We start from the raw sequence: 56,450 nt of genomic DNA on the forward strand, positions 1-56,450 counted from the left end.
GAAAAGCCGCCCGGTTTGGCGCGGGGCGGCCGCCCCGCGCCAAACCGGCTCACGAACCCCAGCCGGATTGACTGTCAGGAATGTATCCGGACTAACTGTCAGGAATGTTCCCGGTTGCACATTCGAAGAGGAGGGGACTTGATCCGGCATCCATGCGGCGTCGATGGCCGCCGGGACCGGACCCGGCCCTGCACCGCCGGCGAAGCGGCGAAGGCCCATGGATTCCCGATCAAGTCGGGAATGACCAACTACCAACAAACCTCATGGTCAGCCCGTCGAACCATGTCGGCACGCACCTTTCGACAAGCTCAAGGTGAGGGGTGGCCAAAGCCTCCCCACCCCAATCAGCTCGCCAGCTTCTCCTCGATCGCCGCGTTGCGGATCGCCTTCTGCAGCTTCTCGAACGCCCGCACTTCGATCTGGCGCACCCGTTCCCGGCTGATGCCGTATTCCTGGGACAGGTCCTCCAGCGTCGTCGGGTTGTCCTGCAACCGGCGTTCGGTGAGGATGTGGCGCTCCCGGTCGTTCAAATGCTTCATGGCGTTCTTCAGAAGCTGCCGGCGCTTGCCCAGCTCCTGCCGGTCGGCAAGCTGGACCTCCTGGCTCTCGCCGTCATCGACCAGCCAGTCCTGCCACTCGCCCTCGCCATCCATGCGCAGGGGCGCGTTCAGGCTGTGGTCGGGGCTCGCCAGCCGGCGGTTCATGTTGATGACGTCCTGCTCCGGCACGTCCAGCCGCGTCGCGATCTCCGTCACCGTCTCCGGCGGCAGGTCGCCCTCCTCGATCGCCTGAAGCTGGCCCTTCAGCTTGCGCAAATTGAAGAACAGCTTCTTCTGCGCGGCCGTCGTGCCCATCTTCACCAGCGACCAGGAATGCAGGATATATTCCTGGATCGCGGCGCGGATCCACCACATCGCATAGGTCGCCAGCCGGAAGCCGCGCTCCGGGTCGAAGCGCTTGACCGCCTGCATCATCCCGACATTGCCTTCGGAGATCAGTTCCGACAGCGGCAGGCCGTAGCCGCGATAGCCCATCGCGATCTTGGCGACCAGGCGCAGATGGCTGGTCACCAGCTTGTGGGCCGATTCCGTATCGTCATGCTCGCGCCAGGCCTTGGCCAGCATGTATTCCTCGCCCGGTTCCAGCATCGGGAACCGGCGAATTTCCTGCAAATATCGGCCAAGATTGCCTTCCGAACCGACGGCGGGGAGGCTGGGGGCCTGTGCCATATCCGTTCCTATCCTCTCTCTGACGCACGTACTCGATAACACTGCCTGGCCGACCTCGCGTCGCAGGTCCCGGCCGATGCCGGCGCTCTGAAGCCGGCGAAGTCATCTGTTGGGGAACACGACTTATAATAACCTAGTTCCACACTCAGGTATATATTAATCCGCCCCGCGCAAAGCGCTTGTGAGCGTCGTCATATCCGCCGGCATCGGGCTGTCGAAATTCATCTTTTCCCCCGTCAGCGGGTGGACCAGCTTCAAATGCGCGGCATGCAACGCCTGGCGCGGGAAGGAGCGCATCACCGCCTTATCCGGCCCGTCTCCCCGAACGCCGCCGCCATAGGTTGGATCGCCGACGATCGGATGGCCGATTGAGGTCAGATGCACCCTGATCTGGTGGGTGCGCCCGGTCGCCAGCTCGCAGGCGACCAGCGCGGCCGACAGGCCCAGCGCCTCCCGCACCTCATAGAACGTCGTCGCTTCCTTCCCGTTGCGGGAGACGACCGCCATTTTCTTCCGGTCCCGGCCGCTGCGGCCAATCGCGCCCTCGATCACGCCTCTGCGGGGGGAGGGCACGCCGCGCGTGACGGCGAGGTAGCTGCGCGACAGCGTCCGGTCCGCGAACTGGGCCGACAGCCCGGCATGGGCGGAATCGTTCTTCGCCACCACCATCAGCCCGCTGGTGTCCTTGTCCAGCCGGTGGACGATGCCCGGCCGGGCGACCCCGCCGATCCCCGACAGGCTGTCCCCGCAATGAGCCAGCAGCGCGTTGACCAGCGTCCGGTCCGGGTTCCCCGCCGCCGGGTGGACGACCAGCCCCGCCGGCTTGTCCAGCACCAGGATCGCCTCGTCCTCGTAGACGACCGCCAGGTCCATCGCCTGCGGCTCGGGCTCGGCGGCGACCGCCGGGGGCACCACGATGATGAAGCGCTGACCCGGTTTGACCCGCCGCGAGGCGTCGTCTATCGTCCCGCCGTCGCCGGCGACATGGCCCGACGCGATCAGCCCCTGAAGCCGGGCGCGCGAAAGGTCGGGCAGCGCCGCGGCCAGAATTTTGTCCAGCCTGCCCTCGCTCTCCGCGGTCACGTCCCGCCGGTCGGCCGGGCTTGCGTCATCTGCGGATCGGAACGGCATCGTGCGGGCTCTCAAATTCCTCGTCATCGCCATGGGCGTCGCCATCGTCGCCGGCTTTGCCCTGGTGGCGTACGAAGTGATACGCCGCAGCGGGGAACCCGTCGAGCCGCCCGTGGCGACAGCCGCTCCGGCAGGCGAACCCTTCGCCTCGACGCTGGCGCTACCCGAAGGCGCGCGCATCGCCGGCATGGCGGGGGTAGGGGACCAACTGGTCGTCAATGTCGCCATGCCGGACGGGACAGGCCGCGCCTTCTTCATCGATCCGGCGACCGGCGATGTTCTGGGAACGCTTGATATCACCGAAGCAGAATAGCCCTTCGAATACGGCCGCGCCGTGACGCGGCTCACCATCTGATGGACGGAAACAATGGATTTCAGAAGCGACAATGTGGCCGGCGCGGCGCCGGAGATCCTGAAGGCCCTGACCGAAGGGGCCGCCGGCGCGGTCTCGTCCTACGGGGCCGATCCGGTCACCGAGAGGCTTTCGGAGAAGATGTCGGCGCTGTTCGGCAGAGAGGTCGCGACCTTCCCCGTCGCCACCGGCACCGCCGCCAATTCGCTGGCGCTCTCCGCCCTCTGCCCGCCCTACGGTTCCGTCTACTGCCACCGCGACGCGCATATCCAGGTCGATGAATGCGGCGCGCCGGAATTCTACACCGGCGGCGCCAAACTTGTTCTGCTCGACGGCCCGCACGGCAAGATCGAGCCGGACCGGCTGACCGCCGCTCTGGCGCAAAGCGGGCAGGGCGAGGTCCACCACGTCCAGCCCGCCGCCCTCAGCCTGACCCAGGCGACGGAGGCCGGCACGATCTACCGGCCGGACGAGGTCGCAGCCCTGTCGGAAATCGCCCACACCCATGGCATGGCGGTCCATATGGATGGCGCGCGCTTCGCCAACGCGGTGGCGCATCTCGACTGCGATCCCGCCGATCTCACCTGGCGCGCCGGTGTCGACGCGCTGTCCTTCGGGGCCACCAAGAATGGCTGCATGGCGGCCGAGGCGGTGGTCTTCTTCGATCCGGAGAAGGCGCGGGACTTCGCCTTCCGGCGCAAGCGGGCGGGGCACCTCTTCTCCAAATCGCGCTTCCTGTCGCTCCAGCTCGACGCCTATCTGGAGGACGGGTTGTGGCTGCGGCTGGCGTCCCACGCCAACGCCCAGGCGGTCCGGCTGGCCGAAGGCCTCTCCGCGCTCCCCGGCCTGGAACTGGCCCATCCGGTGGAGGCGAACGAGATCTTCGTCACCCTGCCGGCCCCGGTCGCCGAGGGGCTGGAGGAAGCCGGCTTCCGCTTCTACCGCTGGCCCGACGGAACCGCCCGGCTTGTAATGTCCTTCGCCGCCGACCCCGCCCATATCGACGCCTTCCTCGACACGGCCGGCACGCTCGTGGGACGGGAACGGCTACGCGCCTGATACTGGATCAAGCCCCTAGGCGCTAACTTTGATCGTAATTTCCCCTCTCCTGCTTCGCGGGAGAGGGAGGGGCCCGCCGCGAAGCGGTGGGAGGGTGAGGGTGGCTCTGACGCTCACCGCCTCAAGCCCAGCATGACATTGTTTTTGTTGGTCATTCTGGACCTGATCCAGAATCCATAGGCCCCGACCGCCCCACCGACGGCAAAAGGCCGGGCACGGTCACGCCGACCCAGACCGCGCGTGAACATCCCCCGACCGCGTCTCCCGCCCCAGCCGCTCCGCCATGGCCGCCGCGTCCACCCAGTCGGGAAAGGCGAAGCCCGCCTTCTCCCCGCGCATCAGATTGTACCGGTGCGGCCCCAGCGCCTCCAGCCGGTCGAGGCACGCCCGTGCGGCCTCTGGCGCGGCCGGCAGCGCCTCGAAACTGAGATGGGGCAGGGCGCGGCCCAGCCCCGCCAGAGCCGCCGCCTCGGACCCCTCCACGTCGATCTTCACGAAGGCCGGAAGCCCGTGCCGTGCGATCAGCGCGTCCAGCGTCGTCACCGGGATCTCCACTTCATCGTCCCACCGCACCCGCGCGAAGCCGGGATCGCGGGAGACGGTTTCCATCCATCCCGCATCCATCGTCGCGACGGTCGGATTCCACCGGCTGATCCGCAAACTGGCCCGCCCGGCCTTCGCCCCGATCGCCTCGCCTGAGATCGTGACTTCCGGACGCCCGCCATAAAGCCGCTCCAGCACCGCCCGGCAGGAAGGCTGCGGCTCCAGCGCCACCACCCGCGCTCCGGCCGCCAGCGCCGCCCGCACCCGATGCCCGACATGGGCGCCGATATCGACATAGAGGTCGCCCGGCTTCAGGAACCCGGCATAGAACCGCGCCAGCCGCTCCCGGCGGCCGGGAATGCCGTAATAGATCGCCATCGACCGCGCGATGCCGGCGGCGGTCAGGAGAGCCGGCCTCATGCCATTCGCCGCCCCGGCTGCCGCCCCGGCCGGTTACGGATAAGCCACCCCACATCCCCGGCGAAGGAGAGGGCCAGCAGCCCCAGCGCCCCCGCCGCCAGCGTCGCCGCGACCGCGTCGGGAACAGGCGGGACGAAGACCAGCGCCAGCGCCAGCCCCTGCGCCACGCAGACCGCCTTCCGCCGGAACCGCGGCGGCAGCGGTGCATCCATCCAGGGCAGGGCATAGGCCGTCGCGACGAAGCCATAGCGCATCAGCCCGATCAGCAGGACCCACGGCCCCGCCCGCCCGGCCTCCCAGGCCAGCAGCGACAGGACCAGCAGCAGCAGCGCGTCGACCTCCATGTCGAACCGCGCCCCGAAGGCGGAGACGGTCCGCTGCCAGCGGGCGAGCCAGCCGTCGATCCCGTCCAGCAGCAGGGCAAGGAAAGCCGCGCCCGCGATCCACCATCCCACGATCCCGATCTCCGGCCCCGTGCAGATCAGCCCGGCCAGCCACGCGGCGATCAGCCCGCGCCCCAGCGTGACGGCGTTGGCCGCGCCGAACGGGCCAAGGCTCCCGAGCCGTCGATGGAACCAGACCATCAGCCCGACCACGACCGCGAACGCCCCAAGCGCTGGCAGCGCGGTATAGGAGAACGGCCCGCCCGCCAGTTCCGTCAGCGCCACGGCCCCCGCCATCACGGCCCCCGCCGCTGCGACCGGCAACAGGAAGCCGGGAACGCGCGGCGCGGCGGGGGGCAGGGATGAGGCGGGAACCGTCATGACCCTATGAAATCGCCCGATTGCGGCTTTCGTAAAGCCCCTCCCATCACGATCGCGCGAGCGAAGAAGAATTACGCCGCCAACCGCCGTCCGCCGTCGGGCTGAAAGAAGGGAAAAACCCCTTGCACGCGCCCGGCCCCTAGGCTACCTAGACGCGCCTCCGCGTCCCCTTCGTCTAGAGGCCTAGGACACCGCCCTTTCACGGCGGCAACACGGGTTCGAATCCCGTAGGGGACGCCAAGATTTCCGGCAAGGCCGCGATTCTCCCCGAACACCATCAAAATTTGAAGTCATTTCCGACTTGATCGGGAATCCATTGATGCTCAGTTCAGCATTTGCTCAGATTCTGTCTTCGCGATAACTGATATCTGCTGAGTGGCATCTGATTGTTTTCCGCGCAAGCGGCCTCAGCTTGTGAGAGAATCCCACTGATCATCAGCCCAATGAGCAAATCGTAAAAGGCGCCCGACCGCTTCAAACGCTTCAAATTCTGCAATCACGGAAGCTGTCCCGTGAGCTGCGTCGTTACGCCAATAGCTGATAAGCCCAATAAATGTGTCGATCTGTCTTTCCACATGAGGTTTGGCACTCGGGGCGACTATTCTACGCACCGCTTGAGTGCCATGGCTTCCTTTGTACTTCCTGAGTACCTCTGCCTCATCGCCAGATATAGAAATTGCTAAAGCTATCAAAATTGATTCAGCTGCCGCACCAGCCATGACGCACGCGGCGAGATAGGCAGTGGAGTGGTAGCATTTTATAGATTCTTGGGCGCGTTGATGAAAGCCAGAACCGAACCTTGCCTCAAAGCGCCCGAGAAGCTGTCCCAGTTTTGTAGGTTCGATTGGAATAAATTGAAATGGATTGGTGTCGTTAAGCCATTTTCGGCCAACAGGAGTGTAAGAATAGCCGTTGCCGGCTTGCCCATCATCAGTGATCTGCCTACCCGCTTTGCTAATGCCCGGACGGAGAATGCCTCGCCTGCACAACTCCCATGCCGCCGCATAGAAAACCGGAGAAAATTCCAATCCTTTTGACGAAATCTCACGCCCATATTGATGGGTATTCAATCCATTGGCGGATGCATAGGCAAGCTCATAAATCTGTGGAAGATAAACATCATACCCATAACTTCGATATTTATCGGGATTTTCTTTTAGCTTCTCACAGAGAAAAGCTAGCGCGTCATCCACATTCATTAATTTATTCCATTAAATAAATAACTTATGGGAGAGTTAGGTGGGTAGAAGTTTGGTGGTTTCTAGCCGTTGCTGAAGGTCAAGCAAGACATTAAATTCATTTTCGTCCTGAACACCATCGACATTCACCAAAGTGATTGCATGACGTAGGAGAAGTTTCTGATCAACAACCGGCTCTAGTTCCAACTTCTTGACGCATTTTTCAAGAACATGAACGTTGGGAAACTGGCGACGCAGATGGCTGACGAGGGCACCGCGATCATCTTCTGACATCTCTAAGCCTACTGCCTCAGCTTTACGACCAATATACTGAAGAATTACCTCAATTTCTTCTGGATGAAGAAATCCGTCAGTTCTTGCCAAAGCTGCTAATACCCGTAGGCCATCGCGGGCAATTCGGCGATGCGCCGCCCCCGGTTTCTCGACGCTGTTCGTCGTTGCAGACCCAGGTGCTGAATGAGTGGTCGTGAAGCTACGTTGAGGCCATACTACCCGTAGTTCTTCCGCAAAAAATGTCTCCGGTTGGTGAACTACCCCATCAAGATCGATGATGGTTTGGACGCGATCAAACCGGAATGTCCGCTTTGCTTTCCGCTCATGACACAGGCAATAAAGATACCTGCGTCCTCCGTCGACCTCATAAAGGTGGTGCAGAGTAATACGGCGGCGTGAAGACGCTCCTTTCGAATCTTTATATTCAATTGCGAAGGTTACTCCCCATAAATCTTCATCAATCCGCTTGATATCCTCCCTTCCAAAAATTCCACTTTTACGGGATGGGGATTTTTTCTCTTCTTCGTATAGGTCAATCTCGTCTTCGTAAAATTCATCTAAGTCAATGTCGAGAAGCAACTCCTCATCATCTTCAGTATCAAGGCCGGCTGCCGCGAAGGTATGTGCCATTCGCGGTTGCGTTGCTTCGGTTCGATGGAATAGCGCTGTTAGTGCGGATAGAATTTGAATCATGGAGCGCCCCCTCCCGAGAAGTTACTAAAGTGCAATCTAAAGCAGGTGTAGGGTCGTAATCTACAACTCTTCGCTGCTACCGGGTCTCCTGACCATGGCGATAGGGAGCCGTCGTCCTGCAGATTTCAGCTGCTTCTGGCGTCGCTTTCGTGCAGCTTTAGCGGCTCGATGAATCTATCGGCCAGCGGATGCTTTCGTAGGCGTCCACCAGAATGCCGAGAACCTCCAGCCGGTTATGTTCGGAGGTGCCGGGTTCAGCGTTCCACAATGCCGTGATCTCCTCGATCGCGGCGCTATGGTCGTCTTCCGTCCGGATGGGCTTGAGAGTGGGCATGAGCGAATTCATCCAACCTCTCACGCCGCCTCGAACTCGAACCGGGGCTGCATGCCGGTCGCCTTCGCCACCCGCATCAGGGTCTTCATGTTGGGCAGGTGCGGCCGCTTTCGATGCGGGCGACGTAGGATTGCGACGTTTCCATGCGCTCGGCAAGTTCCGCCTGGGTCAGGCCGGCCTGGGCGCGCGCCTTGATGATGGCGCGCGCGATCTCGAATTCCGGCGCCATGTCCTCATAGGCCCGGCGCACCTCCTTGTCCCGCAGGAGGTCCGCCTTCAGGTCCTTCAGCCTCTCAGCCATCGCCCAACTCCTTCATCCGTTCGGCCGCAAGATCGATCTCGCGGCGCGGCGTCTTCTGGCTCCTCTTCACGAAGACCCTCATCACCATGATCCGGCGGCCTCGCGCGGCAAAATAGATGGCCCGGGCGATGCCGTCCCGGCCGGTCATCCTCATTTCCCACAGCTTGTCGTCTATGGGTCGGACATGGGGCATCCCAACCTTGTGTGGGCCGAACTCCTCGATCAGCCCGGCGACGCGCAGGAATCGAGCCTGCATGTCTTGGGGAAGCGCTTCAGTTCCGCCTTCGCCAGCCCGATGCCAGGCCGCCTAGCACGAGGAAGCGAATATAAGCTTGAGAGTTTCATTTAAGATTTTAGAGAGAAGGAACTATCGTTGACATAGGCGCGTCGACTTAGAAACTTCAGATCGTCAGTGTTTCACATTTATATGAATTATGCCGTATCGTGGGGTTCGAGGTGCGGCTCCAATGTGAAGCGGATGCGATGGCATCGATAGTGATGGATGATTTCAATGTCTGAATTGCTTTTAAATTTTGCCGATAAATTGTATTCTAATAGAAGAAAATATGATGATGTCAGTCATTCTGCATTTAATATATCTCTTATTGTGGCGATTTTATCTATAGTAATAATGACCGATACGGTGAGTTTAGAAAGTTCAGCGGAGATATATGGCTCTACTGTGAAATTTAAAGAGCAATATATATACTTTCTGTTTTGTAGCGTTATTGCAATTTCTCAGGTATTTTTTGTATGTTCAGGTTGCGCTAGTTCTTCAATAAATCATTAGCTAGTGGAAATATATATATTGCTTGGTATAAAGAAAGACAAATTAAATTTAAACGGTATCGACCCATTAGATACACCATATCATTTTAGTAGTATTAATTCTCTCGTATCAGTATGGCCTCTAAAATTAATCAATATTCCTGTTCTGAGCATAATACCTTTTGTCATATTGCTTCCAAATATTATGTGTTTTATTACTGGCTTTGTGGCCCTAACGACTTTGTCAAACTGGTGGCCGAAAGCTGCGATTTTGTGGTTTTTTGTATGTCTTATTACTGTTTGGATCATTGGATTCCAAAAGGAGATGGGGCTGAGGAAACTCAGATTAGCCAGAGGCTTCTAGTAGAAAATACTTTCCTGCCTGCGTCCGAGCAGATTCTTGAAATTTCCCTATAATAGGCTATTTTTCCTATTCCCGTCATCGGCACAGGAACAGGAACCATGGCCCATACCGCTTCCGCCGCTCCCATCCCCGACATGCCGCCGCGTCAGGAGGCGTTCTGCCGCTCGGTCGCCCAGGGCGCGTCGGCCGCCGCGGCGGCGCGGGCCGCCGGCTATTCGGTCGACAATGCGCGGGGCCAGGCCACAAGGCTGCTCGCCCGGCCCTATGTCCGCCGGCGGATCGAGGAACTGCGCGACGGGCTGCTGGAGGCGCGCAACAGGGAGGTCGCGGAGCTTGTCGCCATCGCCCGGGAGACGCTGGACAAGGCGCGGGAGGAAGGAAAGCTCGGGGCGATGCTCCGCGCCATTGAGCTTATCGCCAGGCTGAACGGCCTGTTCGCCCGGCAATTGCCGGAGATCGCCCACGCCGCCCTCCAGCCCGCCGACGGGCTGCTGGACGCCGAGGAGGCGAAAGAGGACGAGGACTACAGCGATGACGAGGGCGGTGACGGCGGCGAAGATGACGGTGGCGGCGGGGAGGCGATCCGTTTCCTGTCGGAAGAACCCAACGACCGGGGCTGGTACGCGGAGGATGAGCCGGTCATGGACGCCCTGGTCGCGTCCCATCGCGGCGTCCCGGAAGTCCCCGTCCTCCCGGCCCCGCCGCGCTACGCCGACGGCGAGGTCTGGGACGGGCTCGGCCGCCATCCCTGCGAGGACGATCCGGCCTTCCCCTGGCTGGAGCCCTGGCTACAGCGTGGCATCCTTTCCGCCGAGCGCACCGTCGCCCATGAACGCGCCGTCGTCCGCCGCACCGGATATCAACGCCTGATCGAGCCCATCACCCCCGACACCTACCGAACCCCCGCTCCGGGCAGCCGTCGCGGCGAACTGCGCCTGTGACCGAAAGCCCACAAAAGCCGACAAAAGCCCACATCAAAGAAAAAAGCCCTCGCCCCTCCGGGGAGAGGGTCGGGTGAGGGGCGTTGGTTGAAAGCGGAGAACGAAAAAAGCGAGAGGACCGGATGGAAACTCAACCTCCCGGATCGGCGTGGGTGCGGGGCGCCACGCGGGCGACCCCGCCATCAATACCAGGCATCCGGCATTTCGGATTTCCTGCGCTCCATGAAATCCCGCAGCGCCTCGTCGACGGCTTCGTCGAGCGGCGGCGCCTGGTATTCCGCCAGCGCCTGCTTCCAGCGATGGTTGGCGCGGATCGCCGCGTCCTCGCTGCCGGCCGCCTCCCATTTCTCGAAGGGCTCGTTGTCCGCGACCTGGGAATCCCAGAAGGCCGTCTCGTAATTCGCCATGGTGTGGGCGCAGCCGAAGAAGTGGCTGCCCGGCCCGACCTCGCGGAAGGCGTCGAGCGCGAGGCTGTTGTCGTCGATCGTGACGCCGTCGAGATAGGTGTGCAGCGCGCCGCAGAAATCGGCGTCCATGACGAATTTCTCGTAGGACATCGAAAGCAGCCCGTCGAGGAAGCCGGCCGAGTGCAGGATGAAGTTGGCGCCGCAATGAATCGCCGCCAGCATCGACATCGTGCCCTCGTTCATCGCATGGGCGTCCGGCAGTTTCGAAGTGGTGAAATTGCCGGAGCAGCGGAGCGGCAGGTTGAGGCGTCGGGCCAGTTGCCCCACCACCATCGAGCCGATCGCCGGCTCCGGCGTTCCGAAGGTCGGCGAGCCGGATCGCAGCGACATCGAGGACAGGAAATTGCCGAAGATGACCGGCGCGCCCGGCCGTTCGAGCTGCGTCAGCGCGCAGCCGGCCATGGTTTCCGCCAGCGATTGCGCGATCGCGCCGGCATTCGTCACCGGCCCCATGGCGCCGCCCAGGATGAACGGCACGATCACCGCCGCCTGGTTGGCGCGCGCATAGGCGCGCAGCGCCGTCGTCATCGTCGCGTCCCACACCAGGGGCGAGTTGACGTTGACATTGCCCAGGATGACGCAGTTCCGGTCGACGAAGTCCGGGCCGAAGACGAGCCGCGCCATCTCGATCGAGTCCTCGGCGCGGCTTTCCGCGGTCACCGAGCCTATGAAGCCGCGGTCGGAATAGCGGATATGGCTGTAGATCATGTCCAGATGGCGCTTGTTCACCGGCACGTCGACCGGCTCGCAGATCGTGCCGCCGGAATGGTGCAGCCAGGGCGAGGATTGCGCCAGCTTCACGAAATTGCGGAAATCCTCGATCGTGCCGTAGCGCCGGCCCTTGTCGAGATCCATGACGAAGGGCGAGCCGTAGGCCGGCGAGAACACGACGTTGCCGCCGCCGATCGGCACTGAATTCGCCGGGTTCCGCGCGTGCTGGGTGAACTCGGCCGGCGCGGTTTTGAGAATCTCGCGCAGCATGCTCGGCTCGAACCTCACCCGCACGCCATCGACGCCGGCGCCCGCCCGCTTCCAATGGTCGAGCGCGACCGGATCGTCGCGGAACTCGATCCCGATCTCGGCCAGGATGCGGTCGGCCGTCGCCTCTATCCGCAGCAGGTTCTCTTCGGAAAGGATGTCGTAGGTCGGGATGTTGCGGACGATATAGGGCCGGCCGAGGCCCTGCTGGCCCTGCGACCGCTGATTGCGTCGGGCGCTGCGCCCGCCGCGCTCACGGCCCCGGCCGGGCCTGGCTGCTGGTTCGGAAGTCTGATCCATTTCGGTGGCTCCATTCGACACTTCGGAAAATCCCGTCCGCGCCGGCCCGGGACGGACACGCCTGAAGTGCTTCTGTGCATGAGCATCCGTTATGCGTTACAAGCGTCAAGGTCACTTTTTCGTTCGCTTTGCATGAGGCAGCCTCATGTCTGGATATCGCCGCCAGCTTCCGTCGATGACATCCCTGGTGGTCTTCGAAGCGGCCGCCCGGCACGGCAGTTTCACCAGGGCCGCCGGAGAGCTGGGGATCACGCAGGCCGCCGTCAGCCGGCAGGTGCAGGCGCTTGAAGAGACCCTGCATCTGCAACTCTTCCGCAGGCTCCATCGCTCGATCGAGCTGACGGCCGGCGGCCATAGCCTGTCCAAGGCGATGTCGGAGGCGCTGGGCCTTGTCGCCCGGACGGTGCGGGACATCACCGACCGGAGCAAACCGGCCGAACTGGTGATTTCGGCGTCGGTCGCCTTTTCGCATTTCTGGCTGCTGCCCAACATATCCGACTTCAGGCGCTCCAACCCCGACGTCAAGCTGACGATCGTGACCCAGGACAGCACGGCGAACCTGCTTCGGGAGGACATCGACATCGCCATACGCTACGGAAATGGAAACTGGCCGGACGGCAAGGCGATCCGGTTGTTCAGCGACGACATCTTTCCGGTGTGCAGCCCCGGCTACATCGAGGAACACGGGGCGCCGGATTGCGTGGCCGACCTGACGCGGCACAATCTCATCGCCAGCGGCTCCCCCGATCCCAACTGGACCGGATGGGATCAATGGATGGGAGCGTTCGGCTACAGCAGCGATCTTTGCAACATCACGCTGAGCTGCAACTTCTACACCGACGCCATCTATGCCGCCTTGCGGGGGGAGGGCGTGGTGCTCGGCTGGCGGCGGCTGGTCTCGGACCTTCTGAAGCATAAGCAGCTTATCCGCGTCGCCGCCGAATCCGTGCAGACCCGCCATGCCTATTTCGTCGTGCTGAAACCGGCGCCTAGCCGAAAACCCGCGGTGGAATCCTTCCTGGCCTGGATCCGTTCCGGGACGGGCGAGTCCGCCGCGGCGCCGAGGGGTTGCAAAATATAAACGCGACCTTCACATTACGCGAGGTTATGGCAACCATTCAAAGGAGTGTGGTTTACAAGCCCGTCCGCGAACGCAAATCATGACAATTCGGGAGGAACGGCATGATTAGAAAAAAAATCGATACGAATTCCGCGAAGCGACGCGTGGCCGCCAGATGCGCCCGGCGCTCTGGCCAAGCCTGTCCGTGATGCACGGCACATCGGGCGAAAGTCACATATCCACGAACTCGACATCGGCATCCAGGCGCATTGACGTCCAGGGCCTGAGCAAGGTCTTCGGCACGAATGTCGAGGAAGCCCTGTCGCTGAAAAGGAATGGTCTCTCCAGAGCCGAGATCCTTGAGCAGACGGGCGCGGTCGTCGCCATCGACGACGTTTCGTTTTCGGTGGACGCCGGCGAGATATTCGTCGTCATGGGCCTGTCCGGTTCGGGCAAGTCGACCCTGGTGCGTTGCCTTAACCGTCTGCACGAACCCTCCATCGGCCGGATCGAGATCGACGGCGAGGATGTCGTGACGGCGACCGACGAGAGGATTCGGGAACTCAGGCTGCAGAAGATCACCATGGTCTTTCAGCATTTCGCGTTGCTGCCGCACCGCACGGTCGCCGAAAACGTCGAATACGGCCTGAAGATGCGCGGTCTCGCGAAGCCGGAGCGCCGCGCCAAGGCTCTGAAGACCCTGGAAAATGTCGGCCTGGAAAGCTGGATCGACCGGCGTCCGTCCGACCTCAGCGGCGGCATGCAGCAGCGTGTGGGACTGGCGCGGGCGCTGGCGCTGGATCCGGAAATCCTGCTGATGGACGAACCGTTCAGCGCGCTTGATCCGCTTATCCGCCGCGATATGCAGAAAGAACTGATCGAGCTTCAGCGCCGCTATCGCACGACGATCATCTTCATCACCCATGATTTGAACGAAGCGCTGACGCTGGGCGATCGGGTGGCGGTGATGAAGGATGGCCGTTTCGCGCAGGTCGGGCGGCCGGCCGATATCGTGCTCAATCCGGCGGACGACTATGTCGCCGCCTTCACCCAGGACATCGATCGCGGCCGCGTCCTGCCGGTGCGCACCGCGATATCACGACCGCAGCCGGAGGAGGCGCGCCAGGCGCTGTCAAACGGGGCAGCCTCCATCGAAGGCGGCCGCCCGCTTCACGAGGTTTTCGCGCAAGTGTCCGACACGCCGACGCCGGTCGTGGTGGTCGATTCGGAAGGCCGTCCGGAGGGTTTCGTGACCGCTTCCGACGTTACGGCCGTGCTTGCCGGGCTGCCGGCGCAGCAGGGAGGGTCCTGACCATGGCGGCGGAGACTTTGAGTCCTCTTCAGGCGGTCGCCGATTTGGCCCGGCCGTCCAGCTACTGGGTCCTGCCTCTCGACGAGTGGATCGAGGCCGTCGTGAAGGACTGGCTCGTCCCCGCGCTGCGGCCGGTGTTCCGCGCGCTGGAGTGGCCGATCTCCCAGGTTCTCGACGGGCTGCAATGGCTGCTTCTGGCGATCCCTTTCGCCGTGATCGTCATTCTGGTCGTCCTGGCGGCCTGGCGCATCGCCGGGCGCGGCATCGCCATCATGACGTTCGTTTCCCTCGTGCTGCTGGACTGGATCAATCTCTGGCAGGAGACGATGATCACGCTGGCGATGATCATCACGGCGGTGACGTTCTGCATCGTCGTCGGAATCCCGATAGGCATCGCGGCCGCCCGCAGCGACCGCACGGCGGCGGTCCTTCGGCCGATTCTCGACGTGATGCAGACGATACCGTCCTTCGTCTATCTGGTTCCCATCGTCATGCTGTTCGGCGTCGGGGTGGTGCCGGCCGTCATCGCCACCATCATCTTCGCGCTTCCGCCTCTGGTGCGCCTGACCAATCTCGGCATTCGTCAGGTGCAGCAGGAACTCGTCGAGGCCGGACGCGCCTTCGGCTCCACCCCGCGGGAGATATTGTGGGAAATTCAGCTTCCGCTGGCGCTTCGCACCATCATGACGGGCGTCAACCAGACGCTGATGCTCGCCTTGTCGATGGCGGTGATCGGCGCGCTGATCGGCGCGGGCGGGCTGGGATTGACCGTCTATACCGGCCTCGGCCGGCTTGACGTCGGTTATGCCGGGATCGGGGGGCTTGGCATCGTGCTGATGGCCATTATCCTCGATCGGATCACCCAGGCGCTCGGCGAAGGTGGTGGCCGGCGCAAGAGCGCCGCCGATGAGACCGCTGAAGAGCCGGCACAGCGGACCGAGTCGGAAAAAGCCGCCTAGTGGCGGGTTTTCCGGAACAGAACTGAACTGAAACGAAAAAGGGAGGATTGAAATGGCCAGAAGCAAATTTCTTTTGGGGGTAGGCACGGCGTTGACGGCGATCGCGCTGAGCGCGGCTCCGGCCTGGGCGCAGTCGCTGCCGGGCGAGGGGACCACAGTCTCGATGGCGCAGCCGACCTGGGACACCGAATGGTTCCAGGCGCAGATCTACAAGAAGGCGATGGAGGCGCTCGGCTATGAGGTCGAGGGGCCGATCGCACTCGACAACCCGCCCTTCTACCAGGCGGTCGCGCAAGGCGACGTGGATTTCTGGGCGAGCGGCTGGTTCCCGCTGCACAACACCTATCTGGACGAGATGGAAGGAAAGGCCAGCGCCGTGGGCTATGTCGCCAGGGGCGGCGCGCTGCAAGGCTATCTGATCGACAAGAAGACCGCCGAAGAACACGACATTCGGTATCTGGAAGATTTCCAGAACCCTGAGGTCGCAGAGCTTTTCGACAGCAACGGAGACGGCAAGGCCGATCTCGTCGCCTGTCCTCCGGGATGGGGCTGCGAACTCACCATCACCCACCAGATGGAAGCGTACGAGCTTGGCGATACGGTCAACGCCATCCAGGCGGCCTATGCCGCCTCGATGGCCGACGCCATCAGCCGGTATGAGCAGGGCCAGCCGATCTTCTTCTACACCTGGACGCCCAACTGGACGGTCGGCATGCTGAAGCCGGGCGAGGACGTGGTGTGGCTGGAGGTCAAGGAGCCCTCCCTGCCGGAGGAACAGGCGGATATGGAGGATCAGACCGCCGTTTCCGGCGTGACGGGATGCGCCAGCGACCCCTGCCAGATGGGGTGGCCCGCCAACGACATCCGGGTGGTCGCGAACAATGAGTTCCTGGAGGAAAATCCGGCCGCCAGGACATTGTTCGAGGAGATGAGCATTCCGCTCGAAGACATCTTCGCCCAGAACGCGCAGATGTACGAGGGCGCGGACAGGCCCGAGGATCTGGAGCGTCAGGCGGAGGAATGGATCGCGGCGAACCAGGAGACCTTCGACGGCTGGATCGAGGCGGCGATGGCAGCCGCCGAATAAGCGATCCGCGCTCCCCTTATCGGGAATAGAGCCTGATCAGCGGCCAGACGGCTCTCCGTCTGGCCGCTTTACTATCTGATCGGGCGCTTCACAGATCCTTGGCGAGGCGCAGGCCGTCATAGATGGCCGCATGGGTGTTCCTCGCGGCGACCGCGTCGCCGATCCGGAACAGCTGGAAGGAACCTTCCGGATTGTCGGCGCGCGACTGGGGCCTTCCCGCGACAAGCTCCTCATGCGAAACCGCGCCGAGGTTCCGGGACATGGGCTTGAGCTCGAAATACAGCTCATCCAGCGGAATGGTCCCGTGATTGACCACGATCTGGTCGTACCTGCGCTCTTTCCGGACGCCGCCATAGTCGCTGCCGATCACGGCCAGGAGCTGGTTGCCGTCCTTCCGGACCTCCTGCAGCCGGAAGGTCACCGTGAAGATCGCATCGAGTTTCTGCAGCGACCGCATGTACGGCACCAGGTTCATCGCCATCACCTCCGGCGCGAACGATCGGTCCGGGGTCATGATTTCGACCCTGGCGCCGCTCCCGGCGATTATCTCGGCCGCCTGGAGGCCGGCATGGTCGCCCGCATCGTCATAGACCAGAACGTCGGACCCGGGCTTCAAATCTCCGGCGATGATGTCCCATGAGGACAAGACGAGCTCGTTGCCTGCCGTCAGGACTTCCGTGTGGGGCAATCCGCCCGACGCGACGATGACGACATCGGGCTCCTCGGCCAGCACGGCGTCGGATTCGGCCCAGCTATTGTAACGGATATCGACTCCCAGCTTCTCGCACTGCGCCAGCCGCCAGTCGATGATGCCTATCATCTCATGCCGGCGCGGACTCTGCGCCGTCAGCCTGACCTGGCCGCCGGCGGACCCTGCCGCCTCGAAGACGACGACCTCGTGACCGCGCTCGCCCGCCACGCGCGCCGCCTCAAGCCCGGCGGGGCCCGCGCCGACGATGACGATCTTGCGCTTCGTCTCCGCCCTGGCGATGTCATGCGGCATCGTCATCTCGCGGCCGGTGGCCGCGTTGTGGATGCAGTAGGCGGCGCCGCCCTGGTATATCCGGTCCAGGCAGTAGTTCGCGCCGACGCAGGGACGGATCTCGTCCTCGCGTTTCTCCATGATCTTGCGGACGATGTGCGGGTCGGTCATGTGGGCGCGCGTCATGCCCACCATGTCCACCTTGCCTGTCGCGATGGCATGGCGCGCCGTCGCGACATCGGCGATCTTCGCGGCATGGAAGGTGGGGAACCCGGTCGCGGCGCGGATCTCGCCGGCGAAATCCAGATGCGGCGCGCTCGCCATGCCCTGGATCGGGATGACGTCGGTCAGGCCGGCGTCGGTGTCGATATGGCCCCGTATGACGTTCAGGAAGTCGACAAGGCCGCTATCCTTCAGGCGCTTCGAGATCTCCAGGCCGTCGCCTTTCGAATTGCCGCCCGCAAGGACCTCGTCGGCGCTGTAGCGGACGCCGACGATGAAGTCCCGGCCCACCCGCTCCCGGATCGCGCCCAGCACATCGAACATGAACCGCGTGCGGTTCTCCAGCGCGCCGCCGTAAGGTTCCTCCAGAATGTTCGTCAGGGGTGAGTTGAACTGGTCCAGCAGGTGCCCGTAGGCCTCCAGCTCGATGCCGTCCATGCCCGCCGCCTTCATGCGCTCGGCGGCATCCGCGAAATCCTTGATGACGCGGGAAATGTCCCAGTCTTCCATCTTTTTCGGGAAGGCGCGGTGCGCCGCTTCCCGCTCATGCGACGGTGAGACGACCGGCAGCCAGTCGCCTTTATCCCACCGCGTGCGCCGCCCCAGATGCGTCAGTTGGATCATCACGGCGGCGCCGTGCTCATGGCAGGAATCGACCAGATCCCTGAGCCACGGCACGACCTCGTCCTTATAGGCCAGGATGTTGTTGAAAACGGGCGGGCTATCCAGCGACACCGCGGCGGAGCCCGCCGTCATGGTAAGCGCCACGCCGCCCCTGGCCCGCTCGACGTGATAGGCGCGATAGCGCTCCTTCGGCATCCCGTCCTCGGGATAGGCGGGCTCGTGGGAGGTGACGACGATCCTGTTGCGCAGGGTGAGATGCTTGAGCTGATAAGGCTGCAAGAGAGGGTCGTTCGACATGGGCCAGCCTGCCTGAATCGTCATGGAGCCGGGGATCGCCGCGCACTGTACATCGATGTCAAGATGCCGGATCGGAGGGCCGATCTCAATACATAAGTGTAGTGCTGTCATGAACCTTGTGTCAGGTTAATTGACATGATTGTACAGACAGCAGCACGGTCCGCCCGCGGAACACTAGGGAGGCGAGCTTGAACGAGACGGTCTGGCGAGGCTCCAGGGAGGTCTGGCTCACGGCCGCCTATGAGGCGCTGATCGATTCCGGCGTGGATGCGGTGCGCATCCTCCCGCTGGCGAAGAAGCTGAACCTGTCGCGCACCAGCTTCTACTGGTTCTTCGCCGACCGCGAGGCGCTGCTGGGCGCGCTGCTCCAGAGCTGGAAGGGCAGGAACACCGACGGGGTGCGCCGGCGATGCGAGGCCTACGCAGAGACCATCGCGGAAGCGATGCTGAACGTTTTCGACTGCTGGCTCGACCCCTCGCTGTTCGACTCGCAATTCGAATTCGCCGTCCGAAGTTGGGCGCTGCAATCGCCGGAGGTCGCGGCCGAGATCGAGGCCGCAGACAAGGCCAGGATCGCCGCGCTGAAGGAGATGTTCATCCGCTTCGGCTATTCTGAGCATCCAGCCGACGTGCGGGCGCGAACGATCTATCTCGTCCAGATCGGCTACATCTCCATGAATACGCGCGAGGATATCTCCGTTCGGATGAAGCGCATTCCCGAATATGTGGAAATCTTCACGGGGCAGGCCCCACGGCGGCGCGAGATGGAGAGGTTCGCCTCAAGGCACGGCTTTCCGCTCGCCGAAGCGGCTCAAACCGGCAAATCGCGGAAGAAACGATGAGTTAGGGGCTCCTGATTTCAGGCAGCGCCCTTCATGCCCAGGGTTTTCTCCAGCGCGGCGCTCAGGCCGGCGCGCACCGCATCCTGGAAACCGCTTGCCTGCATCGCCTCGATCGCCGCGGCGGTGACTCCGCGATAGTTCAGAAAGGAGGCCACAATGTCGGCCGGATCCTCGCCGGTCTTCTCGAAGATGCGCCCGGCTCCCACCATCACGCCGATGACCGCGCGGCGCGCCACCTCCCGGGAAATTCCATGCGCGATTGCATCCTGCATCATCGCCGCCGCCAGCAGCGCCGGATAGGCGGGTCCGGTCCCCGAATGTCCGGTCAGATAGTCGATGTCCGCTTCGCGCGGGACCTCGTCCTGCGTCCCGCACGCATCGAAGATACGCCGCACCAGCGCACGATCCGCATCGGTCAGGGCCGCCATCGCGGTCCAGGGCGTATACGATTTGCCGACATCCGCCGCAGCATTCGGCAGGGCGCGAACCACCCGCGCGGTCCCGAGCCGGTCGGCGATGTCGGCGAGCGGGACGCCAGCCATCACCGAGATGACGAGCTTACCGGCCGCCGAGATGCGAACCCGCGGCCAGTCCTGCGGACGAACGGACAGGATGACGACATCGACGCTGTCGGCGAGGGCCTGGTTGTCATGGGTCCAGACCGCTTCCGGAAGCCAGCCCGGCGGCGCGCTCCGGCAGGAGAGTGTCAGGCGCGCGGGCGCAAGGAAGCCGGTCCCGACCATGGCGCGGGCAAGCGCGCCCCCGATCCAGCCATTGCCGCCGATGATCCCGATCCGGCTGGATGTTTCCATGATGTTGTCCTTCATGTTCGGTTCAGTTGGCGGTGATCGGTGAAAGGTGCCTCGTCGTGGCCGAAACTGACCTGACCACCAGTGTTCGTCCAGCGGCAACCAAAGGTCGACAGTTGCCACCGCATACAGGTCCGACCCGAGTTATTTCCACATGAAAGGGATAGGGAGAACTGCCAGCATATGATAGGTTACATGTAACCTGCTGTGACGGAGAATGAATGCCCCCGGCATCGAAGCCCAAGCCCTCGCGCGTGAAGGTCGGCGAGCATCGCGCCCGGCTGCGCGCTCAAGGGCTCCGCCCGATCCAGATCTGGGTGCCGGACGTGCGCGCCGCTTCCTTCAAGGCGGAAGCGCATCGGCAGTCGCTTGCCGTGGCGAAAAGCGCCGGGGCAGCCGAGGATCAGGCGTTCATCGATGCCGTGTCGGACTGGGGCGATGAATGAGGCGTGGCGACATCCGGACCGTCACCGGCGGCAAGGATTATGCGGGGAAGCCGCGCCCCGTCGTCATCGTGCAGGATGACGGTTTCGACGCGACGGACTCCATCACCGTCTGCGCCTTCACCACGGACGAGACTGATGCGCCCCTGTTCCGGCTGCCGGTGGAGCCGAACGGGCGCAACGGACTCCGGGCATCATGCCGGTTGATGGTGGACAAGATCACGACCGTTCCGAAATCCAAGGTCGGAGCGCGGATCGGGCGGCTGGATGACGAGGATATCCTGCGCCTCAATCAGGCGATGCTCGTTTTCCTCGGTCTGGCCGTATCGCCGAGGGCGAAGTGACGGCCGAGTTTCCAAACGTCAATCTTGAAGTTTCCCCAAAATAGGTTATTTTTCCTATTTCCGTCATCGGCACAGGAACAGGAACCATGGCCCACACCGCTTCTCCCATCCCCGACATGCCGCCCAGGCAGGAGGCGTTCTGCCGCTCGGTTGCCCACGGCGCGTCGGCCGCCTCGGCGGCGCGGGCGGCGGGCTATTCCGTCGACAACGCCCGAGGACAGGCCGCCCGGCTGCTCGCGAAGCCCTATATCCGCAGGCGGATCGAGGATCTGCGCGACGGGTTGCTGGAAGCGCGCAACAGGGAGGTCGCGGACCTCGTCGCCATCGCGCGGGAGACGCTGGACAAGGCGCGGGAGGAAGGGAAGTTCGGGCTGGCGCTCCGCGCCGTCGAGCTGATCGCGAAGCTGAACGGCCATTTCGCCCGCCAGTTGCCCGAGATCGCCCACGCCGCCCTCCAGCCCACGGACGGGCTGCTCGACGCCGAGGAGGATGAGGACGACGACGGCGGCGATGATGGCGGTGACGGCGGGGAGGGGCCTATCCGCTTCCTGTCGGACGAGCCCGACGAGAAGGGCCGCTACCCGGAGGACGACCGGGCGATGAGCGATCCGGTCGCGATACCTGCCGCGCCGCTGCTGGCCGACGGCGTCGCTTGGGACGGGCTCGGTCGGCATCCCTGGGAGGAGGATCCGATCTATCTCGGCCTTGCCCCCGACGATCAGAACTGCCTGCTCTCCAACCAGCATCTCTGGGCGCGCGCCCGCGCCGCCGCCCGCCGCACCGGCCATGCCCACCTGATCGAGCGGCCGGACCGCACCACCTATCGCGAGCCCGGCCCCGGCCGCAGGCGCGCCGCCGCCGGCGGCCACCTCGCGCTCTGAAGCTCGAAAATGCCGACAAAAGCCCACATCGAAAAAAGCCCTCTCCCCTCGTGGGAGAGGGTTGGGTGAGGGGGGTTGGTTGGTTTGTTCGTCCGGTCGGCGCGAGCCCGAAGGATTTTCCCCTCACCCTCCCGCCCGCTTCGCGGTCGGGTCCCTCCCTCTCCCCAAAGGGGCGAGGGTGAGGTTGGTAGCCCTCGCCCCTCAGGGGAGAGGGTTGGGTGAGGGGAAACGACGGCCGAATGCGAGCAGGAAAGCAGCCGTGGAAGCTCCCTCAACCCCCCGTCAACCCGTCCACGATGATCTGCGGATGGGCGCGGGTGCAGGGCTCCACGCGGGCGGCGACATGGTAGATTTCGGCCAGCACCGCCGGGGTCAGCGCCTCCTCCGGCCGGCCGGCGGCGGCCAGCGCGCCCCGCGCCATCACCATCACCCGGTCGGCGTGCCGGGCGGCGAGGCTCAGATCGTGCAGCACCGCCACGGCGACGATGCCGCGCTCCCGCGCCACCTCGCGCAGCAGGGTCATGACCCCGAACTGGTGATGGAGGTCGAGCGCGCTCGTCGGTTCGTCCAGCAGCAGCACCGAAGGCTCCCGCGCCAGCGCCTGGGCCAGGCTGGCGAGCTGCCGCTGCCCGCCCGACAACTCGTCCAGCGAGGCGAGCGCCAGATCGCCGATGCCCAGCCGATCGAGCGTCGCCGCCGCCCGCCGTCGCGCCGCCGCCGCGTCACCCTCGATGCCGGGAACGGGAGAGGCCCTGAGCGCGCTGATCGTCGCCTCCAGCACGGTCAGCGCGACGCGTTGCGGCAGCGCCTGGGGCATGTAGGTCACGAAGGCGGCGTGCCGCGCGGCCGGCAGGCCCAGAAGCTCCCGCCCGTCCAGCGTGACGGAGCCCTTCGCAGGCAGCAGCCCGGCCAGCGCGCGCAGCAGCGTCGTCTTGCCCGCCGCGTTCGGCCCCACCAGCGCCGTCACATGGCCGGCCTCCACCTGAGGCAGGATCAGCCCCTCGATCACCGGCCGGCGGCGGTATCCGGCGGTCAGCGACCGGACGGCGAGGCCTCGGGAGGCGGCGTCGGCAGGGATGGGGGAGGGTGCGCCGGTCATACCCGCTCCCGCCGGCCGAGGATGAGCGCGAGGAAGAAGGGCACGCCGATCAGCGCGGTGACGATGCCCACCGGCAGCACCGCGCCGGGCACCAGCGCCTTGCTGGCGAGCGAGGCGAGCGACATCACCAGCGCTCCCGACAGCATGGAGGCCGGCAGGAAGAAGCGATGATCCTCGCCCACCAGAAGCCGCGCCATGTGCGGGCCGACCAGCCCGATGAAGCCGATCGTGCCGACGAAGGCGACGGCTGTCGCGGCCAGCACGCTGACCCGCAGCAGCGAGGCGAAGCGCAGCCGCGCGACGTTGATTCCGAAGGATCGCGCCCTGTCCTCGCCGAAGCGCAGCGCCGTCATCTTCCAGGCGGCGGCGACGGAGAAGGGGGCGACGCAGGCCAGCACCGCCGCCATCACGCCGATCGATTCGCCGTCCGCGCGCGACAGGCTGCCCATGCTCCAGAAGACGAGTTGCTGGAGCGCGTCCTGGCTCGCCACGAACTGCATCAGCGCGACCAGCGCGTTGAAGGTGAAGACCATGGCGATGCCGAACAGCACCAGCGTCTCCACCCCCGTCCCGCGCAGCCGCGCCAGCGCCTGGAGCATCAGCACCGATCCGAAGGCGAAGAGGAAGGCGTTGGCGGAGACGATCCAGCCCTGCGGCACGCCCGGCAGGCCGACATTCAGGACGATGGCGAGCGCCGCGCCCAGCGACGCGGCGGAGGAGACGCCGAGCGTGAACGGGCTGGCCAGCGGGTTGTTGAGGATCGTCTGCATCTCCGCCCCGGCCAGCGACAGGCCGGCCCCCACAAGCACCGCCATGGCGGCGTATGGCAGGCGCACGTCGCGGATGATGACGATGGCGGCTGGGCTCATCCCCTCCGGATCGAAAAGACCCTTGAGCGCATCCATCGCGCCGAGGCTCGACGGCCCGACCAGCAAATCCGCGAAGAAGGCCAGCACGACGCCGATGCCGAGCGCGGCGAGAACCAGCGCCCGGCGGCGTTGCAGCCGGTCATATTGGGCGAGCGTTCCCGCCGCCCCTTCGATGCTGGCGGACTCCGTCATCGCGGCCCCGGCGGGTCCAGGCTGATCCAGTACGTCCCCCGGAACGGCGCGGCGGAGAAGCGCTCGTTGATCTCCGCCAGCGTGGCGTGGGGGTCGATATCGCCGAACAAATCCGGGCGGATCCAGCCGGCCATCGCCTCGATCGCCAGGATGTTGAGCGGGCTGCCGTTGAAGAAGTTCCACAACCCGTGGACCCGTCCCTCGCTCGTGGCGGTGAGCGTCGCGAGGCCCGGCGCTTCGACCACCGCCTCCAGGCTGGCCCGCGCCGCGTCGGCCTCTACGCCGGACCCGACCTGCAACCCGTCCGCCGCCGCGCCGGCGACGCCGGTCGCGATATAGATTTCCGGGTCCTGCGTGATGACATATTCCAGGTTGAGCTGCCCGCCATTGGCCGTCGGGAACCTGTCCGCCCCGATATTGCGGCCGCCCACAAGCTCGATCGTCTCCCCGATCCCGCCTCCGCCGGCAGACCAGCAGCAGGGCCACAGACCGGGAAAGGCGTGCAGCAGCACGCTCGGCCGCTTGGCCGGCTCTTCGCCGAGGCGGTCGATGATGCGGGCCAGATGCTCCTCATAGAAGGACGTGAAGACCGCGACCCTTTCCTCCTGGCCCAGCGCCCGGCCCAGCAGCTCCAGGCTCCGGATCGTGTTGTCCAGCGGGTCCTGGTAGAAATCGACGAACAGCACCGGGATTCCCGCCGCCTCGAACGGCGCGGCCAGTTCGGCCGGATCGTCGGCAGCCTGCCACAGGCTGAACACGACCAGATCCGGACGGAGCGCCAGCGCCTGCTCGACGGAGAAGGTCTCGAAGCTGCCCAGCCCCACGGTCGGCAGCGCCTCCAGCGCCGGGAACGCTTCCGCGAACAGCGCGTAGGTGGCCGGGTCGAAGGATTTCAGGTCGCCGCCCCAGCCGGCCAGGCTGGCGACCGGATCGGAGGTCACGAAGCCCAGCGAGAGAAGCAGGAACCCTTCTCCCAGCAGGATGCGTTCCGGCTCTCGGGCGATCGTCACCTCCCGGCCCGCCAGGTCCGTCATCGTCTCCGGCCAGTCGGCACGCGCCGGGACGGCTGCCAGAACGAGCAAAAGGATGGCTGTCGCCAATGCCCTCATTGCAGCCATCCGAACTGCGCGTCGTGCAGGCGGCGATAGTTGCCGTTGGCGGCGACCAACTCCTGGTGGGGGCCTTCCTCGGCGACGCCGGTCTCGTCCAGCACGATGATGCGGTCGGCGTTGCGGACTGTCGCCAGCCGGTGGGCGATGACCAGCGTCGTCCGGCCTTCCGACAGCTTGGCCAGCGCGCGCTGGATCGCCTGCTCGGTTTCGCTGTCCAGCGCGGAGGTCGCCTCGTCCAGGATCAGGATCGGCGGGTTCTTCAGGAACATGCGCGCGATCGACAGGCGCTGCCTCTGCCCGCCGGACAGCTTCACCCCGCGCTCCCCGATGATGGTGTCCAGCCCGGCCGGCAGCCCGGCGATCACACCGTCCAGCCGCGCCCGCCGGGCGGCCTCCATGATCTCGTCTTCCCCGGAATCCAGCCGGCCATAGGCGATGTTGTCCCTGATGCTGCCGGGGAACAGGAACACGTCCTGCTGGACGATGCCGATCTGGCCGCGCAGCGACGCCATGGTCATCGCCCTGATGTCCATCCCGTCGATCGTGATCGCCCCATCCCCGATCTCGTAGAAGCGCGGCAGGAGGGAGCAGAGCGTTGTCTTCCCCGCGCCCGACGGGCCTACGAAGGCGACCGTCTCCCCGGCCTGGATGGCGAGGTCGATGTTACTCAGCACCAGCTTGTCCGGGCTGTAGCCGAAGCTGACATTCCGGTAGCGGATCTCGCCCGTGAGCCGGGGAACGGCGACGGCGTCCGGCCGGTCGACGATGTCGGGCGCGGTCTCCAGGAATTCGGTATAGCGCCGGAAACCAGCAATCCCCTTGGGATAGGTCTCCAGCACCGCGTTGATCTTCTCCACCGGCCGGAAGAACACCCCGACCAGCAGCAGGAAGCCGACGAAGCCGCCAGCGGTCAGGTCGCCGGTCAGCACGAAATAGCTGCCGGCGATCATGACGACCATCTGGGTCATCCGCATGCTGAGGTAGCTGAGCGACATGCTGGCCGCCAGGATGCGGTAGGCATCCAGCTTCGTCCGCCGGTAGCTCTGGTTGTCCGCCGCGAACAGCCGGCGCTCATGCGCCTCGTTGGCGAAGGCCTGCACCACGCGCATGCCGCCGACATTGGCCTCGATCCGCGCGTTGAAGTCGCCGACGCGGCCGAACAGCTCCTGCCAGGCCCGGGTCATCCGCCCGCCATAGCGGCTGGTCAGCCACGCCGTTGCCGGCACGATGGCCGCGGTGATCAGCGCAAGCTCCACATTGACCATGAACATCAGCGCGAAGGCGCCGATGAAGGTCATGACCGCGATGAACAGGTCCTCCGGCCCGTGATGGGCGACCTCGCCGATCTCCTCCAGATCCTTGGTCAGCCGGGCGACCAGATGGCCGGTCTTCTGGTTGTCGAAGAACCGGAAGGACAGCTTCTGAAGATGGTCGAACGCCTTGCGGCGCATGTCCGTCTCGATGTTGATGCCCAGCATGTGGCCCCAATAGGCGACCACGGCCATCAGCCCGGTATTGACGACATAGATCGCCAGCAGCCCGGCCGACGCCAGCAGGATCAGCCCCCAGTCATTGCCGGGCAGCAGCCGGTCGACGAACGCCTTCACCGCCAGCGGGAAGCCAAGCTCCAGCAGCCCCGCCGCCACCGCGCAGGAGAAGTCGAGGACGAACAGGGTCCGGTAGGGTCGGTAATAGGAAAAGAAGCGCTTGAGCATGTGAAACCGCGGCGTTGATTACCATGTGTAGCTGGCGCTCACCACCGCTGTCCGGGCCTGTCCGTAGTTGCAGACATTCTCGCCATTACAGCCGGCGACATAGTCCTCGTCGAACAGGTTCGTTACGTTGAGCGCCAGCCCCCAGTTCCCGACCTCATACCGGATCGCGGCGTCGAACACCACATAGCCGGGCACCTCCAGCGTGTTCGTCGTGTCGGCGAAGGACGAGCCGGCCATCCGGCTGCCGCCGCCGATGCTGAAGCCCTCCAGCATGCCCTCGCTGAAACGGTGGTCCACCCACAGGGACGCCATCACCTCCGGCATCAGGGTCGGCCGCTTGCCGACCAGCGTCGGGTCGGTGTCCTTCGTGATCTCCAGATCGTAGGCCGTGAAGGCGGCGATAAGCCGCGTGTTCTCCGTGATGTCGGCCGCGCCCTCGATCTCGACGCCGCGCGACCGCACCTCGCCGAGCTGGGCCTGGGCGAAGAGCGGATCGTCGGGGTCGTCGACCAGCACGTTCTGGCGCGTGAGCTCGAACACGGCCGCCGTGATCGTGGCGTCGGCGAAGGTCGGGCTGTATTTCAGGCCGGCCTCGTACTGCACGCCGATCGTGGGCTCGAAGGGCGTTCCGTCAGCGCCGGAGCCGATCTCCGGATCGAACGACCGGGCGACGCTGACATAGGGCGTCAGCCCGTTCTGGAATTCGTAGGCCAGCCCGAAGCGGCCGCTCAGTTCCCCGGTCTCCGCGTCGAACTCCGCGCTTCCCTCGCTCTCGGTCCACAGCCGGTCGTAGCGGCCGTTGAAGGTGGCGATCCAGCCTTCGCCGAACCGCACCTGGTCCTGGGCGTAGAAGCCCAACTGGTTCATCGTCAGGTCCTGGTCCAGATAGGGCGCGCCAAGCGGCGCTTGCGGCAGACCGTAGACCGGGTCGTTCACATTGATCGGCGTCGCCGGGCCGACCGCCTGGACATGGTCGATATTATAGTAGCGGTAGTCCACGCCGGTCAGCAGGGTGTGGTCCAGCGCGCCGGTCGCGAAGCTGACCTCCGCCTGATTGTCGATCGACGCCGTGTTGACCGAGGTGTCATGTCCGAAGTTGATCCGGCTCAACAGGCCTGTCGTCTCGTCGACATAGCCGATCGGATAGGGGCCTAGCTCCTCCGCCTCGACATTGGCGTAGCGGGCGTTCTGGCGGAAGGTCCAGCCGCTGTCGAATTCATGCTCGAACTCGTAGCCGACCATCGTCTGGTCGCGCTCCAGAGAATCGATATCCGGCTCGCCGTAGAAGAAGTCGCGGTCTATCCGGCCATAGGGCGCGTCCACCACCGTGCCGACATAGGGCAGGAAGCCCGTGCCGTGCATCATGTCCATCCGCTGGTAGGAGGCCAGCAGCGTCAGCGACGTGTCCTCGTTCGGACGCCAGAGCAGGCTGGGCGCGATGACGCCGCGGAAGCCGTCGGCGTGCTCGGTCTGCGTGTCGCCGCCGGCGATCCTGCCGACCAGCCGGTAGCTCCATTCGCCCTCCGGATCGACGCTGTCGCCGATGTCGAAGCCGGTGAAGGCCGTGCCCCAATTGTCGATGCCGGCCTCGACATACCGTATGCGCTCTCCGGTCGGCCGCTTGCTGACAAAATTGACGATGCCGCCCGTGGAGCTGCCGCCATAAAGCGCGGAGGCCGATCCTCTCAGCACCTCGATCCGCTCCAGCGTGAAGGGATCAATGGCGAAGGCGCCGAAGCCGTACTGGTAAAGCGGCAGGCCGTCCATGAAGACGCCGGTCTGCCCCGCGTCGAAGCCCCGGATGTAGAACCAGTCGGTGTCGGCATCGTGCCCGAAGGGCTGCGCCGTCACGCCGGCGACGTAGCGCAGCGCCTCGTCCACCTTCCGGACCTGCCGGTCGTCAAGCTGCTCCCGCCCGATGACGGTCAGCGATTGCGGGATCTCGTTGATCGGCGTGCCGGTCTTCGCGCCCGTCGCGCTCTGCGTCGCGACATAGCCCTGGACCGGGCCGGTCGCCGTCGCGCCTTGCCCTTCCACGACCAGCGGGTCGAGCGTCAGGGGCTGCGCCCCGTCCTCCTGGGCGGCGGCCTGACCGGCCAGCAGGGCGGCGGCCATGGCGGTCGTCGCGAAAAGGGACGAGGCCAAGGGAGACGGCGCGCCAATTCGCTTCGCCATGCGTCCTGCAATCGCGTTTTTCACTGTGTCCTCAGGCGGGTTTGGAGGGGGAATCGTAATAATGCGAGGCATTCTCATTATCATAAGATCGCCGATAATCCCGTTCTTTTTTGAAGCTCTCGCCGATTTTTCTGCGGGCATCGCCCTTGACGATCCAAACCGGCTGCGGAATCATGGTCGAGATGTCAGACCAATTTCCATTGCCCAAGGAAACAGCGACCGCCGACGCACGGCGGGAGCTGGCGTCCTGGCTGCGGCCGATCCGGCCGAAGGGGCGGGACGCCGCGGTGCTGGAGGCGCTGACCGGCCATATCGCCAACGCGGCGCTGAAGCCGGGCGACCGGCTGCCGCCCGAGCGCGACCTGGCGACGCTGCTGGGCGTCAGCCGCGCGACGGTGCGGGAGGCGCTGAAAAGGTGGCAGGGGCTCGGTGTCGTGGAGATGCGCAAGGGCAGCGGCACCTATCTGCGCACGCCGATAGAGCCGGGCAGCCTGCACGTTCCGCTGACGATCGCCGCCCACGCCGAAAACCTGATCCTGACGCTCCAGGTGCGCCGGGGGCTGGAATCCGAGGCGGCGGCCGTCGCGGCGCGGGAGGCGACGGCCGGGCAGATCGCGGTGATCGAGACGAAGCTGGACGCGATGGAGGCGATCCATCGCCGGTTCGGCGGCGCCGGCCAGCAGGATTGGGAGTTCCACCAGGCGATCTATCGCGCGGCGGGCAATCCTTTGCTGGAGCAGATCATCTCCCAGATGCACGATGCCTTCCACACGCTGTTCGAGAACCCGCTGAGGATGCCCGGCTTCGCCTCGCGCTCCTTCCCGCTGCACCGGGAATTGTTCGACGCGATCCGGGGCCGCCGGCCGGACGAGGCGCGGGACTTGGCGCGCAGGATCATCGACATCACAGAAGAGGACGTGCGGGAGGCCATGCGTGCCCGATAATCCCCAGCCTTCCGAAATGCCGATCCGGGGCGACGAAGATCCGTTCACGCTCCTGGCCCACGACGCGCCCTTCCCGGACGGCGCGGTGGTGCCGCCCATCTACCAGACCTCGCTCTTCACCTTCGCCGACTATGCGGCGCTGGAGGCGTCGTTCTCCGGCAATAACCGACGGCCGGTCTATTCGCGCGGCGACAACCCGACGGTGATGGAGTTCGAGCGGCGGGTCGCGGCGCTTGAGGGGGCGGAGGCGGCGCGCGGCTTCGCCAGCGGCATGGCGGCGATCAGCGCTGCGGTGCTGAGCCAGGTGGAGAGCGGCGGGCGCGTCGTCTGCGTCCGCCATGTCTATCCGGACGCCTACCGGCTGTTCCGCAAGCTGCTGCCACGCTTCGGCGTCACGGTCGATTTCGTCGATGGCGGCGATCCCGATGCGGTGGCGAAGGCGCTGCCCGGCGCCAGCGTCCTTTATCTGGAGAACCCGACGAGCTGGGTATTCGAGACGCAGGACCTTCCGGCCCTGACCGCGCTCGCCCGAAGGGAGGGCGTCTGCACCATCATCGACAACAGCTACGCCACGCCGCTCTACCAGAAGCCGATAAGTCACGGCGTCGATCTGGTGGTGCATTCGGCCTCGAAATATCTGAGCGGCCACAGCGACACGGTCGCCGGCATCGTCGCCGGTCGGGCCGACCTGATCGCCCGGATCAACGACCTGACCTACCCCTATCTGGGCGGCAAGCTGTCCCCCTTCGAGGCATGGCTGCTGGTGCGCGGGATGCGGACCCTGCCGCTCCGGCTCCAGCGCCATCAGGAAAGCGGGCTGGAGATCGCGCGCCGGCTGAAGGACCATCCGCTGGTCGCGCGGGTGCTGCACCCCGGGCTGAACCCGCCCGCCCTGACGACCCTCTCCGGCTATTCCGGCCTCTTCAGCTTCGAGGTGACGGAAGCCGTAGTTGTTCCTGTTTTCATTGACGCTCTTCGCCTCTTCAAGATCGGGGTGAGCTGGGGCGGACATGAAAGCCTGGTGATGCCGGCGCTGGCCGGCATCCGGCAGGCGGGCGGCCCCAGCTCGATGATCGATTTCGGCGTGTCGCCCCTCACGGTGCGGCTGCATGTCGGCCTGGAAGGCGTCTCCGACCTTTGGGCCGACCTTTCCCAGGCCCTGGAACGGGCGGCCGGCCCGTAGATCCGGCCCTTGGCAAACCCAAAGAACGAACGGGAGGAACGAACAATGAGAAAAAGATTGCTTTTCACCGCCACCGCGATGGGCATGGCGCTCGCCGCCGGGGCGGCGTCCGCGCAGACGCTTCAGGTGGTGGAGGTCATCACCAGCCCGCAGCGGACGGAATTCCTCCAGGGCCAGATCGACGCCTTCGAGGAAGCCAATTCCGGCGTCACCGTTGAACTGGTGTCGCTGCCCTGGGACCAGGCGTTCGAGAAGTTCCTGACCATGGTGCAGGGCGGGGAGACGCCGGACATCGTGGAGATGCCGGAACGCTGGCTCTCCCTCTATGCCGGCAACGGCCAGCTTGAGAGCCTGGAGCCCTGGCTGGCGGAGTGGGAGCATACCGACAGCCTGACCGACCGGACGCTCCAGTTCGCCCGCACGGTCGACGGCGAAGCCTACATGATCCCCTACGGCTTCTATATCCGCGCCCTGTTCTACAACAAGCGGCTGTTCGAGGAGGCCGGCATCGACGGCCCGCCGGAGACCATGGAGGAATTCATGGACGCCGCGCGGCGGATCACCGAACTGGGGGACGGCAAGTCCGGCTACTGCCTGCGCGGCAGCCGGGGCGGCTTCAATGGTTGGTACATGGCGATGGCCGCCATGAACGGCACCGGCGACTGGTTCAACGAGGACGGGACCTCGACCTTCAACGAGCCGGAAGCCATCGAGGGCATCCAGTTCCTGGTCGATCTCTACCAGGCCGGCTACGCCCCGCGCGACAGCGTGAACTGGGGCTTCAACGAGATCGTGGCCGGCTTCTATTCCGGCACCTGCGCGATGCTGGATCAGGACCCCGACGCGCTGATCGCGGTCGCCGAACGGATGCCGGCGGAAGATTTCGCGGTGGCCCCGATGCCGGTCGGCCCGTCCGGCAAGGCGTTCCCGACCATCGGCTTCGCCGGCTGGTCGATGTTCGCCGACAGCGAGCACAAGGACGAATCCTGGGATTTGATCGCCCATCTGACCTCGCCCGAATCCAGCCTGGAATGGGCGAAGTTCGTGGGCGTGATCCCGATCCATCAGGGCGCGCAGGACGATCCGCATTTCGCGACCGAGCAATATGCCGGATGGTTCACGGAGCTTAACGATCCGCGCTACGTGCTGACGCCGTTCCCCGCCCATCTTGAGGAGCTTGGCTACTTCTTCGACAACATCGCCGTCCAGACCTCGCAGGAAGCCCTGCTGGGCCAGCGGACGGCCGAAGACGTGGCGAATGAATGGGCGGCCTATCTGACGGAAGCACAGCAGAAATGGCTGGCGGAACAACAGTAAGCCGTCGGCGCGCGGCGGTCCCGGGCTTCACCCCGGGGCCGTCGCGGCGCGCCGCTTCGGTCATCCTGGAACCCTACCTCTATCTCAGCCCGGCCCTGATCCTGCTGGCGCTGACGATGTTCGTGCCGCTGGCGATCGGCCTCTCCTACGCCTTCCGCAACATCCGGCTGAACAACCCGTTCGACACCGGCTTCGTGGGGCTGGAGAATTTCGCCAGGCTGATCGAGGACGACAATTTCTGGCGGGCGCTGGGCAACACGGTGTGGTGGACCGGCGGCTCGCTGATCTTCCAGTTCTTCCTCGGCCTCGGCCTCGCGCTGCTGCTGAACCGGGCCTTCGCGGGACGGCGGCTGGTGCAGGCGCTGGTCTTCCTGCCCTGGGCCGTGCCGACCTTCCTGTCCGGCCTGACCTGGGCCTGGCTGTTCAACCCGGTGATCGGCCCGCTGCCGCACTGGATGGCCGCGCTGGGCATCCTGGAGGAGCCCTACAACATCCTGTCGAACCCCGCGATCGCGCTCTGGGGGCCGATTGTCGCCAATGTCTGGTTCGGCATCCCGTTCTTCGCCATCACGCTGCTGGCGGCCCTCCAGGCGATCCCGTTGGAACTCTATGAGGCGGCGGCCATCGACGGCGCCACGCCCTGGCAGCGCTTCACCCGCGTCACCCTGCCGTTCCTGGCGCCGACGATCGCGATCACCGTGCTGCTGCGGACGATCTGGATATCGAACTTCGCCGACCTGATCTGGGTGATGACCTCCGGCGGACCGGCCAACTCGACCCAGATCCTGGCGACCTATATCTTTTCAACCGCATATTCCCGGCTGGATTTCGGCTACGCCTCGGCCGTGGCGACCGTTCTTCTGGTGCTGCTGATGCTCTACGCCGCGATCCTGATCCGGATGCGCCGGACCCTGATGAGGAGGCGCTGAGATGACGGTCATCGGCCACAGCCCCGCGCGCCGCTTCTTCCTGTCCCTCGGCCATTACGGGGCCATCGGCGCTTACGTGCTGTTCGCGCTCTTCCCGCTCTTCTGGCTCCTGAAGATCGCCTTCACGCCGGACGATCTGCTCTATACCGAAGGCATCACCTTCTGGCCCTCGGAAACCACGCTGGCGAATTTCGACTTCGTCCTCTGGGGCAGCAATTTCCCGCGTTATTTCCTGAACAGCGTCATCGTCAGCCTGGGGACCGCGTTCTTCGTCACGCTGATCGCGGCGTCGGCCGGCTATGCCTTCTCCCGCTTCGACTTCCGGTTCAAGCCGGTGGTCGTCTTCGTGATGCTGCTGACCCAGATGTTCCCGCTGGTGATGGTGATCGCGCCGATCTACCGGCTGATGGCCCCGTTGGGCCTGACCGACAGCCTGACCGGCCTGATCATCATCTACACCGCCTTCAACGTGCCCTTTGCGACCTTCCTGATGCAGTCCTTCTTCGACGGCATCCCGAAGGATCTGGAGGAAGCGGCAATGATGGATGGCTGCACGCGGCTGATGGCGCTCCGTAAGGTCATCTTCCCGCTGACCCTGCCGGGCATGGGCGCGACGCTGGGCTTCGTCTTCACCGCGGCGTGGAGCGAGCTTCTGTTCGCGCTGATGCTCATCAACAGCGACAGCCAGAAGACCTTCGCGGTCGGCCTGCTGACCTTCGTCTCCAAGTTCGGCGTCGATTGGGGGCAGATGATGGCCGCCGCGGTGCTGGCGCTCATTCCGGCCTGCATCTTCTTCGCGCTGATCCAGCGCTATCTCGTCCAGGGACTGACCGCCGGCGCGGTCAAGGGGTAAGCCATGGCGTCCGTCACCATCCACGAAGTCCACAAGGCCTACGGGGCCGTCCATGTCCTCAAGGGCGTCGACCTCGCCATCGAGGATGGGGAGTTCGTCGTCCTGGTCGGCCCGTCCGGCTGCGGGAAATCCACGCTGCTGCGGATGATCGCGGGGCTTGAGGAGATCACCGGCGGAATCGTGCGCATCGGCGATCGCGTGGTCAACGACGTGGCCCCCAAGGATCGCGACATCGCCATGGTGTTCCAGTCCTACGCGCTCTACCCGCACATGTCGGTCAACCGCAATATGGGCTTCAGCCTGGAACTGCGGAAGCGTGCGCGGGACTTCATCCGGGAGCAGGTGGACAGGGCGGCGGGCATTCTCGGCCTGTCGGCGTTGCTGGAACGCCTGCCGAAGGAGCTTTCGGGCGGCCAGCGCCAGCGCGTCGCCATGGGCCGGGCGATCGTCCGCCAGCCCCAGGTCTTCCTGTTCGACGAGCCGCTGTCGAACCTGGACGCCAAGCTGCGCGTGCAGATGCGCACGGAGATCAAGTCGCTGCACCAGGAACTGCGGACGACCTCCGTCTACGTCACCCACGACCAGGTCGAAGCGATGACCATGGCCGACCGGATCGTCATCATGCATGACGGCGTCATCCAGCAGATCGGCACGCCGCTGGACCTCTACGACCGGCCGGTCAACCGCTTCGTCGCCGGCTTCATCGGCTCCCCCTCCATGAACTTCCTGACCGGCATGGCGGGCGAGGGCGGAGTGGGGCTGGACGAGGGCGTGACATTGCCTCTGGGCGCGGCGGCCGGCCTCAAGGGGGAGGAGATCGTCTACGGCATAAGGCCGGAGAACATCGCCCTCGACCCCTCCGGCCGGACGGGCGTTCCCGCGACCGTCGAGGTGGTGGAGCCGACCGGCCTCTCGACCCTCGTCTATTGTCGGGTCGCAGGCCATCAAATCTGCGTCTTCGCCATGAACCGCCCTGATGTCGAGCGAGGGCAGAGCGTCGGCCTCCTGCCCGACACGGGCAAGCTGCACCTGTTCGATCCCCACACCGGCGACCGGATCGAGACCTGACGGGTTCCCAACCCTCCGCCGATCGCCCAGGATGGGCCGGAATCGTTGAAGGACAGGAGGAAGCTATGTGCGGCATCGTCGCGCTCTGGAACGCGGGCTCGGAGGAGTTGGCCGCTTCGATGACGCGGAAGATCGCCCATCGCGGGCCTGACGAATTTGCGATCGGGCGGGTCGGCGACGGCCCCGGCATCCTCGGCCATTGCCGGCTTTCGATCATCGGCCCCGACAATGGCCGCCAGCCGATCCATCATGGCGGCGCGGCGCTGGTCGCCAACGGTGAGATCTATAATCACCTCGACCTGCGGGCCATCCTCGGCGCGGACCTCTTCCGGACGGACAGCGACAGCGAGACGATCATCCGTCTTTTCGATACCGCCAGTCGGGGGACCGGGGGCGGGCGCTGGATCGACCGGCTGGACGGCATGTTCGGCTTCGTGCTGTGCGACGGGGAAAAGCTGATCGCCGCCCGCGATCCTCTGGGCATCAAGCCGCTCTACATGGCGCGGCTGGGCGAGGGGCTGGCCTTCGCGTCTGAGGTCAAGGCGTTCGACGGCTTGGGCGTGGAGGATGTCGCCGCCATCCCGCCCGGCCATCTCTTCGATAGCCGCCACGGCCTGCGCCGCTGGCACCGGATGCCCCACGGCGCTGCCCTGCCGGAGCCGGGGCTGGACGTCGACGGTCTGGCGGCGGAGCTTCGGCTGGTGCTGGAGGATGCCGTCCGCAAATGGTCGATGAGCGACGTTGGCTTCGGCGCCTTCCTGTCCGGCGGGCTCGATTCCTCGATCATCGCCGCGCTGGCGAACCGGGTGCTCGGCGGCGGCCTCAGGACCTTCGCCGTCGGCGTCGAAGGCAGCCCCGACCTCGCCGCCGCGCGGCGGGTCGCCGACCATATCGGCAGCGACCATCATGAACTCCGCTTCACCGCGGATGATATCGCCGCGGCGTTCGAGGAGGTGATCTACCATCTGGAAAGCCCCGACGTGGACCTCGTCCGCAGCGCCGTGCCGACCCATTTCGCCGCCCTTCTGGCGCGCCGGCACGTCAAGGTGACGCTGACCGGGGAGGGGGCGGACGAGCTGTTCGCCGGCTACGCCTACCACAAACCCTATGCCGGCAACCCGGTCGCCCTGGCGCAGGAGATCACGCGCTCGCTCGGCACGATGCACAACATCAACCTCCAACGCGTCGACCGGCTGACCATGGCCCAGGGGCTGGAAGCGCGGACGCCCTTCCTCGACCGCGACCTGATCGCCTTCGCCCAGACCATCCCGGTCGACCTCAAGCTGAGACGGGAGCCGGACGGGCGGCTCGTCGAGAAATGGATATTGCGCAAGGCCTGCGAGGACCTGCTGCCCGACGACATCGTGTGGCGGGTGAAGGCCCAGTTCGACGAAGGCTCCGGCATGGTCGCCTCGCTCCAGCAGGCGCTGGCCATCGCCACGGGCCTCGACGGCGAAATCGACCGCGAACAGGAAGGCCGCTTCTACCGCTCCCTGGTGGAGAAACGCTACGCCGACCCCGCCCGCATCTTCGCCACCGCCGGCACCTGGTCCTCCGACCGCGTAGTCGCCTAGACAACACCGTCCGGACAGGATAGTATTCCTGCAACAGTCGCCCGAACTCCCACCCGTTCTCCCTCATGGTGAGCCTGTCGAACCATGCCGGCGCGGAACCAAAAGCCGACAAAAGCCCACACCAGAAAAAGCCCTGCGCCACGATCCAGTTGGTCATTCCGGCCCCCGAGCCACTGGTGTCCGGTTTAGAATATCGGGTTGTGTGCACCAGTCTCAGAGACTCTCTTAAGTCGTCAAAGGAGTGCCTGCCACCGTTGTTTCAGCGACTTTTGGCGGAGAAATCGCTTAAGGGAGTTGATCCTCGTCGGCCTTCGGCTCTGACGGGACGACTGGTGCGAGTGCGATAAGCCGTTTTTAATCGCATAGGTCGCGGAAAAATCTAAACCGGACACCAGTGGCCCCCGAGCCGGAATCCATGGGCCGGAGACGCCGCGCCGGTGGCGAAGGATCGGGTACGGTCGCGTCCGCCATCGACGCCCTATGGATGCCGGATCGGGGTCCGGCATGACGGCGATGGGGGACGGGCGGCGCTATTGTTCAGCAGGAAAAAGCCGACAAAAGCCAACACCAGAAAAAGCCTGCCACGCCCCAGTTGGTCATTCCGGCCCCCGAGCCGGAATCCATAGGCCGGCGACGCCGCGCCGGCGGTGAAGAACCGGATTCGGCCCTGCCCGCCATCGACGTCCCATGGATGCCGGATCGTGGTCCGGCATGACGATGGTGAGGAACGAGGCGCCCAAAATGACGACGAATGATGACAAATGATGACGCCCGGAAAAGCCTTCTCGCCGTTGAGGAGAGGGTTTGGTGAGGGGGTGGTTTCGCCCGGTGGTCGACGCGCGGCCGAAGGATTGTCCCCCTCACCCTCCCATCCGCTACGCGGACGGGTCCCTCCCTCTCCCCGGAGGGGCGAGGGCTTACTTTTTTGCCCTCGCCCCTCCGGGGAGAGGGTTGGGTGAGGGGCCTTGGTTGGTGAAGTTGGTTGTACCCCTATCCCTTCACCCCGCCGGCCGTTAGCCCGCTCACCACGCGCTCCTGGAAGACGACGATCAGGATGGTGATCGGCACCAGCGCCACGATCAGCGCCGCTGAAATGAGGGGCCAGGGGAAGGCGAACTCGCCCTGATAGAGGGTGATGCCGACCGAAACCGTCCTCATCTCCTGGCTGGACATGAAGGATAGCGCCAGCAGGAATTCGTCCCAGGCGTTGACGAAGGCCAGCAGCCCTGCCGTGAACACGCCGGGAGCCGACAGCGGGACGATGACCCGGAAGAGCGCGCCAAGCCTCGTGCAGCCGTCGATCATCGCTGCGTTCTCCAGGTCGCGCGGAATGCCGGAGAAGAAGCTGACCAGCACCAGCGTGCAGACCGGCATGCTGAGCACCGCATAGGGCAGGACCAGCGACGGGTAGGTGTTGAGCAGGCCGAGCGCACGCATGATCTCGAACAGCGGGACCATCAGGGTGATCAGCGGGAAGGTCGAGACGGCGACCATCCCGGCCAGGATCAGATTGCGGAAGGGCACCCGCAGCCGGGCGATGGCGTAAGCGGCGAGGCTGGAGACGAAGACCGCGAGCGCCGTCGACAGGCAGGCGACGACGAAGCTGTTGAGCAGGAAGCGCAGCAGCGGCTGTTCGCTGAAGGCGGTCATGTAATTGACGATGGTCGGATCGGCCGGCCAATAGGTGATCGGCAGGCTCGTCAGCTCCGATTCCGTCTTCAGCGATGTCAGGAAGATCCAGAGCGGCGGGAACAGGCCGTTCATCACCACGATCAGGGCTGCGAGCCGCAGCCAGACGCGGTGGTCGGCGAACAGGCGGTTGAAATTGTCCATCGTGGCGGTTCCCTACCCGTTCGATCCGTAGATGTGCTTCAGGTAGAAAACTGTCGCCAGCATCGACACGATGAACATCAGCACGGCCAGCGTGGACCCGTAGCCGAAATCCAGGAAGTCCAGCGTCGTGGTGTGGATGTACATCGCCAGCGTCTCCGTGGTGCGGCCAGGGCCGCCCCGCGTCATGGCGTAGGGGATGTCGAAGGTCTGGATCGCGGTGATGGTGCGGAAGATCATCGCGACCACGATCGCCGGCATCAGCATCGGCAGGGTGATGCGCCGGAAGCATTGCCAGCGCGATGCGCCGTCGACGGTTGCCGCCTCGTATAGGCTCTTGGGGATCGTCTGCAGCCCGGCCAGCAGAATCAGCGCGACGAAGCTGGAGGTCTTCCAGATGATGGCGATGCAGATGGCGGCGAAGGCCAGCGCCGGCTCGATCAGCCACAGGGGCGGCTCGAAGCCCAGCCGGGCGATGATGTCGTTGACGATGCCGTAGGTCGAATCGAAGAACCAGCGGAAGATCAGCCCCGCGAAGACCAGCGGCAGCGCCCAGGGCAGCAGCAGCGAAAGGCGGACCGGCCAGCGCGTGCGGAAGGGCAGGTTCGCCAGAAGCGCCAGCCCCAGCCCGACGATCATGGCGCCGGGCACGGTGATGAGCGTGTAGAGGACCGTGTTCCAGGTCACGTCCCAGAAGCGCGGATCGGAAAGCGCATCCCGGTAGTTCAGCAGCCCGACGAAGGGGCGGCCGATCCAGGGTTCCGCCAGCCGGATCGTGAAGAAGCTGGAATAGATCAGCCTTCCGACCGGATAGAGGACGATCAGGCTCAACAGCGCCGCCGCCGGCAGCAGCAGGAGCAGCCCCAGCGACCGTTCGCTGAGGTCGCCCAGCGAGAACCGCCTGCGGGTCGAAGGGATTGTGTCCGACGCGGTCATGGGGCCGCCTTCGTCTCCTGATGTGCGGAAAGGGCGGGGGAGGTGGACGCCTCCCCCGCTGCGGTTCAGCGCAGCACGCGCTGGAGGCGGGCCTCCATGTCGGCGATCGCGTCCTCAGGGGATTTGATGCCGGCCAGCACCGCGTTGGTATTGGTGCGGATCGTCTCCGACACCTCCGGATAGCGGGGGCTGACCGGACGCGACCGGGCGGTCTGGACGACCGGCAGCGCCTGGGCGAACCACGGGTTGGCCTCGAGCACCGCCGGGTCCTCGTAGACCGACGGGATCGCCGGCAGGTTCGACGCGTTGACCGCCAGATGGCTGGAGCCTTCGGGTCCGGAGAGGAAGCGGATCAGGTCGACCGCCTGCTCCTTGTTGTCGGAGAAGGCGCTGACCGCCCATTGCCAGCCGCCGATGCAGGTCGCCGGCTCGCCGCCCTCGAAGGAGGGCAGGGGGACGACGCCGACCTTGCCGGCCACGGCGCTGTCCTCGCCCTGGAACAGGTTCCAGCCATAGCCCCAGAGCTGGGCGAAGACGACGTTGCCGGACTGGAATTCCTGGCGGGTGGTGTCGGTCGCGACCTCGGCGATGTTCTCCTTGGTCACGCCCTGCTCGATGGTCGACAGTAGGAAGTCGAAGGCCTGCATGGCGGCCTCCTCGTCGATGTCGACCTCGCCTTCGGCGTTCAGGAGCTCGCCGCCGGCGCCCCAATAGGGGACGAGGAAGGTGCAGTTCGTGCCCTCGATCGGCGCGCCCTGATAGGAGAAGCCCTGGAGGTTCGGATCGCCTTCGCCTTCCAGGATCGTCTTCGCCTGGCTCATTAGCTCTGCCCAGGTTGTCGGCGGCTCAAACCCGTACTCCTCCAGAAGGTCTTTGCGGTAATAAAGGAAGAGGGCGTCGGCGAAGGCCGGCAGGCCGATCAACTCGCCGTCCACCTGGTTGGATTCGGCGTAGACCGGCAGGTACTGCTCCAGGATCGCGTCGCGCTCCTCGCCCAGATAGCTGTCCAGCGGCTCGGCCCAGCCGGCGGCGGCGTACTGCGCCGGGCGGACGACGTCGATCAGGAAGACGTCGATGGCGCTGTCGCCGCTGGTCAGCACCGTGGTCAGATATTGCTGTTGAAGTTCCGACGTCGCGCCGCCGACCTCAAGCTCGACATTCACGCCCGGGTTGGCTTCCTCATACCGCTCCAGAAGCGGCTCCATGACGTCGGGGCGCTGCTGGCCGCCGATGAACACGCGCAGATCCTGCGCCTGGGCCGTGGCGGAAGCGGCAAGGCCGATCGCGGTCAGTCCGCCCAGGATCAGATGGTGACGTTTGGTCATCGTTGTTTCCTCCCTTTTTGATGTTGAGTGATTGAAGGGTCTACGGACTCCCGATGGCCAGGGATTTCTCGCTGTCCGGATCGAACAGGTAGAAACGGTCCATGGCGAAGGCGATCGGGAAGCGGTCGCCGGTGCGCGGGGCGCTCTCCGGCGGCAGACGGGCGATTACGTCATGTCCGCCCAGGTCGAGGAAGGCCAGCGTGTCCGACCCAAGTGGCTCGATCACCTGGACGGGCAGGCTGAGCGTCGACAGGTCGCCCTCCCGGCCCGGCGCCAGATGCTCCGGCCTTATGCCGAACAGCAGCGGCCGGCCGATATGCGCCCGGCAGGCTTCCTCCCGCTCAGGCGGCACGGGGAGCCCGCCGGACTCGCCGAAGTCGAGGCGAAGCCCGCCGCCATCCTCCGTCAGCCGGCAGGCCGCGAAGTTCATCGGCGGCGATCCGGTGAAGCCGGCTACGAACTTGTTGGCCGGGCGGTTATAGATGTCGTCCGGCGTGCCGACCTGCTCGATCACGCCGTCGCGCAGCACGACGATCCGGTCGGCCAGCGTCATCGCCTCGACCTGGTCGTGGGTGACATAGATGATGGTGGCGCGCAGCTTGTCGTGGAGCTTCTTGATTTCGGTCCGCATCTCCGTCCGCAGCTTGGCGTCCAAATTGGACAGCGGCTCGTCGAACAGGAAGGCGACCGGGTCGCGGACGATGGCGCGGCCCATGGCGACCCGCTGGCGCTGGCCGCCGGAAAGCTCCCTCGGCTTGCGGTCCAGAAGGTGGCCGATCTGGAGGATATCGGCGGCCTCGTCGACCCGCCGGACGATGTCGCCGGCCGACGCCTTCCGCATCTTCAGACCGAAACCCATATTCTCGCGCACCGACATGTGCGGGTAGAGCGCGTAATCCTGGAACACCATGGCGATGTCGCGATGTCGCGGCGGCAGCGCGTTGACGGTGCGGCCGCCGATCTCGATCTCGCCGCCGCTGATCTCCTCAAGCCCCGCGATCATGCGAAGGAGCGTGGATTTGCCGCAACCCGAAGGGCCGACGAAGACCGCCAGTTCCTCCGCCTCGATCTCCAGGTCGACGCCGTGGATGACCTGGAGGTCGCCATACTTCTTCACGACATCGCGCAGGACCACGTTCGCCATTATCCGCTCCCCAATACCGTCCGCCACGATGACATCGCTTCACCCCGCCCGTCGACCGTCCATCTCCACGATCCGGATATCCTCACCAACACCTTCCAGCCGCCCGTCGACCACCTGGATTTCAATCCCCTCCGGCAAGACCGGCGGCCTTTCAACCGGGCCATAGAGCCTGATCTCCTCGATCCCGCCGGGGGAGGACAGCATGCCGGTATGGCTGACGATCGGCCCCAGCGCGACCAGGCTGCCCCGCCGGACGAAGACTGGAAGCCGGTCCAGCGGCACCGTCCGGCGCAGGCTTCGCCCGCCCTCATGGGCCTCGCCCGTCGCGAAATCCATCCAGTCGCCTTCGGGAAGGTAGAAGCGGATGTCCCCGCCCGGCTTCAGGACCGGCGCGACCAGCAGGTCGCGGCCGAACATGAACTGGTCCTCGAACGCCCAGGCGGCGCGATCGTCCGGGAAGGCCAGGACCATCGGCCGCTGGCAGGGCAGGCCGGTCGCAGAGGCTTCGGCCAGGACGCCCCTGATATAGGGCAGCAGCCGGTAGCGAAGCTCGATCCACTGGCGGACGATTGTCTCCGCCGCCTCGCCGAACGCCCAGGGCTCGCGCGGGCCGATGCCGTGGAAACGCATGTGGGAGGAGAAGACGGCCGCCTGCGTCCAGCGGATGAACAGCTCCGCGTCCGGCTGGTCGCCGTAGAAGCCGCCGATGTCCGTGGCGTAGCAGGGCCCGCCGGTCAGCCCCCAGGAAAGACCGCCGCGCAGGCTCGCCGCCATTCCCTGCCAGTCGCTCTGCGGATCGCCGCCCCACTGCATCGGATAACGCTGGCTGCCGGTCCATCCGGCGCGGCTGAAGACCATCGCCTCGCCGGGATAGGCCTGCTCGGTCGCCTCGAAGACGCATCGGTTGTAGAGCAGGGGATAGACATTGTGCAGCCGGCGTCCCGAATCGCCGTTGGCGGCCACCGCCGTCTCCGGCACCTGCTCGCCGAAATCCGGCTTCATCGCGTCGACGCCGGCCGCGAACAAATCGGCATGACGGTCGCGCCACCAGCCATAGGCCTCGGGATGGGTGAAATCGACGATACCGCTTTCCGGCAGCGGGGTCAGCACGCTGCCAAACGGTTCATGGTCCCAATGGTAGCGATGGGCCTCGCCGGTCTCCGGATCCTTCAGTAGCCAGCCCTTGGCCGCCATCTCATCGAACAGCGGGCTTCGGGTGGAGACGAGGGGGTATTCCCAGCAGCAGACCCGGAAGCCCAGCGCGTGAAGCTGGTCGATGAAGGATTTAGGGTCGTCATAGCGGCTTCGGTCCCACTCGAACGCGAAGCGGGTATCCGTGTCCTGCCACGCCCTGCCGTCCAGCAGCAGCACATCGGCCGGAAGGTTCCGGTCGCGCATGGTCCGCGCGGCGGCCAAGGCTTCCTCCGGCGTTCTGTAATAGGCCTTGCTGATCCAGGCGCCCAGGCCCCAGAGCGGCGGCATCGGCATCCGGCCGGTCAGGTGGGTGTAGCGCTCCAGCAGCGTCGCCGGGCTGTCGCCGACGAACAGGAACAGGTCCAGCGCATCGTCCTGCACGTCGATCCCGAAGGACCGGTGCGACCATGCTGGGTAGCCGACGCCGTGGCGGACGCGGGCCGGCGTGTGGACGAACAGGCCCCACCCCTCGGGGCTCCAGGCGAAGGGGCAGTTCTTGTAGGAACGCTCCCCGTTCACGCCCAGCGCGTCATGGGTCCAGCTATCGACGAACTGGCCGCGGCGGTTGAGCGGCCCCCATTTCTCGCCAAGCCCGTAGACCGGCTCTCCGCTGTCCAGAGAGAAGGCGACGAACCAGCCATCATCCGTCCGCGCCAGGCCCGGCAGTCTTTGCGGCCGGACGAAGTGGCGGTCGGTGACGCCGCTGAGGATGGGTTTGTCCTCGCGCTTCAGCTCGATGCGCGGCGGGTCGGGCCGGAAGGTGAGGGAGGCCGTTCCCTGGACGATCGTCCAGCCCGACCCGTCGCCGGAGACCGTGACGTTCTCCGGGGTGGGGGAGGCAGCCAGCATGCCGTAGTCGGGCCGGCCGGCGGCCTCGCCGACCTGCAGCCGGAAGATGCCGGGCGCGAAAGCGGAAAGGCGAATGGGGCCAAGATCGGAGTCGAGCCGGACGTCTGATCCGTCGCGGTCGATTTCCGCCACGCCGCGGACGGTGTCCAGCAGGTTCCAGAGCGGGTTTATCGGATCGATCATGGTATCGCCGCTCACGCCAGTATCTGGACCGGCAGGCCCAGCCGACCCGCCACGGCCGCCAAGGCCGCGCGATGGTCGCCATAGGTCAGAGAATAGTGGTGCTCCAGCCCCTCGCTCATGATCGCATCCAGCACCTGCCCGACCGGCCGGTCGAACCTCGCGACGCCCGACGTGCCGCCGAAGCTCTTCGGCGCGGACAGCATTTCGCCGCCGCCGATCACCATGCGCGGGACGTTGCCGGCCTGGGACAGGCGGGCGATCGTGATCCGGCCGGGCTTCAGCGCGAATTCGCCCAGCAGCGGCTTGCGGCGGTTGGAATGCACCGTCGCCCTCGGCCGCTCGCGCGGATCGGCCATGGAGACGGGGGCCAGCCCGCAATGCCAGAAGACCGCGCTGTCGCTTTCCGCATCCGCATCGACGAGATCGGCCATGAAGACCGGATCGTCGGTGAGTTGCTGGAGGATGAGGTTGGTCACGTCGCCATAGACGTCGGCCTCGCAGGCGCAGGGGATGCGGTCCTGGTTCAGCATCGCCATCGCGCCGCAGGCCGCGCAGCCATAGTCGGTGAAGAATTCCGGCCAGCAGCGAACGGCCAGCCCGTCGAACCGGCGGCTTCGGGCAAGGTCGGAGAGCGCGGCGTAGGTCCGCAGGCTCTTCTCCAGCGGTTCCTGCTCCACCGTATCGAGCTCGGCCAGATCGGCCTCCGCTCTAGTGCGAGCTTCGGCGATGCGGCTCGTTTCCGCTGATCGCGCGCTGGCGAAGATCGTCGGAAGCTCAACCGACTCCGCAATAACGCCGGTCAGCCTCCGCAGGGTTTCGGGGTCGTAGGCGCAGGTTTCGAACCCCTCCGGCCGGCCGCCGACGACGCCCAGTCGCATCGTCCCCAGCCGCGCGACGATCTCCTCCGCTTCCCTCGAACCGTCTGGTGCTGGATCGAGACGCGGAGGCGATGGTTCGGATGGCAGCGTGTCCAGCGCGCGGAGCAGGTCCGGTCCCGCTGCCTCGGGCGATGCGTAGACATACCCGCAGGCCCGGCCGCGCTTCCGCAGCGCATGGGCGGCCAGATTGATTCCGCACAGCGCATTGAGCCGCAGCCGGCCGCCCGTGCGCTCCTCCGGAAACGCCCACAGCAGCAGCGGCGCGTCGATGGCATCCGCCAGCGCCACCGCCGTCGCCGCGTCGGTGAAGGTGACCTGGAGCAGGATCAGCGCATCCAGCTTCTCAGCCCGCAGGCTTTCGATCGCATCCTGCGCGGTGTCGGCATCGAACAGCAGGTGCTCCGGTCCGACAAGATCGACGTCCAGGGCGCGTAGCGCGGCGAATGCCCCCCGCGCCGTTTCCTCCGCGAACGGCACGTCGAACGTCGCGCGGGCCAGGGCGGCGACGCCTATGCGGCGGCGGTCGGTCACGGCTTGCCCTCGAAGTCGGGATAGGTCTCTCGGAACCTGTCGCCTTTTCCGGCCAGCGCCGGAGCGTCGCCGAAGGCCGGGTGACGATGCCAGGGCGTCGCCATCCGGTCGGTCAGCGCGTTGAGGTCGGCCATGTAGGGCACGCCGTGACGGCGCAGCTCCTCGGCCATGCGCTTCATGTCCGGAAAGGCCTGAAATGCCTCCCACCAGATCGCGCGTCCGGCCAGATAGCCGCTCGCCCCGGCCTTGTAGGCATAGATCAGGACGCGCCGGAAGGCTTCCATGCCGGCCCCGGCCGACAGCATGACCCAGGGCCGCCCGGCCGTCCGGCCCAGCTCGTCGAACCATGCCTGCGCCGTGTCTGCGCCTTCCGCGCCCGGCTCCGGCAGGGAAGCGGCGGGTATCGGGCTTTCCAGCTTGAACAGGTCGACGCCGTATTTCGGATCGGCGAACTCCCGGACGCTTTCCAGCACCAGCTTGGGATGCTTGTCCCTGTGCTCGATATAGTCCTTGGTCTGATGATCGTCCGCCGCCAGCGGATAGACCAGCAGCTCGAACACGAAGGGAAGGTCGTAGCGTGCGCAGGCTTCGCCGATGCGCTGGACGAACTCCTGCTGGTGGCGCTTGACGGCCTCGCCGGCGTCCGGCCGGTACCAGGCCAGGACCTTCACCGCATCCGCCCCGATGCGCTTGATCTTGGCGACGCTCCAGTGATCGATCTCCGCGCTCTTCCGGCCGCCCTCGGTCTCCTCGAAGATCGAATCCTCAAGCGTCGCGATCACTCCCTGCGACGGGCTGACATGCTCGATCGCCTGCGGATAGGCGACATGGGGGTCCAGCAGCATGGCGGAGGAGTGCGGCGCAAGCTCCCGGGTCAGCAGCCTCTTCACGGCGGCGATATCGTCATAGGCGGCGGCCTCGACGCCACGCCGTTCCCGGATCAGGTTCTTGATCGGGGGGCGCTGGTCGACGGCGGTCATCTTGAACCGACCCTCGGAATCCGCAATGCGGCGCAGGCCCCAATATTTACCGGCCGAAAGGGTCATGCGGCGGCGTCCTTCAGAAAGTGTTCGATATCGGCCGCGACGGGGATGCCGTCCCGTCCGCCGAAGCGGGTGCATTTGATGGCGGCCGCTGCGGAAGCGAAGCGGAGGGCCTTGTCCGTGGCCTCTCCCCGGGCGATCGCCAGCGCGAACGCGCCATGGAAGACATCGCCCGCGCCCGTGGTATCGACCGTCCGAACAGGGAAGGCGGGCAGATGGCGAAGGCTGCCGCTCTCCAGCCAATAGACTCCATCCGCACCGCAGGTGACGCCGACCCAGCCGCCGATGCGGTTGGCGGCGATGGCGAGGGCGGCCGCGATATCCTCATCGCCCGACAGGGTCCGAAGGGCGGGCTGAGAGAAAAGAACATGCGTCGCCGCCATCATCGCCTCGACCGAGGCCACGTCGGGTGTCGTATCGGCGTCGAGAATGGCGGGAAGGGAGGAGGCCCTGGCCCGCGTAAGAGCGGCGATGGCGCCCTCCGGCCAGCGCAGATCCGCCAGCACGGCGCCTGCGCTGTCGACGTTTCCCAACGGCAGCCAGGACGGATCGCGATCAAGCCGAGGGTCGGCATGATTGACGATCATGCGCTCACCGTCGTCATCGACGATGATCGCGGAGACGCCGGAGACCGCGCCTTCTATACGTCGGATGCCGGAAACGTCGATATCTTCGCGCGCTAGGTCGCCGACGATCCTGACGCCGACCTCGTCCGACCCGACCCGCGCCCACAGCGCCGCCCGGCCGCCGAGACGGGCGATCGCCACCGCGCCGTTCGCCGCCGGCCCGCCGCCCGTCTCCCGGTAGCTCCCAGCAAAATGCTTGCCGGCCCCGGAGGGCAGGGTGGCGACGCCATAGATCTGGTCCAGCACGGCCGCCCCGACGCAAATGATCGGGCCGGTCATCTTGCGGACGCCCCCAGCGCCGCCAGGACCTTGTCGGCGATCATCGCGCTGACGCGGCGGTTGGATTCCACGGTGACGCCGGCGATGTGGGGCGTGGCGATCAGGTTCGGCGCGCCGGACAGGGATGTGCCTGCCGCCAGCGGTTCCTCGGCGAACACATCCAGCGCGGCTCCGCCCAGCCGACCGTCTCTCAGCGCTGTGGCCAGCGCCGACTCGTCCACGATTCCGCCGCGCGCAGTATTGACCAGCACTGCGCCGGACTTCATCCGCGCAAGCGCGGCGGAGCCGATCAGGTTGCGCGTTTCCTTGGTCAGCGGGACATGGAGGCTCAGCATGTCGCTGGCGGAGAGCAGCCGTTCGAAATCGACGCTCTCGACCCCATGTGCGCTCCAGGCGGGATCGTCGGCCGGGAGCATCGGATCATGGGCGATGGTCCTCATGCCCAGCGCGCGGGCGCGGGCGGCCACCTCCCGCGCTATCATGCCGAAACCCAGCAGGCCAAGCGTGCGTCCCTGCGCCTCCCCGCCGACGAGTCGGGTGCGGGGCCAGCCGCCGCCCAGCACTTCCTCCGTCGCTCCATAGGCGCCGCGCAGAAGGATCAGCGTCGTGGCGATCACATATTCCGCGACCGCCGCCGCATTCGCGCCGGTGGCGGGGATCACCTCGATCCCGCAGGCGACGCAGGCCTTCATGTCGATATTGTCCAGCCCGACGCCCAGCCGGCCGACGACCTTCAGGGAAGGCGCGGCCTCTATCATTTCCCCGCGAACCTGGGTGCGGTTGCGGACGATCAGCGCGTCGGCGTGTCGCAGCAGCGGGCGCAGCCTGTCCGGTTCGTCGACCAGCGAAGGATCATAGACAATCTCGGCCGCCGCCTTCAGCCGGTCGACAGCCTCATCATCCATGAACTCGCTGATGACGATCCGGCCGGTCATGCGAACCGTGTGAAGTCGATCGCGGCGTGACGGTCCAGCGTGCGGGAAACTGGCGGCAGCGGGTATTTCAGCCCGGTCGCGCAGTTGAACAACACGGCACGGTCGGTCTTTGCCACCCGCCCGTCGGCCAGGGCCTGCCGATAGGCGGCGTAGGTCGCCGCCCCTTCAGGACAGAGGAGGAAGCCTTCCGTCCGCGCAACGTCGGCCAGCGCTTCCTCGATCGCTCCGTCTTCAACCGCAATGGCGAAGCCGCCGCTCTCGCGCACGGCGCGCAGGATCAGGAAATCCCCCACCGCCTGGGGGACGCGGATGCCGGACGCGATGGTGTGGGCGTCCTCCCAGCGCGGGGCATGTTCCTCTCCGGTCTCGAACGCCTTGACCATTGGCGCGCAGCCGGCGGCCTGGACCGCCACCATGCGCGGCCGTTTCGACCCGATGAAACCGATATCCTCAAGCTCCTGGAATGCCTTCCACATGCCGATCAGGCCGGTGCCGCCGCCGGTGGGATAGAAGATGACGTCCGGAACCTCCCAGCCGAGCTGTTCGGCCAGTTCCAGCCCCATCGTCTTCTTGCCTTCGATCCGGTAGGGCTCCTTCAGGGTCGATACGTCGAACCAGCCGACCGTTTCCTTTCCCTGGCCGACCAGCTTCCCGCAATCGTCGATCAGCCCGTTGACCCGGTAGACATCGGAGCCCTGGATGTCGATCTCCGACACGTTCACCGGCGGTGTATCCTCCGGACAGAAGATCGTCGTCTTGATGCCGGCGCGGCTGCAATAGGCTGAGAGAGCGGCGCCCGCATTGCCGTTCGTCGGCATCGCCATGTGGCTGACGCCCAGCGCCTTGGCCATGGAGACGGCCATGACCAGCCCGCGCGCCTTGAAGGAGCCGGTCGGCAGGCGGCCTTCGTCCTTGACCAGTATTTCGCCGGTGACGCCCAGGCTTTCGGCCATGCGGGGCAGGGGAAGGATCGGCGTCACGACCTCTCCCAGGCTGACGATGTCCCCGGTTTCCCGGACCGGCAGCAATTCGCGGTAGCGCCACAGATCGGCGGGACGCGACGCCAGCTTTTCCTTCGTCAGCGCCTTGCCTACGCCCTCCAGGTCATAGCGGACCAGCAGCGGTTTTCCGGCCTTCGAAAGATTGTGCAGCCGGTCGGCCTCGTAGCGCTCGCCTGTATAGGAGCATTCCAGATGGGTGACGAAGGTCGGGCGGTCTTCGGTGAGGTTGAGGTCGTGGCGCATGTCTATCGGTTCAGCTTTCGGAGTGAAGGTCGGAGGCGATCATGTCGGTGAGCGCGGCTGCTCCCCGATCGATCAGGTCCATCATGGCGGCGAAGCCGTCGTCACCGCCATAGTAGGGATCGGGAATGTCGCCGCCACCCGCCGCTTCCAAAAAAAGGGTGATGTCCACGGTCGCGTCGGCCGGTCGTCTGGTCAGGAGGGCGTCGTGCGTCGCGGAATCCATCGCCAGGATCAGGTCAGACTGCCGGAAGTCCGGTTCAGCGATCTGTCGGCAGCGGAAGCCGTCCAAGGTCAGGCCCCGCGCAGTGCAGACGGCGACGGCGCGCGGATCGGCCGTATCGCCCACATGCTTGTCCTTGAGGCCGGCCGAGCCGACGGAGACGCGGCCGATAAGCCCGCGCGCTTCCAGCTTCGCCCGCATTGCCGCTTCGGCGGCGGGGGAACGGCAGTAATTGCCGGCATCGACGAACAGCAAGCGCATAATGGCCCCTCTGCGATCTTAGTCTTATATAAGACATAAGATCAAAAGGGCTGCAAGGGCCGTCTCAGTCGATGACGTTCAGGTAGGCGGCATGCCTGGTGTCCAACCGGGAGACGCGCCATTCGACCGGCTCATGATCGAAAGTGAACGCTTCGCGGTCGATCTCCAGAAGAGGTGAGTCGACCTCCACCTTCAGCAACGCGGAATCCTCCTCCGTCGCGGTCACGGCGCGCAACACCTCCGTCACCTGCCGGACGGTCACGTTGAAGCGAAACTGGTAGAGGTCGTAGAGCGTGTTCGGAAATTCCTCGGCATAACCTTCCATCTCCGGGAAGCGCCGGAGGGGCAGGGTCACCGTCTCCACCATCATGGGCGTTCCACGGCTGGCGCGCAGCCGGCGAATGCAGACCACGCGTTCCTTCGGGCCCAGTTTCAGCACGCGCCGCTCATCGGCGGTCGCGATGCGGATGAGGCGTGACAGTTCCCGGCTTTCCGGCATCATCGGGCGGCGGTCGTCGTCGACCAGCTTGAAGAAATGGAACAGCGCCGAATCCGACGTGGTGGTGGCGACGAAGGTCCCCCGGCCCTGGCGGCGCTGCACCAGCTTGTCGGACGTCATCTCGTCCAGCGCCTTCCGGACCGTGCCGGGGCTGACGCCAAGCTCTGCCGCCAGCTTGGGTTCCGACGGCAGCATGTCGCCCGGCCGCCAGTCGCCCTTGGCGATCCGCGCCACCAGGATCTCTTTCACCTGCCGGTAGAGCGGGGCGGCGGCGGGAGGATCGAACGGCAAGACCATGAAGAATATCCTAGCCGGGTTTCATCGCCGCGCGATGCGAATTTCCATTCAAGGCTCGTTCATGATTCATGCAAGAATATCGAACTAGTATTAATATTATCTCCTGATCGTGCGGAAGAAGTTGCGAGGTGGAGGGCAAGGGAAAGGAAGGAAGCGTTGATGTCGCCGTGGAAGCAGATGCTGATCCTGGCCGTCCTCGCGGGCGGCGGCTTCGGCGTCTGGCAGTTCGTGACCGACGACGGCAAGAACGCGGACGCTGCGATCCGCCAGGCTCCGCTGGAAATTCCGGTTGTCGTTGAGCCGGTGAGGGTGGGCGTCGCCTCCGAAACCGTGGACGCCATCGGCACCAGCCGGGCCAACGAGGCGGTGGCGCTGACCACGGAGGTTCAGGGCACGATCGAATCCATCGAGTTCGAAAACGGCGCGACCGTCGACGCAGGCGATGTGATCGTGACGCTGGATGCGGACGAGGCCGAAGCCGATCTCGCCAGCGCGGAAGCCGCGCTCTACAACTCCCAGCGGCTGGTCGAGAGGGCGCTGACCCTGCTGGGGTCCTCCAGCATCAGCCAGGCGCAGGTCGATCAATTGCAGGCTGGCCTGGCCGCCGTGGAGGCCGATGTCGCGGCTGCGACGGCGCGGCTCGCCGACACGAAGGTGACGGCGCCGTTCGGCGGCACGCTGGGTATCAGGCAGGTGAGTCTGGGCGCGCTGGTGTCGCCGGGCGATCTGATCGTGACGCTGGACGATTTGTCGCTGATCAAGGTGGATTTCGCCATTCCCGAGGTTCTTCTGTCCCAGGTAGCGCCCGGCCTGCCGGTGATGGTGACCAGCGACGCCTTCCCCGACCATGTCTTCGAAGGCGAGATCCAGACCATCGGGACCCGGGTCGATCCGGTCAACCGAACCATTGCGGCGGTGGCGGTCCTGGAGAACTCCGATGGTTTCCTGCGGCCGGGAATGTTCCTGACCGTCCGGGTGACCCTGGACGTTCGCTCCGATGCACTGCTGATCTCCGAGGAAGCGCTGGTGCCGCAGGGCGAGCGCCAGTTCGTCTACGTCGTCGGCGACGGGAAGGCGGAGCGCAGGGAGATCATGATCGGCGCGCGCTACGATGGTGATGTCGAGATCGCGTCCGGGCTTGAGGAAGGGGATATGGTGGTGATCCGCGGTGTCCAGCGTCTGCGCGACGGCGCGCCGGTCTCGGCTGAGGTCGAGCAGCCGGCCGCCCCCGTCGCCGACAGCTGATCGGGCGTCGACCCCATGGTCGTTTCAGACATCGCCATCCGCCGGCCGGTCTTCGCGATCGTCGTCAGCCTGCTGCTGATCGTGCTGGGACTGTTCGCCTTCATGGAACTGTCGGTCAGGGAATATCCCGATGTCGATCGGCCGGTGGTGTCCATCAGCACCAGCTATTCCGGCGCGTCGGCCCAGGTGATCGAGACGCAGATCACCCAAGTGGTAGAGGAGGCGGTCGCCGGCATCCAGGGCATCGACACCATCACCTCCTCCAGCCGCGCCGGGTCGTCGCGCGTCAGGTTGGAATTTGGGTTGGGCAAGTCGATCGACGAAGCGACGAACGACATCCGCGACGCCGTCGGTCGGGTGTCGCGGTCGCTGCCGGACGAAGCCGACGCGCCGGTCATCCGAAAGTCTGACAATGACGCCAGTCCCATTCTGTGGGCCACCATCACCAGCGACCGGCGCGACGCGCTGGAGCTAACGGACTATGCCAACCGCTTCATCGTCGATCGGGTGGCGACCGTGCCGGGCGTGGCGCAGGTCAGGCTCGGCGGCGAAAGGGAATATTCGATGCGCATCTGGCTCGATCGCAACGCCATGGCGGCGCGATCGATCACGGTCAGCGATATCGAGGAAGCGCTGGAGGCGGAGAATGTCGAACTGCCGGCCGGCCGGGTGGAGAGCGAGCAAAGGGAATTCACCGTTCGCACCGACACGCGTCTGCAGACGGCGGAGGAATTCCGGAACCTCGTCATCGCGCGGCAGGACGGCTATCTGGTCCGGCTGGGCGAGGTGGCGGAGGTGGAGGTTGCGCCGCGAGACGAACGCGGCGCCTTCCAGGTCAACGGAGTCGACGCCATCGGCCTTGGCGTCACCCGACAATCGACCGCCAACACGCTCGACGTCTCCGCCGGGGTGCGGCAGGCGCTGGAGGATGTCCGCGTCAACCTGCCCGACGATATCAGGATCGAGATATCTTCCGACGACAGCGTCTTCATCGAACAATCCATCTATGAGGTATTCCATGCGCTGGGCATCGCGCTGGCGCTGGTGGTGGCGGTCGTTTTCGTCTTCCTGCGCCGGCTGTCCGCGACGCTGATCCCGATCGTGACGGTTCCAATCTCCATCACCGCCTCCTTCATGGTGCTGGCGGCGATGGGCTATTCGATCAATGTGCTGACGCTGCTGGCTTTCGTGCTGGCGATCGGCCTTGTCGTCGACGACGCGATCATCGTCCTGGAGAACATCAGCCGGCGTATCGATCTGGGAGAAACGCCGCTGGTCGCCTCTTTCCTCGGCGCCCGGCAGATCGGCTTTGCCGTCATCGCGACGACGATGGTCCTCTGCGCCGTCTTCGTGCCGATATCCTTCCTGGACGGGGATGTCGGCCGGCTTTTCAGCGAGTTCGGCATCTCCGTCGCGGCGGCCGTCCTCTTCTCCAGCGTGGTCGCGCTGACACTGACGCCGATGATGTGTTCCCGGCTGTTGCGCCCGGCCTCCGCCGAGGGGCGGTTCCACGGGGCCACCGGCTGCGTCTTCGACGGCATGACCAGTCTCTATGGGCGGTTGCTGCGCCACGCGCTGGACGCGCCCCTGATCGTGCTCGGAATCGCCGTCGCCCTGTCGGCCGGGGCCTTCCTCCTGCTGGTCGAACTGCCCAAGGAGTTCGCGCCGACGGAGGATCGCGGCTCCATGTACATCTCCGCCACCGCGCCGGAAGGAGCGACGCTCGACTATACCGCCGCCGAGGCGGAGCGGATCCAGGCGATCCTGAGGCCCTATATCGAGAGCGGCGACCTACGGAGCGTGCTGTCGATCCTGTCGCCCGGATTCGGCGGCACGGGCGTCAACCGCGCCATCTTCATCGGCCGGCTGAAGCCCTGGGACGAACGGACGGTGACGCAGCAGGAGATCGTGACGCGGCTCAATGCGGAACTGTCGGAGATACCGGGAATCCGCGCTACGGCGATCAATCCGGGCGGGCTGGGCAGGAGAGGGACCAACAGCCCTGTCCGGTTCGTGCTGGGCGGCAGCACCTATGAGGAACTCCAGGCCTGGACCGACGACCTCCTGGCCCATTTCGCCACCTCCACCAACGTCACCAACCTGTCTTCGGACTATGACGAGACGAAACCGGAGCTTCGGGTGTCGATCGACCGGCAACGGGCGGCGGATCTCGGCATTTCCATCCGCGATATCGGGGAGACGCTCGAGACGATGTTCGGATCGCGGACCGTCACCCGCTATGTTCAGGGTGGGGAGGAATATGATGTCGTGCTGCAGGCGCAGGATTCCGACCGCGCCTCGCCGCGCGATCTTTCCAACGTCTTCGTCCGGGCGGAAAGCGGCACGCTCGTCCCGCTGATCAACCTCATCACGCTGACCGATGCGGCCGGGCCGACGGAACTCAACCGCTACAACCGGCTGAGGTCGATCACCATCAGCGGCTCCCTCGCGCCGGGCGCAACGCTTGACGAGGCGATCGCGGAGGTGGAGCAGGCGGTGAGAGAATTGCTGCCGGCTCACGCCCAGCTTTTCTTCGAAGGGGAGAGCCGGGAGTTCCTGGAATCCAGCGCCTCCCTCTACATCACCTTCGCCATCGCCTTCCTGATCGTCTTCCTGGTGCTGGCGGCGCAGTTCGAGAGCTTCGTCCATCCGGTCATCATCCTGCTGACCGTGCCGCTGGCCATCTTCGGTGCCCTGGGATCGGTGGCGCTCCTGGGCCTCAACGTGAATATCTATACGCAGATCGGCATGGTGATGCTGATCGGGCTGGTGGCGAAGAACGCCATCCTGATCGTGGAGTTCGCCAACCAGCTTCGCGACGAGGGCCGATCGATCCGGGAGGCGGTGGCCGAGGCGTCGGCGACCCGGCTGCGCCCCATCCTGATGACCAGCATCGCCACCGCCTTCGGCGCGCTGCCGCTGGCGCTGGCGACCGGGGCGGGGGCTGAAAGCCGGCAGGCGATCGGCATCATCGTGGTCGGCGGCGTCAGCTTCTCCACCCTGATGGCGATTTTCGTGGTGCCGGTGCTCTATGATCTGCTGGCCGGGTTCACCAGGCCGGCGGGCGCCACGGCGGCTAAGCTGAGGGCTGAGCTTCACGGCCATCCGGCGGAATGACGGGGCCGATTAACAAAGTGTAACCCCCGCCCACGCCGCAATCATGTCATAGTGGCGTTCTACCTATCGGCACCGCCATTTTGGAGGCGGAATTAACATTCGTTGTTGCGGCGGCGGGAGCGGCGGCCGTGAATGGCGAAGAACGAGAACAGGGACACGACCATGACCGACCCCTCGACACGGATCGTCCGTCACATACCGCTGCTCCGGCGGTATGCGCGTGCACTGGTGGGCGCGCAGGACCGGGGGGACGCCTATGTGCGTATCTGTCTTGAGACCCTGCTGGAAGAGCCCGAAAGGCTGGCGCCGGACGGCGACCTCAGGCTCCAGCTCTACGCCCTGTTCCACGATATCTGGACGATCGTCTCGGCCGACGGCAGTTCGCCGTTCGATTCCGGCGTCGACGCGCTGAACGGCAATCCGCTGGAACGCGGGCTGGCCGCCTTGCCACCGGTGGAACGGCAGGTACTGCTGCTGGTCTCCATGGAAGGATTCACCTTCGACGAAGTGTCCTTCATCCTGAAGATCGAGGAGTCGGAGGTTCGCGACCATCTGGATCATGCGCGCGGCGAAATCGCGGCCCAGGTGCCGGCGCGCGTGCTCATCATCGAAGACGAGCCGCTGATCGCGCTCGATCTCGCCCGATTGCTGGGTGAGATGGGGCATGAGGTTTGCGGATCGGCGGCCCGTCATGAGGATGCCGTCGCCATCGCCTCCCGCGAGCGGCCGCAGCTCGTGCTGGCCGATATCCAGCTTCGCGGCGGCGACAACGGTATCGACGCGGTGCAGGACATCCTGAAGGTCGT

Annotated in this window: 50 protein-coding genes, 1 tRNA gene and 1 pseudogene (1 of these 52 running past the window's edge); 23 read left to right on the forward strand and 29 right to left on the reverse strand. The window is 65.4% G+C overall.

Going from position 1 to position 56,450, the window contains the following annotated elements:
* Window positions 1-344: 344 nt before the first annotated feature.
* Both rpoH and AAFN89_RS00010 read right to left on the reverse strand, forming a co-directional pair.
* Entirely contained in the window at window positions 345-1,229 is an 885-nt protein-coding gene (rpoH, locus tag AAFN89_RS00005; protein ID WP_347534598.1) for an RNA polymerase sigma factor RpoH, read from the reverse strand.
* Window positions 1,230-1,385: 156 nt separating this feature from the next.
* Window positions 1,386-2,360, reverse strand: coding sequence for an RluA family pseudouridine synthase (locus AAFN89_RS00010; RefSeq protein WP_347534600.1), 975 nt, complete (start codon window positions 2,358-2,360; stop codon window positions 1,386-1,388).
* Window position 2,361: 1 nt separating this feature from the next.
* Here AAFN89_RS00010 and AAFN89_RS00015 point away from each other — a divergent pair, with 1 nt between their 5' ends.
* Window positions 2,362-2,673 carry a hypothetical protein gene (locus AAFN89_RS00015; RefSeq protein WP_347534602.1) on the forward strand — a complete coding sequence of 104 codons (312 nt, stop codon included), beginning with the start codon at window positions 2,362-2,364 and terminating at the stop codon, window positions 2,671-2,673.
* Window positions 2,674-2,727: 54 nt separating this feature from the next.
* Window positions 2,728-3,771 carry a low specificity L-threonine aldolase gene (locus AAFN89_RS00020; protein ID WP_347534604.1) on the forward strand — a complete coding sequence of 348 codons (1,044 nt, stop codon included), beginning with the start codon at window positions 2,728-2,730 and terminating at the stop codon, window positions 3,769-3,771.
* Window positions 3,772-3,990: 219 nt separating this feature from the next.
* On the opposite strand, the gene AAFN89_RS00025 is transcribed toward AAFN89_RS00020, so the two are convergent.
* Window positions 3,991-4,734 (reverse strand): FkbM family methyltransferase, encoded by a 744-nt coding sequence (locus tag AAFN89_RS00025; RefSeq protein WP_347534606.1) that lies wholly within the window; start codon window positions 4,732-4,734, stop codon window positions 3,991-3,993.
* On the reverse strand, window positions 4,731-5,498 hold the full coding sequence (locus AAFN89_RS00030; RefSeq protein WP_347534608.1) for a CDP-alcohol phosphatidyltransferase family protein: 768 nt from the start codon (window positions 5,496-5,498) through the stop codon (window positions 4,731-4,733). Before AAFN89_RS00030 ends, AAFN89_RS00025 begins: the two co-directional genes overlap by 4 nt.
* Before the next feature lie 164 nt (window positions 5,499-5,662).
* On the opposite strand from AAFN89_RS00030, the gene AAFN89_RS00035 reads away from it, so the two are divergent.
* A tRNA-Glu gene (locus AAFN89_RS00035) sits at window positions 5,663-5,738 on the forward strand.
* Between the two features lie 167 nt (window positions 5,739-5,905).
* Here AAFN89_RS00035 and AAFN89_RS00040 read toward each other — a convergent pair.
* The 5 genes and pseudogenes from AAFN89_RS00040 to AAFN89_RS00060 form a co-directional block, all read right to left on the reverse strand.
* Window positions 5,906-6,697, reverse strand: a complete 792-nt coding sequence (locus AAFN89_RS00040) for a hypothetical protein (RefSeq protein ID WP_347534610.1) — start codon at window positions 6,695-6,697, stop codon at window positions 5,906-5,908.
* 36 nt (window positions 6,698-6,733) lie between these two features.
* Window positions 6,734-7,600 carry a WYL domain-containing protein gene (locus AAFN89_RS00045; RefSeq protein WP_347534612.1) on the reverse strand — a complete coding sequence of 289 codons (867 nt, stop codon included), beginning with the start codon at window positions 7,598-7,600 and terminating at the stop codon, window positions 6,734-6,736.
* Window positions 7,601-7,820: 220 nt separating this feature from the next.
* A complete protein-coding gene (locus AAFN89_RS00050; RefSeq protein WP_347534614.1) occupies window positions 7,821-7,997 on the reverse strand; it encodes a hypothetical protein in 177 nt (58 codons plus the stop codon).
* A gap of 85 nt (window positions 7,998-8,082) precedes the next feature.
* Window positions 8,083-8,298 (reverse strand): helix-turn-helix transcriptional regulator, encoded by a 216-nt coding sequence (locus tag AAFN89_RS00055; RefSeq protein ID WP_347534616.1) that lies wholly within the window; start codon window positions 8,296-8,298, stop codon window positions 8,083-8,085.
* A pseudogene (locus tag AAFN89_RS00060) lies at window positions 8,291-8,560 on the reverse strand (type II toxin-antitoxin system RelE/ParE family toxin); the annotation flags it as partial. The pseudogene AAFN89_RS00060 and the gene AAFN89_RS00055, both read right to left, overlap by 8 nt.
* 249 nt (window positions 8,561-8,809) lie before the next feature.
* Between AAFN89_RS00060 and AAFN89_RS00065 the strand changes: the two are divergent.
* Together AAFN89_RS00065 and AAFN89_RS00070 are read left to right on the forward strand one after the other, a co-directional pair.
* Complete coding sequence (locus AAFN89_RS00065) at window positions 8,810-9,088, forward strand: hypothetical protein (protein WP_347534618.1); 279 nt, start codon at window positions 8,810-8,812, stop codon at window positions 9,086-9,088.
* Between the two features lie 440 nt (window positions 9,089-9,528).
* Window positions 9,529-10,371, forward strand: a complete 843-nt coding sequence (locus AAFN89_RS00070; RefSeq protein WP_347534620.1) for a terminase small subunit — start codon at window positions 9,529-9,531, stop codon at window positions 10,369-10,371.
* A gap of 182 nt (window positions 10,372-10,553) precedes the next feature.
* Here AAFN89_RS00070 and AAFN89_RS00075 read toward each other — a convergent pair whose 3' ends face one another.
* The gene (locus tag AAFN89_RS00075) at window positions 10,554-12,116 is read right to left on the reverse strand and encodes a trimethylamine methyltransferase family protein (RefSeq protein WP_347534622.1); all 1,563 of its coding nucleotides are present in this window, start codon (window positions 12,114-12,116) and stop codon (window positions 10,554-10,556) included.
* A gap of 145 nt (window positions 12,117-12,261) precedes the next feature.
* Between AAFN89_RS00075 and AAFN89_RS00080 the strand changes: the two genes are divergently transcribed.
* The 4 genes from AAFN89_RS00080 (at window position 12,262) to proX (ending at window position 16,534) form a co-directional block, all read left to right on the forward strand.
* Window positions 12,262-13,197 (forward strand): LysR substrate-binding domain-containing protein, encoded by a 936-nt coding sequence (locus AAFN89_RS00080; RefSeq protein ID WP_347534624.1) that lies wholly within the window; start codon window positions 12,262-12,264, stop codon window positions 13,195-13,197.
* Between the two features lie 154 nt (window positions 13,198-13,351).
* Window positions 13,352-14,488 carry a betaine/proline/choline family ABC transporter ATP-binding protein gene (locus AAFN89_RS00085; RefSeq protein WP_347534626.1) on the forward strand — a complete coding sequence of 379 codons (1,137 nt, stop codon included), beginning with the start codon at window positions 13,352-13,354 and terminating at the stop codon, window positions 14,486-14,488.
* Window positions 14,489-14,490: 2 nt separating this feature from the next.
* Window positions 14,491-15,447 (forward strand): proline/glycine betaine ABC transporter permease, encoded by a 957-nt coding sequence (locus AAFN89_RS00090; RefSeq protein ID WP_347534628.1) that lies wholly within the window; start codon window positions 14,491-14,493, stop codon window positions 15,445-15,447.
* A gap of 52 nt (window positions 15,448-15,499) precedes the next feature.
* Window positions 15,500-16,534, forward strand: a complete 1,035-nt coding sequence (gene proX / locus AAFN89_RS00095; protein ID WP_347534630.1) for a glycine betaine/L-proline ABC transporter substrate-binding protein ProX — start codon at window positions 15,500-15,502, stop codon at window positions 16,532-16,534.
* A gap of 88 nt (window positions 16,535-16,622) precedes the next feature.
* Here proX and AAFN89_RS00100 read toward each other — a convergent pair whose 3' ends face one another.
* Window positions 16,623-18,659 carry an NADH:flavin oxidoreductase gene (locus AAFN89_RS00100; protein ID WP_347534632.1) on the reverse strand — a complete coding sequence of 679 codons (2,037 nt, stop codon included), beginning with the start codon at window positions 18,657-18,659 and terminating at the stop codon, window positions 16,623-16,625.
* 188 nt (window positions 18,660-18,847) lie between these two features.
* On the opposite strand from AAFN89_RS00100, the gene AAFN89_RS00105 reads away from it, so the two are divergent.
* Window positions 18,848-19,501 (forward strand): TetR/AcrR family transcriptional regulator, encoded by a 654-nt coding sequence (locus tag AAFN89_RS00105; RefSeq protein ID WP_347534634.1) that lies wholly within the window; start codon window positions 18,848-18,850, stop codon window positions 19,499-19,501.
* Between the two features lie 17 nt (window positions 19,502-19,518).
* Here AAFN89_RS00105 and AAFN89_RS00110 read toward each other — a convergent pair whose 3' ends face one another.
* Complete coding sequence (locus tag AAFN89_RS00110; protein WP_347534636.1) at window positions 19,519-20,433, reverse strand: pyrroline-5-carboxylate reductase dimerization domain-containing protein; 915 nt, start codon at window positions 20,431-20,433, stop codon at window positions 19,519-19,521.
* Window positions 20,434-20,531: 98 nt separating this feature from the next.
* Here AAFN89_RS00110 and AAFN89_RS00115 point away from each other — a divergent pair, with 98 nt between their 5' ends.
* The 3 genes from AAFN89_RS00115 to AAFN89_RS00125 all read left to right on the forward strand — a co-directional run bounded on the left by AAFN89_RS00115 (window position 20,532) and on the right by AAFN89_RS00125 (window position 21,978).
* Complete coding sequence (locus tag AAFN89_RS00115) at window positions 20,532-20,756, forward strand: antitoxin MazE family protein (RefSeq protein WP_347534638.1); 225 nt, start codon at window positions 20,532-20,534, stop codon at window positions 20,754-20,756.
* Window positions 20,753-21,097 (forward strand): type II toxin-antitoxin system PemK/MazF family toxin, encoded by a 345-nt coding sequence (locus tag AAFN89_RS00120; protein WP_347534640.1) that lies wholly within the window; start codon window positions 20,753-20,755, stop codon window positions 21,095-21,097. The genes AAFN89_RS00115 and AAFN89_RS00120 overlap by 4 nt, the downstream gene beginning before the upstream one ends.
* Window positions 21,098-21,183: 86 nt before the next feature.
* Window positions 21,184-21,978, forward strand: a complete 795-nt coding sequence (locus AAFN89_RS00125; RefSeq protein ID WP_347534642.1) for a terminase small subunit — start codon at window positions 21,184-21,186, stop codon at window positions 21,976-21,978.
* Window positions 21,979-22,249: 271 nt separating this feature from the next.
* Here AAFN89_RS00125 and AAFN89_RS00130 read toward each other — a convergent pair whose 3' ends face one another.
* Genes AAFN89_RS00130 through AAFN89_RS00150 form a run of 5 tightly spaced genes read right to left on the reverse strand, consistent with a single transcriptional unit; the run spans window position 22,250 to window position 29,110 of the window.
* Window positions 22,250-23,077 carry an ABC transporter ATP-binding protein gene (locus AAFN89_RS00130; RefSeq protein WP_347534644.1) on the reverse strand — a complete coding sequence of 276 codons (828 nt, stop codon included), beginning with the start codon at window positions 23,075-23,077 and terminating at the stop codon, window positions 22,250-22,252.
* On the reverse strand, window positions 23,074-24,138 hold the full coding sequence (locus AAFN89_RS00135; protein ID WP_347534646.1) for an iron ABC transporter permease: 1,065 nt from the start codon (window positions 24,136-24,138) through the stop codon (window positions 23,074-23,076). The genes AAFN89_RS00130 and AAFN89_RS00135 overlap by 4 nt, the downstream gene beginning before the upstream one ends.
* Window positions 24,135-25,238: an ABC transporter substrate-binding protein gene (locus AAFN89_RS00140; protein ID WP_347534648.1), complete on the reverse strand. Its 1,104-nt coding sequence runs from the start codon at window positions 25,236-25,238 to the stop codon at window positions 24,135-24,137. The genes AAFN89_RS00135 and AAFN89_RS00140 overlap by 4 nt, the downstream gene beginning before the upstream one ends.
* Before the next feature lie 5 nt (window positions 25,239-25,243).
* Complete coding sequence (locus AAFN89_RS00145) at window positions 25,244-26,965, reverse strand: ABC transporter ATP-binding protein (RefSeq protein WP_347534650.1); 1,722 nt, start codon at window positions 26,963-26,965, stop codon at window positions 25,244-25,246.
* An 18-nt stretch (window positions 26,966-26,983) separates the two neighbouring features.
* Window positions 26,984-29,110 carry a TonB-dependent siderophore receptor gene (locus AAFN89_RS00150; protein WP_347534652.1) on the reverse strand — a complete coding sequence of 709 codons (2,127 nt, stop codon included), beginning with the start codon at window positions 29,108-29,110 and terminating at the stop codon, window positions 26,984-26,986.
* A 212-nt stretch (window positions 29,111-29,322) separates the two neighbouring features.
* On the opposite strand from AAFN89_RS00150, the gene AAFN89_RS00155 reads away from it, so the two are divergent.
* From AAFN89_RS00155 to asnB, 7 genes are all read left to right on the forward strand, one after another.
* Entirely contained in the window at window positions 29,323-30,084 is a 762-nt protein-coding gene (locus AAFN89_RS00155; protein ID WP_347534654.1) for a FadR/GntR family transcriptional regulator, read from the forward strand.
* The gene (locus AAFN89_RS00160; RefSeq protein ID WP_347534656.1) at window positions 30,074-31,267 is read left to right on the forward strand and encodes a PLP-dependent transferase; all 1,194 of its coding nucleotides are present in this window, start codon (window positions 30,074-30,076) and stop codon (window positions 31,265-31,267) included. The genes AAFN89_RS00155 and AAFN89_RS00160 overlap by 11 nt, the downstream gene beginning before the upstream one ends.
* A gap of 45 nt (window positions 31,268-31,312) precedes the next feature.
* The gene (locus tag AAFN89_RS00165; RefSeq protein WP_347534658.1) at window positions 31,313-32,584 is read left to right on the forward strand and encodes a sugar ABC transporter substrate-binding protein; all 1,272 of its coding nucleotides are present in this window, start codon (window positions 31,313-31,315) and stop codon (window positions 32,582-32,584) included.
* Complete coding sequence (locus tag AAFN89_RS00170) at window positions 32,563-33,513, forward strand: sugar ABC transporter permease (RefSeq protein ID WP_347534660.1); 951 nt, start codon at window positions 32,563-32,565, stop codon at window positions 33,511-33,513. Before AAFN89_RS00165 ends, AAFN89_RS00170 begins: the two co-directional genes overlap by 22 nt.
* Before the next feature lies 1 nt (window position 33,514).
* Window positions 33,515-34,366, forward strand: coding sequence for a carbohydrate ABC transporter permease (locus tag AAFN89_RS00175; RefSeq protein ID WP_347534662.1), 852 nt, complete (start codon window positions 33,515-33,517; stop codon window positions 34,364-34,366).
* Window positions 34,367-34,369: 3 nt separating this feature from the next.
* The gene (gene ugpC, locus AAFN89_RS00180) at window positions 34,370-35,434 is read left to right on the forward strand and encodes a sn-glycerol-3-phosphate ABC transporter ATP-binding protein UgpC (RefSeq protein WP_347534665.1); all 1,065 of its coding nucleotides are present in this window, start codon (window positions 34,370-34,372) and stop codon (window positions 35,432-35,434) included.
* A 65-nt stretch (window positions 35,435-35,499) separates the two neighbouring features.
* Complete coding sequence (asnB, locus tag AAFN89_RS00185) at window positions 35,500-37,008, forward strand: asparagine synthase (glutamine-hydrolyzing) (protein WP_347534667.1); 1,509 nt, start codon at window positions 35,500-35,502, stop codon at window positions 37,006-37,008.
* A 990-nt stretch (window positions 37,009-37,998) separates the two neighbouring features.
* Here the strand turns inward: asnB and AAFN89_RS00190 are convergent.
* The 12 genes from AAFN89_RS00190 to AAFN89_RS00245 form a co-directional block, all read right to left on the reverse strand.
* Entirely contained in the window at window positions 37,999-38,841 is an 843-nt protein-coding gene (locus tag AAFN89_RS00190; RefSeq protein ID WP_347534669.1) for a carbohydrate ABC transporter permease, read from the reverse strand.
* A gap of 12 nt (window positions 38,842-38,853) precedes the next feature.
* Window positions 38,854-39,774 carry a sugar ABC transporter permease gene (locus AAFN89_RS00195; RefSeq protein WP_347534671.1) on the reverse strand — a complete coding sequence of 307 codons (921 nt, stop codon included), beginning with the start codon at window positions 39,772-39,774 and terminating at the stop codon, window positions 38,854-38,856.
* A gap of 65 nt (window positions 39,775-39,839) precedes the next feature.
* A complete protein-coding gene (locus tag AAFN89_RS00200) occupies window positions 39,840-41,099 on the reverse strand; it encodes an ABC transporter substrate-binding protein (RefSeq protein WP_347534673.1) in 1,260 nt (419 codons plus the stop codon).
* Between the two features lie 40 nt (window positions 41,100-41,139).
* Window positions 41,140-42,243: a sn-glycerol-3-phosphate ABC transporter ATP-binding protein UgpC gene (ugpC, locus tag AAFN89_RS00205; RefSeq protein WP_347534675.1), complete on the reverse strand. Its 1,104-nt coding sequence runs from the start codon at window positions 42,241-42,243 to the stop codon at window positions 41,140-41,142.
* Between the two features lie 39 nt (window positions 42,244-42,282).
* Window positions 42,283-44,484, reverse strand: coding sequence for a TIM-barrel domain-containing protein (locus tag AAFN89_RS00210; RefSeq protein WP_347534677.1), 2,202 nt, complete (start codon window positions 44,482-44,484; stop codon window positions 42,283-42,285).
* Window positions 44,481-45,878 (reverse strand): hypothetical protein, encoded by a 1,398-nt coding sequence (locus tag AAFN89_RS00215; RefSeq protein WP_347534679.1) that lies wholly within the window; start codon window positions 45,876-45,878, stop codon window positions 44,481-44,483. The genes AAFN89_RS00210 and AAFN89_RS00215 overlap by 4 nt, the downstream gene beginning before the upstream one ends.
* Complete coding sequence (locus AAFN89_RS00220) at window positions 45,875-46,924, reverse strand: tagatose 1,6-diphosphate aldolase (protein WP_347534681.1); 1,050 nt, start codon at window positions 46,922-46,924, stop codon at window positions 45,875-45,877. Before AAFN89_RS00220 ends, AAFN89_RS00215 begins: the two co-directional genes overlap by 4 nt.
* Window positions 46,921-47,826: a PfkB family carbohydrate kinase gene (locus AAFN89_RS00225; protein ID WP_347534683.1), complete on the reverse strand. Its 906-nt coding sequence runs from the start codon at window positions 47,824-47,826 to the stop codon at window positions 46,921-46,923. Before AAFN89_RS00225 ends, AAFN89_RS00220 begins: the two co-directional genes overlap by 4 nt.
* Complete coding sequence (locus AAFN89_RS00230; protein WP_347534685.1) at window positions 47,823-48,761, reverse strand: hydroxyacid dehydrogenase; 939 nt, start codon at window positions 48,759-48,761, stop codon at window positions 47,823-47,825. The genes AAFN89_RS00225 and AAFN89_RS00230 overlap by 4 nt, the downstream gene beginning before the upstream one ends.
* Window positions 48,758-50,005: a threonine synthase gene (locus tag AAFN89_RS00235; RefSeq protein WP_347534687.1), complete on the reverse strand. Its 1,248-nt coding sequence runs from the start codon at window positions 50,003-50,005 to the stop codon at window positions 48,758-48,760. The genes AAFN89_RS00230 and AAFN89_RS00235 overlap by 4 nt, the downstream gene beginning before the upstream one ends.
* Before the next feature lie 10 nt (window positions 50,006-50,015).
* Window positions 50,016-50,486, reverse strand: coding sequence for a low molecular weight protein-tyrosine-phosphatase (locus tag AAFN89_RS00240; RefSeq protein ID WP_347534689.1), 471 nt, complete (start codon window positions 50,484-50,486; stop codon window positions 50,016-50,018).
* 64 nt (window positions 50,487-50,550) lie between these two features.
* The gene (locus AAFN89_RS00245) at window positions 50,551-51,282 is read right to left on the reverse strand and encodes a GntR family transcriptional regulator (protein WP_347534691.1); all 732 of its coding nucleotides are present in this window, start codon (window positions 51,280-51,282) and stop codon (window positions 50,551-50,553) included.
* Between the two features lie 159 nt (window positions 51,283-51,441).
* On the opposite strand from AAFN89_RS00245, the gene AAFN89_RS00250 reads away from it, so the two are divergent.
* The 3 genes from AAFN89_RS00250 to AAFN89_RS00260 all read left to right on the forward strand — a co-directional run.
* Window positions 51,442-52,527: an efflux RND transporter periplasmic adaptor subunit gene (locus AAFN89_RS00250; RefSeq protein ID WP_347534693.1), complete on the forward strand. Its 1,086-nt coding sequence runs from the start codon at window positions 51,442-51,444 to the stop codon at window positions 52,525-52,527.
* Window positions 52,528-52,542: 15 nt separating this feature from the next.
* Window positions 52,543-55,644 (forward strand): efflux RND transporter permease subunit, encoded by a 3,102-nt coding sequence (locus AAFN89_RS00255; RefSeq protein WP_347534695.1) that lies wholly within the window; start codon window positions 52,543-52,545, stop codon window positions 55,642-55,644.
* 132 nt (window positions 55,645-55,776) lie between these two features.
* A protein-coding gene (locus AAFN89_RS00260; protein WP_347534697.1) for a response regulator crosses the window boundary here: on the forward strand, window positions 55,777-56,450 show its 5' portion. The gene runs 157 nt beyond the window's last position; only the first 674 of its 831 coding nucleotides appear in the window; it begins with the start codon at window positions 55,777-55,779; its stop codon lies beyond the right edge, outside the window.

The organism is Inquilinus sp. CAU 1745, assembly GCF_039839375.1.
In the GTDB taxonomy this organism is placed as follows: domain Bacteria; phylum Pseudomonadota; class Alphaproteobacteria; order DSM-16000; family Inquilinaceae; genus JBDOQU01.

Coding starts and splice junctions, on each gene's coding strand:
- rpoH (WP_347534598.1), bottom strand. CDS start 1,229: ATGGCACAGGCCCCCAGCCTCCCCGCCGTCGGTTCGGAAGGCAATCTT.
- AAFN89_RS00010 (WP_347534600.1), bottom strand. CDS start 2,360: ATGCCGTTCCGATCCGCAGATGACGCAAGCCCGGCCGACCGGCGGGAC.
- AAFN89_RS00020 (WP_347534604.1), top strand. CDS start 2,728: ATGGATTTCAGAAGCGACAATGTGGCCGGCGCGGCGCCGGAGATCCTG.
- AAFN89_RS00025 (WP_347534606.1), bottom strand. CDS start 4,734: ATGAGGCCGGCTCTCCTGACCGCCGCCGGCATCGCGCGGTCGATGGCG.
- AAFN89_RS00030 (WP_347534608.1), bottom strand. CDS start 5,498: ATGACGGTTCCCGCCTCATCCCTGCCCCCCGCCGCGCCGCGCGTTCCC.
- AAFN89_RS00040 (WP_347534610.1), bottom strand. CDS start 6,697: ATGAATGTGGATGACGCGCTAGCTTTTCTCTGTGAGAAGCTAAAAGAA.
- AAFN89_RS00045 (WP_347534612.1), bottom strand. CDS start 7,600: ATGGCACATACCTTCGCGGCAGCCGGCCTTGATACTGAAGATGATGAG.
- AAFN89_RS00050 (WP_347534614.1), bottom strand. CDS start 7,997: ATGCCCACTCTCAAGCCCATCCGGACGGAAGACGACCATAGCGCCGCG.
- AAFN89_RS00055 (WP_347534616.1), bottom strand. CDS start 8,298: ATGGCTGAGAGGCTGAAGGACCTGAAGGCGGACCTCCTGCGGGACAAG.
- AAFN89_RS00065 (WP_347534618.1), top strand. CDS start 8,810: ATGTCTGAATTGCTTTTAAATTTTGCCGATAAATTGTATTCTAATAGA.
- AAFN89_RS00070 (WP_347534620.1), top strand. CDS start 9,529: ATGGCCCATACCGCTTCCGCCGCTCCCATCCCCGACATGCCGCCGCGT.
- AAFN89_RS00075 (WP_347534622.1), bottom strand. CDS start 12,116: ATGGATCAGACTTCCGAACCAGCAGCCAGGCCCGGCCGGGGCCGTGAG.
- AAFN89_RS00080 (WP_347534624.1), top strand. CDS start 12,262: ATGTCTGGATATCGCCGCCAGCTTCCGTCGATGACATCCCTGGTGGTC.
- AAFN89_RS00085 (WP_347534626.1), top strand. CDS start 13,352: ATGCGCCCGGCGCTCTGGCCAAGCCTGTCCGTGATGCACGGCACATCG.
- AAFN89_RS00090 (WP_347534628.1), top strand. CDS start 14,491: ATGGCGGCGGAGACTTTGAGTCCTCTTCAGGCGGTCGCCGATTTGGCC.
- proX (WP_347534630.1), top strand. CDS start 15,500: ATGGCCAGAAGCAAATTTCTTTTGGGGGTAGGCACGGCGTTGACGGCG.
- AAFN89_RS00100 (WP_347534632.1), bottom strand. CDS start 18,659: ATGTCGAACGACCCTCTCTTGCAGCCTTATCAGCTCAAGCATCTCACC.
- AAFN89_RS00115 (WP_347534638.1), top strand. CDS start 20,532: ATGCCCCCGGCATCGAAGCCCAAGCCCTCGCGCGTGAAGGTCGGCGAG.
- AAFN89_RS00120 (WP_347534640.1), top strand. CDS start 20,753: ATGAGGCGTGGCGACATCCGGACCGTCACCGGCGGCAAGGATTATGCG.
- AAFN89_RS00125 (WP_347534642.1), top strand. CDS start 21,184: ATGGCCCACACCGCTTCTCCCATCCCCGACATGCCGCCCAGGCAGGAG.
- AAFN89_RS00130 (WP_347534644.1), bottom strand. CDS start 23,077: ATGACCGGCGCACCCTCCCCCATCCCTGCCGACGCCGCCTCCCGAGGC.
- AAFN89_RS00135 (WP_347534646.1), bottom strand. CDS start 24,138: ATGACGGAGTCCGCCAGCATCGAAGGGGCGGCGGGAACGCTCGCCCAA.
- AAFN89_RS00145 (WP_347534650.1), bottom strand. CDS start 26,965: ATGCTCAAGCGCTTCTTTTCCTATTACCGACCCTACCGGACCCTGTTC.
- AAFN89_RS00155 (WP_347534654.1), top strand. CDS start 29,323: ATGTCAGACCAATTTCCATTGCCCAAGGAAACAGCGACCGCCGACGCA.
- AAFN89_RS00165 (WP_347534658.1), top strand. CDS start 31,313: ATGAGAAAAAGATTGCTTTTCACCGCCACCGCGATGGGCATGGCGCTC.
- AAFN89_RS00170 (WP_347534660.1), top strand. CDS start 32,563: ATGGCTGGCGGAACAACAGTAAGCCGTCGGCGCGCGGCGGTCCCGGGC.
- AAFN89_RS00175 (WP_347534662.1), top strand. CDS start 33,515: ATGACGGTCATCGGCCACAGCCCCGCGCGCCGCTTCTTCCTGTCCCTC.
- ugpC (WP_347534665.1), top strand. CDS start 34,370: ATGGCGTCCGTCACCATCCACGAAGTCCACAAGGCCTACGGGGCCGTC.
- asnB (WP_347534667.1), top strand. CDS start 35,500: ATGTGCGGCATCGTCGCGCTCTGGAACGCGGGCTCGGAGGAGTTGGCC.
- AAFN89_RS00190 (WP_347534669.1), bottom strand. CDS start 38,841: ATGGACAATTTCAACCGCCTGTTCGCCGACCACCGCGTCTGGCTGCGG.
- AAFN89_RS00195 (WP_347534671.1), bottom strand. CDS start 39,774: ATGACCGCGTCGGACACAATCCCTTCGACCCGCAGGCGGTTCTCGCTG.
- AAFN89_RS00200 (WP_347534673.1), bottom strand. CDS start 41,099: ATGACCAAACGTCACCATCTGATCCTGGGCGGACTGACCGCGATCGGC.
- ugpC (WP_347534675.1), bottom strand. CDS start 42,243: ATGGCGAACGTGGTCCTGCGCGATGTCGTGAAGAAGTATGGCGACCTC.
- AAFN89_RS00220 (WP_347534681.1), bottom strand. CDS start 46,924: ATGACCCTTTCGGCCGGTAAATATTGGGGCCTGCGCCGCATTGCGGAT.
- AAFN89_RS00225 (WP_347534683.1), bottom strand. CDS start 47,826: ATGACCGGCCCGATCATTTGCGTCGGGGCGGCCGTGCTGGACCAGATC.
- AAFN89_RS00230 (WP_347534685.1), bottom strand. CDS start 48,761: ATGACCGGCCGGATCGTCATCAGCGAGTTCATGGATGATGAGGCTGTC.
- AAFN89_RS00235 (WP_347534687.1), bottom strand. CDS start 50,005: ATGCGCCACGACCTCAACCTCACCGAAGACCGCCCGACCTTCGTCACC.
- AAFN89_RS00240 (WP_347534689.1), bottom strand. CDS start 50,486: ATGCGCTTGCTGTTCGTCGATGCCGGCAATTACTGCCGTTCCCCCGCC.
- AAFN89_RS00245 (WP_347534691.1), bottom strand. CDS start 51,282: ATGGTCTTGCCGTTCGATCCTCCCGCCGCCGCCCCGCTCTACCGGCAG.
- AAFN89_RS00250 (WP_347534693.1), top strand. CDS start 51,442: ATGTCGCCGTGGAAGCAGATGCTGATCCTGGCCGTCCTCGCGGGCGGC.
- AAFN89_RS00255 (WP_347534695.1), top strand. CDS start 52,543: ATGGTCGTTTCAGACATCGCCATCCGCCGGCCGGTCTTCGCGATCGTC.